Origin of the sequence: Acinetobacter dispersus, from assembly GCF_009884975.1 — a bacterium.
Lineage (GTDB): Bacteria > Pseudomonadota > Gammaproteobacteria > Pseudomonadales > Moraxellaceae > Acinetobacter > Acinetobacter dispersus.
Genome location: NZ_CP041970.1, coordinates 1498576 through 1556246, shown reverse-complemented (window position 1 = coordinate 1556246; position 57671 = coordinate 1498576). Strand labels below are relative to the sequence as shown.

Below are 57671 nucleotides of genomic sequence, written 5' to 3'. Positions count from 1 at the left end.
TGACGATAAATTTTTTTCGCAAACCCAATGGAAATCGAGATATTCGTGCAGTTTGTAAGTTAATTAAGGTGGGTAAAACCTTGGTCACAGGAGAAGTCTGGTTATATTCACTCGATGATGAGGAACCTGTTGCACATGTCATTGGAACTTATGCACTACCACAAAGTTCAGCATCAACCTTAGGCGGGTAAAACGTTGAAAATACTCGCGCCAATTGAATGATTGGCTGTAAATCCGTTAAAAATAAAAATCTCGTCATAGGATAATTGTTACCAATCGAGTGTGATAAAGGAATAAGTCTTATCGGGAAGAAAGAGATGATAATTAAAAATGGTTTAATTGCTTTGGCATTATTCGGATTCGCTGCAACAGCGCAGGCGAAGCAAACGGTTTGTGTGTTTGATCCAGTTGGTAAATCGGGTGATGCATTTGCACTGGCAAAAGACTATGCATTGGAAGCAAAAAAGTGGGGTGCAGAGATTGATTTGCGTGCCTATGTCGATGAGCGTGTTGCTGCAGAAGATTTAAAAGTAGGACAATGTGATGGTGCAATTATCAGTGGATTACGTGGTCGACAATTCAATAAATATGTTGGCTCATTGGATGCTATCGGCGCATTAACGGATTTAAAAACGGCGATTCTTGCTTATCAATTGCTCTCTAAACCACAAGCGGCAAAAAGTATGCTCAATGGTCCGTATGAGATTGCGGGGCTAGGGACGATTGGTCCTGCGTATTTGTTTGTTTCTGATCGGAGTATTAATACCTTAGCCAAGGCGGCAGGCAAGAAAGTCGGTGTTTTTGCTTATGATGAAGCTCAACCGAAATTGGTTGCACAAGTGGGTGCGCAAGCAGTTTCTGTCGATGTGACCAATGCAGGTGCGAAATTTAACAACCATCAGATTGATATTGTACCCGCACCAATTGTTGCTTATAAGCCGTTTGAGCTTTATAAAGGTCTTGGTGATAAAGGTGGAATTGTCAAATTCCCACTGACACAAATTTCTGCAAATTTTATTATTCGAAAGGATAAGTTTCCGGAAGGATTTGGGCAAAAATCTCGTGAATGGGTCGCTGGGCAACTTGGTCGTACTTTTAATATCATTTCAAAATACGAAAAAGAAATTCCTGCCAAATACTGGATGAATATTTCACCTGAAGAACAAGTGAATTATATGAAAATGATGCGTGAAGCACGGATTTCACTGACCAAAGCAGGAATCTATGATCCTAAGATGATGAACTTTTTGAAAAAGGTTCGTTGTAAACAAAATCCAAATAGTTTTGAATGTGCGCTCAATGATGAGTAAAACATGATTTAAAACGATAAATGAACCCTCTTTATTAATTGTAATTTAGAGGGTTTTTTATGGAATGATGCTATTTAGTTCTTTAAAAAACATAACAACATTTAAGTATGCGAAATAGTGAGAACATGCTAAAACTAACTCTGTTCAAATTCATTTGTTCTGACTGTTTCTTACTTTTATGACGATACCGCTCGACTTAACACCTTTATCGCAAATTGAGTCAAATCAAGAACATATTTTAGCGATTAAACGGAATGACTTATTGCCCTTGGTGAATGATCCGAATCGTCTGAATCATTATGCTGATCATTTGGTACAGGCTCAGAGTGTGTTACTGAATGGCGTTGATCCAAAGTTGAATCAACAGCTCAGTGAGGTCATTACACAGATTATTCAGCAATTATCACTTTCCAAGAAGCATTTAGGTAATCGACGATTTAATGCATTGCAAAAATGGTTAGGAATTGATGTCGAATATGATGCAGGACAAGTGAAATATGTTAAAGATTTAGATCGCCTGATTAATGAGGCAAATTATTTAAGTCAACGCTTGCAGATTGAGATTCAAAAATCCCAGTCTCGCTTGCAGCAGGCACTGGGTTTACGAGAGCAAATGGCTGCCTATATTGTTGCTGCAGACGAGTTTTTAAAGGAATATCCTCAATTTAGCAAACAACAGGTGCTTGATCATTTTGTTGAGCGACTATCTAAAAAAATCAATACATTGCAGACTTTACAGAGCAGTAATGATATTGCGATCAAACAGATGCAACTGTCTCAACATTTATCTTTTAGTCTTTTAGATCGTTTTAAAGAGGCTCAACAAGTATTGATTCCAGCTTGGCAATATCATTTAAAGCAAAGCCGTGAATCAATGTCGAGTGTGACGATTGAGCAGCTAGACAAGAGCCGAGAAGAGTTAATTCAAAATTTGAAAAAATCATTACAGAAATAAGAGGGGAATCTTATGTCCGATTCAGAATTGATCAAATCATCAAACGAAATTGAGCTGAAGCCAGAACAGCGCTTCGAACAATTGAATTTAAAAGAGTTGGGTTTGCAACCGCACGACTATGCTGAAGTGATGGACGCGCATAAAGAACTGGCTGAAATCAGTAGCACAGCTGTCGCAGAATACGGTAAAAATATTGCCAATAAGACATCTACTTATACCGATGAGTTGTTGAATCTGGTACAGAACAAAGACTTGGATACTACAGGGCAAAAACTCAATGAAGTGGTGCAAGTCGCTCAGCAGTTAAATACTTCAAGTATTTTAAATAAGTCTAAAAGTTCAGGTTTTTTTGGTGGCTTATTGAGTAAGTTTAAGAATGCTAAACAAAATTTTGATCAGCATTTTAATACCACCAAAGAGCAGATTGATGTATTGGTCAAAGAAATAGAAAGCTCACAATCAGGCTTGAAAGCACGTGTTGGGACATTGGATAAAATGTTTGATGCGGTGCAGGATGAGTATAAACAACTAGGGGTTTATATTGCAGCGGGCCAGTTAAAGCAACAGGATATTCAACAGCAAATCACGACTCTGACAAGCCAAGAACAAGACCAGCAGACCACTCAGCAGATTTATGATCTCAATCATGTGGCAAATAATCTTGAAAAAAGAGTTAGTGATCTTCATGTTTTACAGCAGTCTGCAATGCAGACTTTACCGATGATTCGGATTATCCAGTCGAATAACTTGATGTTGGTAGATAAATTTTATGCGATTAAAAACATCACATTACCAGCTTGGAAAAATCAAATTAGTTTGGCAATTTCGTTGCAAGAGCAAAAGAATAGCGTCCAACTTGCGAAAGCCATTGATGACACCACCAATGAATTATTACGTCGTAATGCTGAGTTATTGCATCAAAACTCTGTAGATACGGCAAAAGCCAATCAACGTTCCGTGATCGATGTTGAAACCCTTGAACATGTACAAAACACCCTCATTAAAACAGTAAATGATGTGATTCAGATTCAGAAAGAAGGGATGCAAAAGCGTGCCGAAGCAACAACTCGTTTACGTGCTTTGCAAGAGAATTTGAATCATCTGGTGCTTGAGAATAGCCAACCACCTAAATCTTGATATTGCTAATTTTTGAAGGAAAGATCATTGTCACCCATAGAAGACTTTAGTGTACAACCGATTGACCAGCGTTTAGATGTGTTAAAAAAACGTCAGCGCAACTTAATGATCTGGTTTTTTCTGACCAGTGCATTCATCGTTGTTACAATCGCTGGTCTGTTTTTGCAAAAAGAATTTATCTATCGTTTCTTTGATCTTTCTGTACATCTACAGGCTTTAGATTTGCCTTATCATGTACAGGATCTTGTCCCGTTTAAGCAACCTGTTGATTATCTTTTTAATCTATTATCATGGTTTGGCTGGCTGTTTCTCAAACTTTTTGTCTCATTTATTGGTGCTTTTTTACTGCTCAGTTGGGCCAAGAAATTTAAATTTTTTCAGCAACGTTTTCAGGCATGGACACAGCGTATTTTGGCGTGGGTGATTTCATTTATTTTGCTTTGGTCAGGTATGACCTACATCCAGTATGACTGGAAAGATGAAACCAAGCAGGCTTATCAGCAGTGGATGAGCTATCAAAATAATATTGTTGAAAGTCAGATTGCACAAGATTTACAGCAGGCCAATATTTCATCGACTGAAAAAGCCTATGTCTTGGCGCAAGTGGCCTTATTGCATCAACCTGTCGATCGCAAGACCGCTAATGTCTATGTTAATCAATTAATTGATGCCGAGAAAAGCAATCCAACTCAATTTAAAGCGTATGATTTTAAGCCAGAGCAGTTGTGGGTCATGCAACAGCAGCTTTACGGTAAAAGTATTACCTCAATCACACAGCCTTTAGACCTGCGTGCGCAGCAAGCTGAGCGTATTTCTCAGATTGTGAATGTCATTTTATGGGGCTTGATTGTATTGGCTGTTGCTTTAAGCACAATTTTATATGTACTCGCTAAACATTTGAAAAATCGTCGTGTGCGGATTGGTCAAAAACTGGATGTCTCTTAATTTTAAGTTCGGTTTATCCGATCAAACTCATAAAAACATACTGTTTTACCTATTCAGTACTTTTGCGTACTATAGCCTCATTGAATGAATTTAGCCGATTTGAACGTCTTAGAATTTGGAGTAATACATGTTAGATCAAAATATTAAAACTCAATTAAAAGCTTACTTAGAACGTTTAGAAAGTCCAATCGAGTTGGTTGCTGCTTTAGATGACTCCGACAAAGCTGCAAAAATCAAAGAACTCGTGACTGAAATTGCAGAACTTTCTGACCAAGTTACGGCGCGTTTTGACGGTTCAAACGCTCGCCGTCCTAGTTTCGGTGTAGCCAAAGCAGGTGAACAACCACGTGTGTTCTTTGCTGGCTTACCGATGGGACATGAGTTTACTTCTTTGATCTTGGCATTATTACAAGTGTCGGGTTATGCCCCTAAAGTCTCTGATGAAGTACTCACTCAGATCAAAGGTTTAAACTTAACTGCAAACTTTGATGTGTTTGTCTCGTTGAGCTGCCATAACTGTCCAGATGTGGTTCAAGCACTTAACTTGATTGCGATTAATAATCCAAATACCACAGCAACCATGATTGATGGTGCTTTCTTCCAAGACGAAGTTGAAGAACGCAAAATCCTAGCCGTGCCAATGGTGTTCCAAGACAACCAACATATTGGTCAAGGTCGTATGACTTTGGAAGAAATCGTAGCCAAGTTGGATAGCAATTCAGCTGAGAAAGATGCAGCAGCAATCAATGCCAAAGATGCATTTGATGTATTGGTGATTGGCGGTGGTCCTGCGGGTGGTACAGCAGCGATCTATGCGGCACGTAAAGGCATCAAAACGGGTATTGTGGCTGAACGTTTTGGCGGTCAGGTGATGGATACCATGGACATTGAGAACTTCACTACTGTTCAAAAAACCGTAGGTCCTCAGTTCGCTCAAGACATGGAAGCCCATGTTCGTGAATACGGTGTCGATATCATGAACTTGCAACGTGTCAGCAAGATCACAGGTGCAGATCAAACGGCCAATGGTCTGGTTGAAGTTGAATTGGAAAATGGTGCCAAACTTGAATCGAAAACCATCATCCTGTCTACAGGTGCACGTTGGAGAGAAATGAATGTACCAGGTGAAGCTGAATACCGTACTCGTGGTGTAGCGTACTGCCCACACTGTGATGGCCCATTATTCAAAGGCAAGCGTGTTGCAGTGATTGGTGGTGGTAACTCAGGTGTCGAAGCTGCGATTGACCTTGCAGGGATTGTTGAGCATGTGACTTTGGTTGAGTTTGATACCAAACTGCGCGCTGACCAAGTGTTGCAAGACAAATTAAATAGCTTGCCAAATACCACGGTCATCTTGAATGCACTCAGTACTGAAGTAGTGGGTGATGGTTCACAAGTAACGGCATTGAAATACAAAGACCGTGCTACGGATATTGAACACACGGTTGAACTTGCAGGGATCTTCGTACAAATTGGCTTATTGCCAAACACGGATTTCTTAAAGAACAGTGCGGTTGAACTCAGTAATCGTGGTGAGATCGTGATTAATGATCGCAACGAAACCAATGTCAAAGGCGTATTTGCTGCAGGTGACTGTACGACAGTGCCTTATAAGCAAATCATCATTGCCACAGGTGAAGGTGCCAAAGCATCGCTGTCTGCCTTTGATTACATGATCCGTTCTGGTGTATAAATGATTTGACTAAAAAGCCCCAATTGTTTGGGGCTTTTTTATTGTGCTTAATTCTTCGGTTTATATAAACCATGATCCACTAAATGCTGGCGTAAGATACGACGAAGTTCTAACACCGCTTCAGGTGTTTCCTGAATAGAGTGGCCACCAGTGAAAATCTTTTCAGAAACAGCACCATCTAAATGCGCACTTTTATATGGAACAATACCATCAGTAATGACATTTGGATCATCACTCTTGGTAATGTTACCCATAATAGAATGGAACACGAGGTCTTTTTCTGGTGGGATACTGGCAGTTAACTCCATAAACTTAGATTTTTTACTGAGATCGCTTGGACCATTTTGAATTACATCATTGGTCAGAGTTTTGACAAAATCTTTAAGATCCATGTCATCGCTGGTAAGAGTATCCGCTAGAGTAGTTAAGAAGGTTGCAGGAAGTTTGATAATCTTTCGTGCCGCCAAAGTAAACCAACGATCGGCAAAGTCAGTTCCTTTATGTGGAGCAGCCAAGAAAATAGCCCGATCAAAATTAGTAATTGGTTCCATTTTAAGTCGTTCACCAATCACGGGATGCTTACGTAAACGTGCTTGCTGGCGACTATTCATCATGGTCAGAGCCTGCTTAGAGATATCTGCATTACTGACTAAAAGACGGCTGATAATACCTCCCATACTATGACCAATTAAAACCGCATCTTGAGCTGCTGGATCTTTGTTATTCAGCGAGCCAAAGGCTTGTTTTAAGAGTGCGTAAATCTGGAAACGACTTTCCAAGATTGGCATATTGGTTGAGTAGAACACTTGCCAAACTTGGTAATGTTCACGCAGAACGGCATCACCCATAATATCATTGGTGACTGCAATCCATGCCTCAGGGCTGCTGGCAAGACCATGTACCAATACAATCACTTTCTTGTTTGGATTGTAAGGTTCAAGCATGTATAAATGCGGCATGGTGAGATGCTGATCACGATCAATTAAGGTTAAATAGGCCGCTGCACCTAAATTATTTTCAGCTAACCAAAGACCATAAGGTGCTGAGAAGTTCGCGGCAAGTGAATATTCTTTACCTGCAATACTGACTTTCTCTACGCTATAAGGGTCATAAACCTTTACTTCAAAGTTTGGGTTATTTAAAACATCATTAATCGTTGCCGCTGGATTCTTGGGTTGCGCAATGATGGTTGCGGCTAAATAGCGTGCTTTATGAATATTGGGGTTAAGTCCATTGGGATAACTATAACTTAATGGATCAAGAATATATTTATTTTCACCATGAGTGGCATCTGTCGAAGGAAAGACAGCAACGAAATCCGAGCCGAAACCATCACGACGGTTGATTGCCCTTAAGCCTGAAAAGTTCATGTTATAACTAGAAATAAATTTTTCTAGTTTCATATTTTGAAGTCGTTGATAGGACTGAATATCAATCGTATAGATACTTTTTCCAATCTGAATGGTGGGTGCTATGATCTTGGATGGATTTCTAAGACTATGCACATTTACCAATTTGGTTAAGGCTTGATTATAGAAGTCTCGAATCTGAACTTGTCTATTATCAAAAATCCGTTCTTGTGGCTGGCGAGCAGTTTTAAATAAATAAGCATAGCTATAGCGGATACTTTTATCTAAAGCTTCCAGTTCTTGGTCGAGGCATTGCTCATAGGTCTTTTGGATTGCTTTTTGTTGTTCTTCAGCTTTATGTTTAGTCAGCTTACTGATTTTGCATTCAGAGGAATCAGAAAGTGCCATTGCCTTGGAAAGATATAGTTCACTGGCTGTCGATAGCAATTGTTCATCTTGAATCTGTGGGATTTTATGTAAGTCAGCAATACACTCATTTGGGGTCTGCATACAGACTTTAGCTTCTTTGCCTGACATTGAAAGTACATTTAGACTGGCTTCACTGAGCTTCTTTTGAGTCAGAATGCTGTTACGTTCGTTGGCAATTGTGACGTTGAGTGCTTGTTGTTTGATACTGACAACTTGGCAGCCACTCATCACGACAGTGCTTAGGAGAGAGATAAAAAATAAACGCTTATTGGGTGTAAATGCTAGCATGATATGTCAGCAAGTTCGCTGGAAGATTGTAGCTATAATACGAAAATAGAATGTTTTTTCAATGACTGATAAAAAAATAGACTGTACACGACAGTCTATTTTTTAGAGCAAAATTTGCAAACAATTAGTTTAAAACTTGCCACATATTCCAGCGTTTTCCAGTTTCAACTTCTTTGATTAAGCGATCAGTGACTTCCGCTTCATCTGGATAGCTCACTTTATAGTTCTTTAAGGTTTGAATCGCATTTTTCTTTTGCTCTAACCAAAGGTAGTTATTTGCAGCAGAAAGATAAGCTTCTTGTACACCACCTTTCATGGCTTTATCTAAATATGGAATCGCTTCACGCTGACCGCCACCTTCAGATAAACCAAAACCAAACCAGAAATTAGTTTCTGCATCACTTGGGTTGATCGCAAGAATACGTTGAGCATAAGTCAACGATTTTGAAGTATATGAGGTACCCAAGTCGAGATTACGTGCCATTACACTCGCTTTGAAAGCACGTGTTAATACGTCAAGTGAAGCATTTGGCTTTTCAGCTAAAGCATCTAATTTTTGTGTCGTTTCTTTCAACTTCACTTCATAGCCTTTACGTTCTTGACGCTCAGAGAAACGAGGTGGATAGTGACGTGCTTTACCTTCAACCAATTGTAAGAAATCGTCGATTTCAGTCACATCAACTTCATTGTCGCCAGCTAGAACTGCATATTTCATGCTGCGTTGTTTGCTGTCGATTGTTGGAATAATAAGTTTGTTGACATCAAGCGTTGTAGATTTTGAAGGATCACTTTGTAATGACACTACCATCTTTGTTACAGGTTGAGCAGTTGCATCTTTAATCGCAACTTCAAAACTTGGTGGTGCATCATACTTGATTGGATTTAAAGCATAGAAAGCTGGGGTTGGATCTGGTTCCTTGAACACAAATGGTTCAGCAACCTTATCTTTTTTTGCTGGGGCGATGCCACAGGCCGTCAAAAAAGAAGTTGAAAGTACAAGTAATGCCAAAGGCTTAAAATTCATGCTTTACATCCATTAATTCTAGTTAAATGAGAAGTAGATCGTTGGTTTCAACAGTCTAGGAAAAGCAAAACCAACTTGCAATGATAAGCTTGTTACATTTCTTATATATTGAATTATGTTGCTGAAGTTTTGTTCTGTGCTTCGCACTCACGTCTAACTTCTTCAATAATTTTGAGTTCTTCTTTACTCAACGGTTGAGTTTTTGAACTCTGTGAGGTAAAGCTTGGGTCAAGTTCAGACAAACGTTGGCAAAGTACGTTCATGCGTTTTTCGTTCTTTTGCATGCGATCAAGTAAAACACGAATGCCTTCTAAAATAGGATCTGACTGATCCTGTGTTGTCGCATAAGGTTCGAAACCAATACTTTCTGCATAGTCACGGCGACTGACTTCGTCTTGTTCGATTTGACTTTTGTCTTTGAAAATATAGCGGGCAGGGTTACCAACAGCAGTTACACCAGCAGGTACTTCTTTGGTTACAACTGCATTTGAGCCGACTTTGGCACCTTTATGTACTGTAAACGGTCCCAAGATTTTTGCACCAGCACCAACAACAACGCCATCTTCAAGTGTTGGATGACGTTTGCCTTTATTCCATGTGGTTCCACCTAAGGTGACACTATGATAAAGCGTTACATCATCACCGATCTCAGCTGTTTCACCAATCACCACACCCATGCCGTGATCGATAAAAAATCGCTTACCAATTTTTGCACCAGGATGAATCTCAATACCCGTTGCAAAGCGGCTAAAAGAAGAAAGTAGGCGGGCAGTGCCTTTGTATTCTTTTTTCCAAAGCTCATGTGCCATGCGATGCATAATCAGTGCATGGATACCTGGATAGGTGGTCAGGACTTCTAATGTATTGCGAGCCGCAGGATCACGCGCAAATACAGCTTCGATATCTTCTTTTAGCTGTTTAATCATGATTATGATCCTCCGTATTAGTCTTTTTCCATGAACCTTGGGCTAATGCCTGTACGCGGCTAAATATTCCACGTAATAAATGATACTCCATACGATCTAATTGTATCCTTCCGAATAGACGACGCAAGCGTAATGGGAGTAAACGGGGATTATTTGGATCTAAAAACTCAATTTCAGTCAACATTTTTTCTAAATGAGGATAAAACTGTTCCATTTGTTGTTGTGTAACCAATGGTTCATCCCATTCCATGCTTTGTTGTTGCTTCAGTTGCATGTGGTCATCTGGCTTGTCTTGAACCTGAGTGTTTTGTTCAAGCGCAGCCATTCTTAATTCATAGCAGACCACTTGAATCGCTTGCGCAACATTGAGTACGCCATATTCAGGGTTTACTGGAATGGTTAAGTGATAATTGGCTAGGGCTAATTCTTCATTGGTAAGTCCACGATCTTCACGCCCAAACACAATTGCAATATTTTGTTGTTTGGTTGCAGCATCTAATGCTTCTTTTGCAGCGGGTCGAACATCTAGCAATGGCCATGGAATCGTACGACTACGTGCACTGGTCCCAAACACCATATGACAATCTTGAATCGCTTGTTCCAAAGTTTCAACAATTTCAATTTGTTCAATTAAATCTTGCGCACCTGCTGCCAGTGCATCAATATCCGGATGTGGATAGGTCTTAGGTGCGACGAGTACAAGTTTTGATAAACCCATGGTTTTCATTGCGCGTAAGGCACTACCAATATTGGCTGGTAGGGTGGTATTGACCATAACAATACGCACATGATCCAAATGTTTGGACACATTGTTTGAGTCAAACAGGTTCATATATTATCCAAAATTAAGAGTATTGAGAGACTTCAGCTTGATAAAGATCCAGTGCTTCATCCATTGACATATTGTCTGGTGGAGGAGCTACCGTTGCAACTTTAGGTGCCTCAGCTGCTTTTGCAGCCTTCGATTTCACTTGGTATTCGATGAAAATGGTTTCTTTGCCAAAATAATCGCGTAATTTTCCAAGTAATTCATCTAATGGCACAACTTTCCATTGTGCACCTAAATGTAATTCAGCAGTTGCGAAGCTTTGTTCAAGCAGGATTTGCAGACCAATATGCTGACACATATCGATATTACAATAAGGTAATAGGATCGCCTGTAGATCCTTGGCTAAAGATTTGGTCATCAAATCTTGAGGGAGGCGAATTTGAATGCTTTGCGCTCGTTTTTGGCGAATTTCATTCAAATTAAAAGCTTTACTTAATCGTGCCATCGGGCGATCAAAGCCTTCACGCTCGTAAACTTCACCCTCAATCACCACAACCTGTTCTAAACGAACAATATCTTTATAGCGTTGGAAACGCTCATGGTTACAGCTAATTTCAACACGTGCTGTACCATCATCGAGTGTGATCATGATACGGTTCGGGAAGTTGGCAATATCAACCACCAGACCTGCAAAAACCGTAGTTACACCACGACGTGTCGGAGTGAGTTCATTCAGTTTGGCAGAAATGAATGATTTTAATTCAGGGCGGTAAACATCAATTGGGTGACCTGTGAGATACAAGCCAAGTGTGTCTTTTTCACCTTTGAGGCGAACTTCATCTGCCCATGGTTTTACAGGCTTGGCAGGTTTACGCTGAACTTCTTCAACTTCACCAAACAAGTCCATGATACCTGTTTCACGATTACTTCGAGCTTGATCAGCTGCTTGGACTGCTTCAGGTAATTGAGCCATTAAACTTGAGCGTTCAATACCAAGACAATCCAGCGCACCTGCACGAATCAAAGCTTCTAAGGTACGCTTATTGATTTTTTTCAGATCAATACGATGACAGAAATCAAATAGATCTTTATATGGGCCTTCATTAATTCGTGAATCGATGACCGATTGCATCGCCTGTTCACCAACACCTTTAATTGCACCTAAGCCGTAGACAATGGTTTGTTCGTCACTGGCATGGAAGTGATATAAAGACATGTTGACCGAAGGTGGCAGTACTTCTAACTTGTTATTACGGCAGTCGTCAATCAAGAATACGATACTGTCCGTATTCTGCATTTCCGATGATAAAACGGCCGCCATAAACTCAGCAGGGTAATGTGCTTTTAACCAAGCCGTATGATAGGCAACTAGGGCATAGGCAGCGGCATGTGATTTGTTAAAACCATAACCTGCGAATTTTTCCATATAGTCGAAAATATGGTTAGCAGTTGCTTCATCAATATCTTTTTTCGATGCACCTTCAATAAAGATTTGGCGTTGTTTCACCATTTCTTCAGGTTTCTTTTTACCCATAGCTCGACGAAGTAAATCCGCGCCGCCAAGGGTATAACCTGCACAGAACTGTGCAGCCTGCATTACCTGTTCTTGGTAAACCATAATCCCGTAGGTCGGTTCTAACACACCTTCCAATAAAGGATGTAGATATTCAAACTCACCACCATGCATACGGTGGATAAAGTCAGGAATAAGATCCATAGGACCTGGTCGATATAAGGATACGAAAGCAATAATTTCTTCAAATTTGCTTGGTCTTGCTTCCTTAAGCATTTTTTTCATGCCGACGGATTCAAACTGGAATACCGCTGTGGTATTTGCATTGGCAAAGACCAGATAGGCATCTTTGTCATCCAGTGGGACATCGGCAATATTAAGTGGTATTTCAGCCTTGATTCTTTTATTAATATTTTGAACCGCATCTTCAATCACGGTCAGGTTACGTAAACCCAAGAAGTCAAACTTAACCAGACCTGCTGCTTCTACGTCATCTTTATCGTATTGCGCGACACGGTTAGTGCCATCTGCATCACACAATACTGCAGAGTAATCGGTAATTTTACCTGGCGCAATAACGACACCACCCGCATGTTTACCTGTATTACGGGTAATACCTTCAAGTTTGAGTGCCATTTCCCAGATTTCAGCAGCATCATCATTGTCAGGGTTGGATGGATTGGTGACGATATCTTTAAGCTGAGGTTCCATATCAATTGCAGTCGCTAAATCGACACCAAGCGGTTTGGTTGGAACCATTTTTGAGATACGGTCAGCAAGACCATAAGACTTACCTAGGACACGTGCTACATCTCGAATCGCACCTTTCGCAGCCATGGTACCGAAAGTTGCAATCTGTGATACCGCTTGGCGGCCATAATTTTGAGCTACATATTCAATGACACGGTCACGACCTGCGATACAGAAATCGACGTCGAAATCGGGCATCGAAACACGTTCTGGGTTTAAGAAACGTTCAAATAGTAGATCATAACGTAATGGGTCAAGATCGGTAATTTTTAAACTGTAGGCAACCAGTGAACCAGCACCCGAACCACGACCAGGACCAACAGGTACGCCATTATTTTTGGCCCACTGAATAAAGTCCATGACGATCAGGAAGTAGCCAGGGAATCCCATCTTGAGAATGATATCAACTTCGTATTTGATTCGTTCATCATAAGGTTTACGAATTTCTGCCCAATCTTCATCACGTGCAGCAATTGGATAAAGATGATTTAAACGTTCCTCTAAACCTGTACGAGACAAATGTTCAAAATAGGTGTCGATGGTATAGCCATCGGGAATAGGGAAGTCAGGTAAGAAATAAGTGCCGAGTTGTAATTTGACATTACAACGCTTTGCGATATGGTAGCTATTTTCTATGGCACTCGGAATGTCTGAGAAAAGTTCAGACATTTGCTCGCCAGTTTTGAAATATTGTTCAGGTGTATAATTCTTAGGACGTTTGTCATCCCCAAGCACATAACCATCGGCGATACAAACACGTGCCTCATGTGCTTCAAAATCATCTTGTTCAACAAAATGAACATCATTATGCGCAACAACACCAATTTGATATTTTGCTGCGAGTTTTACTGCTTGCTGAATGAAATCTTCTTCACCAGCACGTTCAGTCCGTGTAAACGCCAAATAGACACGATTTCCAAACTTTTCAATCCACGCTTCTAATAAAGGTTCAGCTTTTTGTGGATTGGAAGAACAGAGCATTTTACCAACATCACTGTGTTGGCCCAGTAAGACAATCAGATCTTCAGCTTGTTCAAGTACCCATTCTTTTTGTACGCATGGGAGACTGAGTTGCTGGCCTTCAATAAAACCGCGAGACACGATTTCAGTCAGGTTTCGCCAACCTTTGCTGCTCATCGCTAATAAGGTTGTGCGGTGCTCTGCATCATTCAGTCGAATGACGCTGCCCAGAATCGGTTTAATACCTTTTTTTAAACATGCCTCATAAAACTTGACTGCGGCATGCAGATTCGATAAATCTGTGAGTGCCAATGCTGGCATTTCTTCTTTAACGGCAGCTTTGACCAAATCAGGTATGCGAACAATCGATTCCGTAATCGAGAATTCTGTGTGGATACCGAGATGAACAAACCGCATAGAAGGACTATCCTTTTTCAAAGCAACGCATAGTTTAGCATGCAAACCGAAAATGACATGCTTAATATTTTGGCAAACCGTGTCTTTGCTTTGTTATTTTTATAAAATATTAAAAATTAGTCTTTGATTTTTCAATCAATATAAATTTTAGTTTACATAAGGTGTTTTGCAGCTAGAATGTAATCGAATAAAAATGTAGCAATGTGAGCGAAATAATGAAACTAAAAAACATCGTACTTTCAATATTATTAACTAGTAGTCTATTTACCTTTAGTCATGCAGAAGATGTGTCTTTTAGTCAAGAACTTGTACAACAAGCAAAAACGGGGGATGCCACTGCACAGAATAATTTAGGCGATGCTTATTATTATGGAAATGAGGTTGATCAAGATTTTGCTAAGGCCTTGGAATGGTTTAAAAAAGCAGCTGCTAAAGGCAATGCCGATGCGATTTTCTCGGTTGGCTATATGTATGACTACGGTGAAGGTATAGAAGAAGATAATCCAACAGCTTTAAAGTGGTATACCCAAGCCGCGCAAAAAGGACAACTCTATGCGCAATACTATTTAGGTTATTTATATCTTTATGGTGATGATGGTGTGAAGGTAAATACCCCAAAAGGACTGGAGTGGATGAGCAAGTCAGCCGATGCTGGTTTGGATATGGCACAAGCAGAACTGGGACATTTATATAATGATGGTGGTGAAGGTGTACCTCAGGATTTGAAAAAAGCACTGCATTATTACCAGTTAGCTGCAAAACAAGATGAATCTTCTGCAATCAATAATTTGGGTATTTTTTACTTAGAAGGCAAGGCTGGGTTAAAGCAAGATTATAAAGAAGCGTTGCGTTTATTCAGTCTGGCTTCGGGTGCAGGTAATGGTTTAGGTTCTTCAAATATTGCCTATGTGTATGAGGAGGCTAAGGGGGTTGCTAAAAACTATAAAAAGGCAGCGGAATTTTATGAATTGGCAGTGGTGCAAGGTGAGGACGAAGCTCTGCTGGATTTAGCACGTATATACGAAAAAGGTGGTTTTGGCTTAGCTAAAAATTTAAAGAAAGCAAAAGAATACGAAACACAATGGGATGAGTTGCAGGATTCGGATTCTTAAATAAAAAAGCCCCCATAAATTAATGGGGGCTTTTTTATTAACGCATTTTTGCTAAGAAGCGACTCAAGCGATTGATCGCTTCACGCAGTTCATTTTCAGCAGGCAAGAACACCACACGAAAATGATCAGGTGTTGGCCAGTTAAAGCCTGTGCCTTGGACCAACAAGACTTTCTCAGCTTTTAATAGATCCAGCATCAGTTTTTCATCATCTTCGATTGGATAAACTGTCGGATCAAGTTTAGGGAAACAGTACATTGCGCCATCTGGTTTAACACAACTTACCCCAGGGATTTCATTCAGCATTTCCCAAGCGATATTGCGCTGTTCGTACAAACGACCACCTGGACGAATCAAATCATTAATCGACTGATAACCGCCTAACGCGGTTTGAATTGCATATTGCGCTTGGTGGTTGGCACATAAGCGCATTGAAGCCAGCATATCTAAGCCTTCGATATAATCTGCTGCACGCGCTTTATCGCCTGTAATCGCCATCCAACCCGCGCGATAACCTGCAATACGGTACGCTTTTGATAAGCCATTGAAAGAAATACATAGCTGATCGCCAGCCAATGCTGCAACAGCTACATGCTCAATCCCATCGTAAACAATTTTGTCGTAAATTTCATCAGCAAATAAAATCAGGTCATGTTTTTTCGCCAAAGCCACAATTTGCTCTAATACATGACGAGGATAGACTGAACCTGTCGGATTGTTTGGATTGATAATCACAATGCCGCGTGTATTCGGTGTGATTTTGCTTTCCATATCTGCAATGTCAGGATACCAGTAGTTTTCAGAATCACACTTATAGTGAATTGCTGTACCACCCGAAAGATTCACTGCTGCTGTCCATAATGGATAATCAGGCATAGGCACCAGCATTTCATCGCCGTCATCAAGTAGGCCTTGCATCGCCATCACGATCAGTTCAGAAACACCATTACCGACATACACATCATTGACATGCATATCAAAAATGCCTTTTTGCTGGTAGTACTGGCAAATGGCTTTACGCGCAGGGAAAATCCCTTTCGAATCAGTATAACCAATTGCATTTGGAAGGTTTAAAGCAACGTCATTAATAATTTCTTGTGGGGCTTCAAAACCAAAAGGTGCAGGGTTGCCGATATTCAGTTTGATGATCTTATGTCCTTGCTCCTCCATTTCGTTGGCGGCGCGTAATACTGGTCCACGAATGTCATAACAAACATGCTCAAGCTTAGATGATTTTTTAATTTCTCGGCTTGATTGGGTAGACTGGGGAACAACAGTATTTTTTGACATAGCTGGATTCACTTTTGCATATCGGTATAAATAACTTTTAAAGGTTTCAACACTTACCAAATTTAGATCGTGTTGATCTCTCAGCAATTCAACAATTTTTTCATGGGTGAAACCTGATTGTTGATATTGTCTGATGGTTGGTAATAAGTTTTGGAAAACCACACTTTTTTTCTGAGACATTTTTTGTCCTATACAACCGTGCGAAATTAGAATAACACCATATTTGCTTACGCAAAAGACAATATTGTTAAAATTTGCTTACCGAATAAATTTTATTTGCTTTCTTTTTGCTATTTTTGATTTAAATGCTTAAATTTCACTAAATTGTACGATCTGAGACTAGAGTTTTTTTTTCGAATGGCGTAAATATAAAACCTGATCATTAAGATAGTTCTAACATCAGAATAAAAGGTGCAGGTTATGGGAAAAGTGAATAAAACAGACCGGGAATGGCAAAGAGAATTATCACCTGAAGAATACCGCATAACTCGTCAAAAGGGCACAGAACCCGCATTTACAGGACAATATTGGAACAATAAGCAGCATGGCACGTATGTTTGTCGTTGTTGCGGTGCGGAATTATTTTCTTCTGAAACGAAATATGATAGTGGCTGTGGTTGGCCAAGTTTTTTTAGGCCGATTGATGGTGTGGCTATAGAAGAACATGAAGATTTGTCGCATGGTATGGTCAGAACGGAAATTGTCTGCCATGATTGCGATGCACATTTGGGCCATGTGTTTGAGGATGGTCCACAGCCGACAGGACTGCGTTACTGCGTGAATTCGGCATCATTACAACTTAAAACAGAAGAAAAGAATGACGAGGAAACTTATCCATGAGTAACATTTATCAGTTTGAAGCTGAATTGTTAGAGGGAGAAACAAAAGCGCTCGCTGATTATAAAGGCAAGGTCATGCTGATTGTAAATACTGCAAGTAAGTGTGGCTTTACTCCACAATTTGCAGGACTTGAGAAACTTTATGAAAAATATAATGCTCAAGGATTAGAAGTTTTAGGTTTTCCATGTAATCAATTTGGAGGACAAGATCCAGGTACGAATAAAGAGATTGGGACTTTTTGCCAGCGCAATTATGGGGTCAGTTTTCCTATGTTTGCCAAGGTGGATGTTAAAGGGCCAGAAGCCCACGTGATTTTCCGCTATTTAACTCGTGAAGCAAAAGGGCTTCTAGGTAGTCGTAACATCAAATGGAACTTTACTAAGTTCTTGGTGGGGCGTAATGGGGAAGTTTTGGAGCGTTATGCGCCAACGACCAAGCCAGAGGCTTTGGAAGCTGATATTGAAAAAGCTTTGGCAAAATAAAGAATGATAAGCATAGGTTGAGGTTTAAATTATTTTGGACTCAACAGTTGAATTTTGGAGTGATCCAGATATGCCTTATGTTGAAACACGTAAGGCATGTCAAAGTCGAATCTGCTATAAATCCCATAGCCATCCTACTTTTTCAATCGGTGCTGTTGATATTGGAAAGAGCCGCTTTTCAAGTACTTTTGCACAAGAGCAAGTCATTCAAGCAGAGAGTTTGGTGGTTATTCCATCGCATGTAGAACATTCTTGTAATCCTTTACCTGATCAGGCATGGAGTTACCAGATGATGCATTTGGATGCTGCTTGGTTAGCGACCTTGATTGAAGAACTGCACCAAGATATTGCTTTAGAAACTGATAGACAAACAATATATCTCCCTCAATTAAGACCAACTATTGTTGATGATGTAAAAGCCTACGACGCATTTACAACATTGAATCGGCGACTATTTAACGAGCAGATTTCAGTATTCGAAAAAGAACAGTGTTTAATTCAAACCTTAACAGAGATTCTAATACCGAGCTTCCATTGGGAAAAGATCCATTCTTCTCATTATTTTCAGAAGCATCTTCCCGACTTATTGGAATGCCTTGAAGGCAATATTGAGAATCTGTCTTTGTACGAGCTTTCCGAAAAGATGAATATGAGTCGTTATGCGTTAATACGATTATTTAAACATTACTTTGGATTAACCCCACATGCTTATCAGTTGAACTATAAGGTCAACCAAGCTCGGCAGCGTTTAAGAGAACCTGATGGTGATTTAGCACGATTGGCATACGAACTCGATTTTAGCGATCAAAGTCATTTTCATCGCGTTTTTAAGCAACATACAGGCATAACACCCAAGCAATATTATAAGAAATCTTAGCCCACGCAATTTTATACAAGAACAAAGCACCGTACTTTTCTAAGCTGACTCCGATTCATTTGGAGAGCATCTATGCAGCTTTTTCTGACCATCGCCATCGCGCACTTTATTGCATTACTGACACCTGGCGCAGATTTCTTTTTAATTTTAAAAACTTTGTTAGAGAGCCAGAAAAAGGCCGCGAGATTCACCTGTGCAGGCATTGCATTGGGGAATGCCATCATACTGATCAGCATTTATTTGAGTCTATTTATCATTGGTCAGGTGAATACCGAATTATTCATCCTCATGAAGTGGTTGGGTGTTGTTTATTTTGCATATTTGGCGATTCAATGTTTCCGTTTGGCTCAATCAGCACAGAGGGTCAATGACCTTGCTGAGAAACGTGTTCATCAACCGAACAAGAATGCTTACCTCAAAGCGTTTCTCTCGGGATTACTTTCCAGTTTGTTGAACCCGAAGAATTTGTTGTTCTATAGCGTGTTGGTCATCTTGATTTATCCGCAATATAATTTTGTTCAAAATACTTTACTATGTCTTTGGATGGTTGGGTTAGTGTTGATCTGGAATCTCGCTATTGTTCAATTGATCGGTTCAAGTATTTACCTGTCGTGGTTAAATCGGCATCTGCGCCATTTATATTATTTAGCAGGACTCAGTTTTTTGTTATTTATGCTGGTACTGATCATGTATTAAATAAAAAGACGGTCAAATGACCGTCTTTTTTATGCAAGCTTATTGAGTGGGTTCAATAGGTTGATGTGGTGACTTCCTAAAGCTATGGATCTTGCGATTAATATCATCGATAAAGGTGTACACCACAGGAATCACCAATAAGGATAAGAAGGTACTGGTAATCAAGCCACCAATGACCGAGATTGCCATTGGTGCACGGAAACTTGGATCAGTACCAATCCCGAGTGCAATTGGTAACATCCCAGCACCCATGGCCAGCGTAGTCATAATGATTGGACGTGCTCGTTTATGGCAGGCATCGAGTAGAGCATTGAATCGTGAATAATGCTTTTCATTCCTTGCGATAATCGCGTAATCGACCAGTAGAATCGAGTTCTTACTGGCAATCCCCATCAGCATAATCAGACCAATCAAACTTGGCATTGAGAAACTGCTTTTAGCTAAAAGCAGCATCACGAATGCACCACCGAGGGATAAAGGTAAGGCCACCAGAATGGTAATTGGCTGTAAAAAATCTTTAAATAACAATACCAACACAACGTAGATACACAGTACACCTGTGAGCATTGCTAAACCAAAACTAGAGAACAATTCCTGCATCACTTCAGCATCACCAATATTGGTACGCTTCACCGTAGGTGGTAAATTCTTCATGGTTGGTAGTTGATCAACTTTGGCAGCAATATCTCCCAACGGTTGATTATTCAATTCAATATTGAAGTTAATGTTACGTAAACGGTTGAAACGGTCAATTTGTGATGGACCACTTTCGATATTGACGTCTGCAATGGTACCGAGCATCACAGGACCTCGACTACCTTTCACCATCAAGCGTTTCATGAGTTCCTGATCTTGACGGGCAGCCAGTGGAAGTTTAATCACGACAGGCACTTGCCGTTGAGATAAGTTCAATTTCGCAAGGTTTTGATCAAAATCACCCGCAGTCGCGATTCGTAAAGTCTCAGCAATATCGTAAGTGGTCACACCTAAATCAGCCGCTTTGGCAAAATCAGGGCGAATCACTAACTCAGGACGGATCAAGGCTGCACTCGAGGTGATACTGCCTACATTCGGAATGGTACGTAATTCGCGTTCTAGGCTACGTGCCGTTGCCATCAATGCTTCTGGATCATCACCTGATAAAGCCAGTTGGTATTGACTGTTGTTACCCGCTAAACCAACTTGAATGCGTGCACCCGGAAGTGGGGCAAGGCGTTGGCGTAGTTGATCTTCGATGTCTTGTAAGCTGGCACTACGATCAGAGCGTTCCGTGGTTTGAATCGTGAGCGTTGCTTTGCGCGGTTCGCTTGATGCACCACCTGCAAAAGGATCTGTTCCCGCAGCACCGCCACCAATCGTGGTATAGATACTTTTAATTTCAGGATGATCTTTAATCAGCGTACGTGCATATTCGGCAGTCTTAAGTGTATCTCCAAACTGTGAACCCGGGGTAAGCTCCAAACGAACTTGCGTTTGTCCTGTATCGGGTGGTGGGACAAAACCTGTAGGTAGCAATGGAATTAGCATGACTGAACAGATAAAAAAGGCAATTGCACCAGCTAAAGTGATCCAGCGATGATTGAGACACCATGTCACCAAACGCATGTAGCCACGCATAACTTTGCCGTCTTTAGCACGGTCTTTGGTCAGACTGCTTGTGCCTTGATCAGTAGCTGTTTGTACTGTTGCTGATTCATCCTGTTGTTCAACTTTACCGACCCATGGTTTCAGAATATAGGCGGACATCATTGGGGTGAGTAAACGCGCAACAAGCAGTGAGGCAAAGATTGCAAGAGCCGCTGTCCAACCAAACTGAACAAAGAATTTACCTGCGATACCACTCATAAACGCAGTGGGTAGGAATACGGCAATCAATGTGAAGGTGGTGGCAATTACGGCCAGACCAATTTCATCGGCTGCTTCCATGGCCGCCTCATAGGGTGTTTTCCCCATGCGTAAATGCCGTATGATATTTTCAATCTCAACGATGGCATCATCGACCAGAATACCCACCACCAATGACATGGCTAAAAGCGTAACGGTATTGAGGGTAAAGCCAAAGAAATACATGCCAATTAAGGCAGGTAAAATTGATAATGGTAGGGCAGTTGCAGCAATAATGGTGGCACGCCAGTCACGTAAAAATAGCCACACCACCAAGATCGCTAATATTGCACCTTCATACAACAGTGACATCGAGCCCTCATAGTTATCTTCGACTGGCTTTACAAAGTTAAAGGCTTCGTTGATTTTAATATCGGGATGTGCGGCTTTAAGTTTATCTAATGCGATGACGACACCTTTTTCTACATCGACTTCACTGGCACCTTTACTTCGCGTGATTTCGAAGCCAATCACAGGTTGACCATTCAATAGTGCCGCGGAACGCCGTTCAGCCATACCATCACGAACAGTTGCAACCTGATCCAAACGAATATGTCGACCATCACTGAGGGCAATATCCATTGCACCAATTTCATCAGCTGTTTTTACCGTCGCAATGGTGCGGATGGATTGTTCACTGCCACCGATTTTGGTTTGACCGCCAGAAGCATCTTGCTGAATCAAACGTAGTTGACGGGTAATGTCGGTTGCAGTTGCATTCAGCGCCAATAGTTTTTCAGGATCAAGTTCGACTTCAACCTGACGTGTGACGCCACCAACGCGAGCAACCGCACCAACGCCTTTAACCTGCAACATCGCGCGGGCGATATCATAGTCTACGAACCATGACAGTGCTTCTTCATCCATCTTTGGCGATTGAATGGTGTAGGTCAGGATTGGAGAACCTGAAAGATTGATCTTACTGACAATCGGATCTCGTAGATCGGCAGGTAGGTCAGAACGAACTTGTGACACCGCATTGCGTACATCATCCACAGCTTCTTGTAGAGGTTTTTCTAATTGAAACTCCGCTGTGACAGTGACAACACCATCTTGAATGTTAGTGTACTGATTTCTCAAACCTTGCAGAGTTGCAATCGAGTTTTCAATCTTACGCGCGACTTCGGTTTCAAGCTGAGGTGGTGCAGCCCCGGGTAATGCCGCTGTGACAGTGACCATGGGTAGTTCAATGTCAGGGAACTGCTGGATCTTCATCCATTTAAAACAGAGCAATCCTGCCAAACCCAGCATAATAAATAACAGAATACCGGGAATTGGGTTTCGGATTGACCAAGCGGAGAAATTCATATCATTTCTCCTGTGTGGTCACAAGTTGTTTGCTAAGTGGTGTCTCTGGAATGTCTTTGGCGATACTCACCAGATCTCCATCAGCTAAGAAACCTGTACCCGAAGAAACCACTTTTACATTGGCGGGTAAATTCAAGAGTTCGACGCGATCTCCCAAACGGCGACCAACAGTGACTTTCTGCTGGGTGACACGATTCTTGTCATTGACAATAAAGACATATGAAAAACCATCACGTAATAGTAGGGCTGTTTGCGGAACCGTCAATGCGAGTTTCTGACCTAAATCAAATTCACCTTTAACAAACATGCCCATACGCACAGCCTGTGTGGTTGGAATATCCACATAAACCAAGCCATAGCGGGTTTGTGGATCAATCACAGGTGCAATCATTCTGACTTTACCTGTTACAGCAGGTTGCGCAGGGTCAGGTGAAACAATATGTGCGGTCATGCCTTGTTTAAGCTTGTATAAATCCGATGTGGTCACTTCGGCACGCCATTCTAAACGATGATCACGAATCAGGCGGAACAGCTCTTGGCCTGTTTGTGCAAGAGATCCGACCGTTGCTGTACGGGCTGAAATGACGCCATTGTCAGGTGAAACCACTTGAGTCTGTGCTAAGCGTAATTGATTACTTTCAATTTGTGCTTTGGCTGCATCTAGACGCGCTTGAGCTGTTGCTTGAGAGGTTTGATACTGAGTAGACTCTTGCGCTGAAATTGCGCCTGTATTTTTCAGTTGCTGGATACGTTTATTGTTGGTAATCGCATCTGCCAATACTGCTTGAGCTTCTGCATAACTGGCTTTGGCTGCTGCCAAATCGGCACGGATGGTTTCGCTATTAATTTCAGCTAAGACCTGACCACGACGAACTTCATCGCCGACATTGACATTCACACGGGTAAGACGCTGGCCTGAGAGTTCGCTGCCAATCACCACTTCCTGCCATGCCGCAATGTTGCCATTGGCAGTAAAGGTTTGCTCCCAATTTTGTTGTTGGGGCTGAACAATTGTGACGGTTAAAGCGGCTTTTTGTTCGGTGGTATCTGCATTTTTAGCTTTTTCAGGATTCACTGATTTTTTAGCAGTTCCAGTCTGCCAAATTACAACTGCAATAATTAAAAGTACAACCGCAATTGCTAAAATGAGCCAACCCTTTTTCTTTATTTTCTTGGGAGTTTGAGAAGTCATCTTTCCATAGTCATCAAGTTTTGATGGCTAAGTATAGACGAAGATTTCTACAGTTGGTCAATAGCCCATAGACAGATAAAAAAATTAATAAAGTCGCTTATGTTTATTACTTTTAAGCTTAGGAAAAGTGTGAATTGTTTCAATTCCGCACTTTTTATTCTACCCAAAATGATAATTATTGCTTAAAGAGGCAGTAAACGATTTGAGACTACATTTTTCATGACAATGGTTGAAGTTAGACGCTGTACATTGGGCAAGGCAGACAGGCTGTCGTCATAGAGTTTCTGAAAACTGGCCAAGTCTTTAGCAACGACGTGTAGTAGATAATCTGGATTTCCAAATAATCGTTGTGCCTGAATCACATTGGCAATTTCAATGACTTTTTCTTCAAAGCTAGAAAGCGCTTTTTTATCCCCATCTTTTAAGGTGACAAAGATGATCGCCGAGAAATTAAGGCCGATTTTTGAGGCTTCTAGATCAGCGTGATAGCCTTTGATCACACCACTTTCTTCTAATGCTTTAACACGACGATGGCAAGGCGACAGGCTTAAACCAATTCTTTCCGCCAGTTCTGTGATAGATAGTCGCCCATTTGCTTGTAGTTCAGCAATAATTTTCTTATCAATGCGATCCATTTAGAAGAATCTCCCTTGGGGCTTTGAAGATATAGAAGCATTTGGAATAACATTTTCACCATTAAAGCATATCCTTTCTCAACAATCTTCACCAAATGGTGAAAAAGAAAACGATCAAAGGTCGTATTGTCGATGTGGGAAGGGCTTTGCTTATGGAACTCAGTGTCATTTTTGCTTTTTGGTGCGTTTCGATCTTATTCGTATTAACGCCTGGCGCCGATTGGGCTTATGCCATTCTTGCAGGCATCAAAGGTAAATTTATACTGAATGCCGTCACTGGCTTGGTGCTTGGGCATTTCATGGCGATCTTATGTGTTGCAGCTGGTGTGGGCGCTTTGGTGCAACACTATCCAATTTTACTCACAGCGATGACAATCATGGGCGCTTGTTATTTGTTATGGATGGGCATCAATCTATTTATACATCCAGCGACCATTTCAACTGAGACCGATACAACGCAATCGCTTGATTCAGCAGGTTCATGGTTGATTAAAGGTGTGGGGATTAGTGGCTTAAACCCGAAAGTATTGCTGTTATTTTTTGCCTTGTTGCCACCGTTTATTCACCCACAAATGGCATTTTCACCAACCGTACAAATTATTTTGCTAGGGCTCATTCATTTAATCAGTTGTGCTGTGGTGTATATGTTGGTTGGTATAGCAGCCAAGAAATTGCTTAGAAGCAGACCACGTGCAGTAAAAGCAGTCAGTCGTATTTCGGGCGGACTGATGATGCTCATCGCAGCAATCCTATTTATTGGGCAAATTTAAAATAAATGTTCCATTCTGCCTATTTATATAGCTTTAAATTTATCATTATTGAATTCATGATGTTAATTTTAATAGGGTTCGGGTTTTAAAAATCATAAAATTGTACAGTGGCGCATATAGGTAAAAAATAGTGTAAAACGTATCAATTCTCATTTATTATGCGGTTTTTTAAGTCGGCTGATAAAGATCATGGGTAGACAACTTAAACCATTAGTGCTGATGATGGCATGTGCTTCAATGGGGACAACGGCTGTTTTTGCAGATGAAGCACAACAAAGTGCTCAAGCGGATACAGCAGTGACATTAAATACCATTCGTATTACTGCAAGTGCAGATGCTTCGGCTGATGGTCTAATGGAAGCTTTTGCAGGTGGACAAGTTGCCAGCGGTGGTAGGGTCGGGATCTTTGGCAATCAAAAAAACTTAGATACGCCCTTTAATCTGACCAGTTATACCAATGAATTTATTCAATCCAAACAAGCCAAAAGTGTAGGAGATGTTTTACAGGCAGATCCAAGTGTGCGAGTTGCGAGAGGGTTTGGTAATTTTCAGGAATCTTATTATATTCGCGGTTTTATTTTAGGTTCTGATGATATTGCTTATAACGGTTTGTACTCGATTCTACCACGTCAATATATCCCTACAGAATTGTTTGAACGCGTTGAGTTGTTAAAAGGGGCGTCTGCATTTTTAAATGGTGCTACACCAAGTAGTGGTGGTATTGGTGGTGCGATTAATCTATTACCCAAGCGTGCCAGTAATGAACCATTAAACAGAGTTACCGTGGGTACAGATTTTAATGGTGGACAGATTGCGAATGATATCTCTCGTCGTTTTGGCGAAAACCAGGAGTTCGGGGTACGCCTGAATACAGCTTATCGTGGTGGAAATACCAGTATAGATGATGAAAAAGCATCGTTAGGACTAGCTTCGATTGGCTTGGATTATCGCGGTGATCGTTTACGTTTGTCTGGTGATATGGGATATAGCAATAACCGTTTAGATGCGACTCGACCAAATATTACTTTGAGTGGGGTAAGTAGCGTTCCTAAACCAATTGATTCTTCGAGTAATTATGCGCAAAAGTGGACCTATTCCAATGAAGAAGATGTGTTTGGTAGTTATCGTGCAGAATATGATTTAAGTGATGCAGTGACCGCTTATGCCGCCTATGGTTTCCGTCATGGGGAAGAAAGCAATAGCTTGGCTAACTTCACACTCACCAATGCAACAACTGGAGAGGGTACCTCATATCGTTTTGATAATGCACGTGTAGACATGGTCAATACAGGTGAAATCGGTGTCCGTGCAAAGTTGAATACCGGTTCTGTTGAACATAACCTTGTACTATCAGGCTCTGCTTTTCAGCTAAATAGCCGTAATGCTTATGCGATGGATTACGCAAATACATTTGCTGGAAATATTTATCGACCAACACAATATGATAAACCTGCTATTTCATCTTCGGCGCTAATCGGTGGTCAGTTAGATCAACCTACTCTAACGGCCCGTACTCGTTTAAGAAGTTTGGCTATTGGTGATAATTTAAAAGCATTTGATGAACGCTTATCAGTCATGCTTGGAGCACGTTATCAGCAACTCAAACAAGAAAATTATAACTACGATACTCAAATCATTAAATCTGCTTATGATGATCATAAGGTAACGCCCGCATTGGGGCTAAGTTATAAGCTGATGCCTGAATTAGCAATATATGCGAATTATGTTGAAGCGCTTGCACAGGGTTCATCGGCAACGAGTACCGAAAAAGTGATTACCAATACGGGTGAACCTTTAGCACCTTATATATCTAAGCAAAAAGAACTTGGATTAAAGTATGAAAATGAAAAGCTTGGGGCAACCTTAAGTTATTTTAATACCAATCGCCAACGAGGCATGCTGGTTAAAAATGCGAATGAAACCTATACCTTTACCAATCAAGGTGAAAATCTACATCAAGGTGTTGAATTGCAAACTTATGGTCAGTTGACGGATACACTTAAAGTATTGGGAGGCGTGACATGGTTGGATGCAAAACAGAAAGACACAGAAAATGGCTTATATGATAATAATGAGGTGATAGGCGTTCCTGAGTTTCAAGCCAATTTAGGTGCAGATTGGCAATTACCGACTGAGCAGGATATTTCTGTAAATGGTCGCATAATTTATACAGGTTCTAGCTATGCCAATAATGCAAATACGTTAAAAGTGAATGATTGGACTCGTATTGATTTGGGTGCGAGTTATAAAACCCAAGTTAATCAAATTCCAACAGTATTGAATCTAACAATCAATAATGTATTTGATAAAAATTATTGGGGGTCAGTGGGTGGATATGATGATGCTGGTTATTTAAATGCTGGTCAGCCGCGAACCTTTATGCTGAGTGCAAGTTTTGATTTCTAACATATTGATTTAAAAAAAATCCCCGAATATTCGGGGATTTTCTATTTATAAAACCGCTTTCAATCGTTTGACCACTTCTTCACACTGGGCCAAATCGGCAACCAGTGCCATGCGCACATGACCTTCACCCGGATTGCCTTGTTCTGTATCACGAGATAGATAGCGACCCGGTAAAACCTTGATATGCGCTTTTTCCATCAGCATTTTGGCAAAAGTTTCATCATTATCCACTTTTAACCAGTAATAAAAACCTGCATCTGGTTTTTGTAAAGGCAATAAATGACCGAGTTCAGACTGGAATAAATCAAATTTGGCACGATACTGCTGACGGTTTTCTTCAACATGTGCTTCATCATTCCACGCTGCAATAGATGCCAATTGATTCTGTACTGGCATTGCAGCACCGTGATAAGTACGGTATTGCAAATAAGGTTTCAATAAAGCCGCATCACCTGCAACAAAACCAGAACGCATACCCGGTAAGTTTGAACGTTTAGAAAGTGAATGGAACACGATGCAATTTTTATAATCATCACGTCCCATTTCGGCACAGACCTCTAAAAGTCCGATTGGCGCTTGATCAAACCAAAGTTCCGAATAACATTCATCCGATGCAATCACGAAACCATATTGATCAGACAGTGCGATCAGTTTTTTAAACTGTTCTTTTGATAGAACTGTTCCTGTTGGATTACCTGGCGTGCACACAAACAGTAAGGCTGTTTTTTCCCAGACTTCTGCTGGAACTGCATCAAAGTCACCTAGGTAACCATTTTCTTCAGTGCAGTTAATAAAATAAGGTTTTGCACCTGCAAGCAGGGCTGCACCTTCATAAATCTGATAAAACGGATTTGGCATCACCACATACGGTGCATCTTCACGCTTAATCAAAGCTTGTACAAAAGAGAAAATACCTTCACGTGTACCAGAAACAGGCAGGATATGATCTTCTGCACTAATATGATTCAACTTGAAGCGATTGCTGAGCCACTGTGCAATACTTTGGCGCAACTCAGGCAGACCTTTACTGTTCGGATAGGTCGATAGATGAGCAAAATTATCAATAATCGCTTGTTTAACGAACTCTGGTGCAGGATGTTTAGGTTCACCAATTGATAAAGGAATCAACGGTAAATTGGCAGGTTGCACATCTTTAAAAAGTTGATTTAACTTTTCAAAAGGATAGGGATGCAATAACGACAAGCTAGAGTTCATTTAAACAGTTACCAAACAATAAAATTTAAGATGGATTACAAATTTGATTCGATGCTTCATCTAAAGCGGCTTTTAAGCTTTCCGCAAAAGTTTTCACTTCTTCATCGGTGAGCAAGACACCATTTTTCTTGGTGACAAAGAAAATATCTTCCGCACGTTCGCCCAGCGTGGCAATTCTTGCAGAATGGATATCCAAACCTTGCAACATGAACAAACCACCAATACGCGCCAACAGACCTGGATGGTCGAGGGTTGAGATTTCAACCATATGCTGCTGTAGCGTCGGGTTCAAGACAATATCGACAGTATTTTGCACATCAAAATGACGCAAATGACGTGGAATACGGCGTTGCATGATCCCTGGATATTGATCCGAATGACTCAATGCATCGACCAAAGCGGCTTTCACTTTGCGTTCGCGATCAGGGTCGGTCAACAATGTACCAAAACGATCCAGTACCAAGTAGGTATCTAAGCTGAATGAGGTAGAAGCGGTGATAATGCGGGCATCTTGAACATCAAGATTCATACGATCCAGTACTGCAACCGTAGTGGCAAACAAGTTCGGTTGATCACGGGTATAGATAAAGATCTGAACCGCATCATCGGCAGCATTACGATGCGCCCGTAATAAAACCAATGGTTCTGGATTATCGCCGTGTTGTAAAATTGCCTGAGTATGCCAAGCAATTTCATTAGCTGACTCTTTAACAAAGTATTCATCACCCAGCTCTTGCCAGACTTTCTCAACTTCAGCCAGAGAGAAGTCATTGACCAAGAGTTCACTGGCAGCAAATTTGGTATCTTCAATCAGCATTTGATAATCAACCGGACGACCCAAGCCTGAACGAATCACATCACGTGCGTAGGTATACAACTGACGCATCAAAGACGCACGCCATGTATTCCACAGTTTCGGATTGGTTGCGTTAATGTCGGCAACCGTCAGGGTGTAAAGATAATCGAGATGCTCCATATCACCGACTTTTTCAGCAAAGTCTTTGACTTCATCAGGGTCAGAAATATCTTTTTTCTGTGCAGTGAGAGACATCAATAGGTGATTGTTGATCAGCCATGCAACCAGTTTGCACTCACGCTCGGTGAAGCCATGGGTACGGCAGAATTCAATCGCATCCAGTGCACCAAGCTCACTATGATCACCACCACGACCTTTGGCAATATCATGGAAAATTGCAGCCATATACACGATGTCATGGCGGGCAATACGCTGGAATACAGAACTGACCACAGGGAATTCTTTAGCAAACTCAGGCTCTTTAAAGCGACTTAAATTACGCAGTAATAACAGGGTATGCGCATCGACGGTATAAATATGGAACAGATCGTATTGCATCAAACCTGTAATCTGTCCAAAAGCAGGGATGTAATTGCCCAACACACCATAGCGTTTCATTGCCACCATGGTGTCATATAAATGCGGTGAACGAATGATCGACATAAACAGTGCTTGATGTTCTGGATTATCGCGGAAGCGTTGATCAATCCGTTTTGCAGCAAGCACCAGCAGACGCAAGGTACGGGCACGAATACCAGTAATTTCAGGTCGATTTGCCAATAAGTAGAATAATTCTAAGATGGCAATAGGTTCTTCTGAAAATACTTTGTGATGTTGAACAGCCAATTTTCCATCGACAATTTTAAAACGTTCATTAATATCAATAATGTGGCGTTCATAATCAGGTAGACGTGGGGTAATCACTGATTCATTGAAATAGGCGAGTAGCATTTCATTGAGTGTTGAAACTTGCTGTGCGGTACGATAGTAGCGCTTCATAAACTGTTCAACAGCAAAATTAACAGGCTGACCTTCTTCACGCACATAACCAAATTTTGCAGCGATATCACGTTGATATTCAAACAATAAACGGTTTTCATCGCGTTTGGCTAAACGATGTAAATGGGTACGAATTTCCCATAAAAAACTTTCAGCTTCTTCCAGTACACCCAGTTCAAATTCAGTGATAAAACCCAAATGCACCAAATCATAAATACGATTGACGCGGAAGTGACGTTTGGCAATCCAGCCAATCTGATTGATATCCCGAATACCACCTGGGGCATTTTTAATATCAGGTTCTAAATTACTTTCGGTATTGTTGTGTTGCGCATAACGTTTGGCTTGTTCAACCATTTTGGCATCATAGAAGGTTTGATCCGTCCATGTTTGCGCAACGATACGGCGTGGCCATTTTGCCAGCTGCTGATTGCCTGTAATGAGACGAGCTTCAATCAATGTAGTCGCAACAGTTAAATCATTAATGGCTTGTTCAACACAGTTTTGAATGGTACGAACGCTGATACCCGGTTTGAAATTACCGACATCCCATAAAGAAGAAATAAAGGTCGAGATCAGTTTTTCTTGTCCTTCACTGATTTCATCCTCAGACAAAATCATGATATCAGTATCTGAATAGGGCAGCATTTCATGGCGACCATAACCGCCTACTGCAAATAAGCCCAATTCAGTTTGATCTAAACCTGCATGATTCCAAAGAAAGATCAGGGCCTCATCAATAGAGTCTGAACGCGCTCCAATCACTTCACGAATAGGTTGACCATTTTCATAGCTCTCCTGTAATTGCTTTTCTACATCCGTACGCCATTGGTTAATGGCTTGAATATCATGAAGACTGGTGACGTAGTTCAACAAAGGAGAGGTCTTGATCATAAAGCTGGATCTTCTATCAAAGCCCCTCTAAAAAGAGGGGAAATTGTGACGATAATAACCTAAGGTCATCTTAAGCGTTGGTTTGTACACTCACTTGGTCTGCGGCTTGCTGTGCCAATTCACGTGCAAGATCAGTTGTTTCAGCACGGGCAGTTGCAACTCCCATACGGCGACGTTTAAAGCCATCAGGTTTGCCAAATAGACGTAAGTCTGTGTTTGGATTTGCTAAAGCAAGATTCAAGCCAGTGAAACTCAAGTTCTTGGCATCAACACCTGCATAAATCACCGCACTTGCAGCGACACTATGGCGTGTTGTATTGACAGGTAGACCGAGAATTGCACGTGCATGTAATTCAAATTCACTTTGGAATTGTGAAGCTAAAGTGACTAGACCTGTATCATGAGGGCGAGGTGAAACTTCACTAAACCAAACTTTATCACCTTTAATAAACAGCTCTACACCGAAGATACCACAACCGCCTAAAGCAACAGTGACTTTATTGGCAATGCGTTTTGCTTCTTCCAGCGCAGCAGGCGTCATCTGTTGCGGCTGCCAGCTCTCGACATAATCACCCGCATCTTGGCGGTGTCCAATCGGATCACAGAAATGGGTTTCAACTTCGCCTGATTCAGGATTTTTAGCACGAACGGTAAGCAGGGTAATTTCAAAATCAAAGTCGATTTGTGACTCAATAATCACGGTACCTTGATTGACGCGGCCGCCTTGCATTGCATAATCCCAAGCAGCATCCACTTCATCAAAACTCTTCACACGAGATTGACCTTTACCTGAAGAAGACATGACAGGTTTTACAAAGTTTGGATAGCCAATGTCATCACATGCGGCACGGAAGCTTTCTAAGGTATTGGCAAAGCGATAAGCAGAGGTTGGCAGGCCGAGCTCTTCAGCGGCTAAACGACGAATGCCTTCACGGTTCATGGTGAGGTTAACTGCTTTTGCAGATGGAATCACCGTTGCAGTTTGGCTTTGTTCAATTTCAACCAAAACTTCTGTAGCAATGGCTTCAATTTCAGGAACAATTAAATTGGGTTTGATCTTTTCAATCAGTTGTTTTAATTCGGCTGGATCGGCCATATTCAGGGTATAAGCATAATGTGCGACTTGCATGGCAGGTGCGTGATCGTAACGATCTGCAGCATGGACTTCGACACCTAAGCGTTGTAAAGAAATCACAACTTCTTTACCTAGCTCTCCAGAACCTAACAGTAAAACCTTAAATGCAGAAGATTGAAGTGGAGTTCCAAGAGTGACGCTCATGCGAATAATCCTATCCTGAGTAATTTGCGTTTAAGCATAGCAGAACTTTTTGCGGAATTAAGCTAATCTGACACAAAAAACCTGCTTTTTGTTAGACAGAAAATTGCACTTCATCTGCGATTTGGCTGCTTACACATCTACCTGATAATTCAGTTGTAATTCATCTGCATGTTGACCACGGATTCCCCAATTGCATTTCGGTGTTTCAAAAATTGTAATTTCAATATCTTGTGTTGAAATCCCACATTGTTGCTGAATATAAGTGAAAATATTTTGAATCAAACGTTTTTTTGCTTCAGTGCTTCTGCCTTCAAACATCGAAATTTCGATAATTAGATAATGCTGGCTCCGATCATTGGGATAGATAAAGTCTTCTTCCGCTAGCGCAATAAAACGCTGAAATTTCTTTTCGATAGGATAGTTCAAACTTTCAACTAGTGCTTGATGTACGGCATGAGAAAGTTGATTTCTAAACTGTTCAATAGTGGTTTGTAAGGCATAAATCTTGATTTGTGACATTGTTGATTTCTTCCTTGTTGAAGTTTTAATTTTTTATAGATGGACAAGTCTGACAGTATGCTGAACAAAATCATAAAATCAATTACTTAGAATAAAAAGCATTCTGCTGGGTAAATAAGTAACAAGCATTGAGAATTATTCCCAAATTGACTAGCATAATGTCCAAATGTTTCATCGGCGATTTGCTATGTCTAATCCAAACTCTCGTGTAACCGCAATCCTGTTGTGTAGTGCATTTTTATTGGCTGCTTGCGGAAACTCAAATAATGAGCCAAAAGAAAAGGTCGAGATCAAACCTGCGCCGAAACTTAACAATGATGCCACCACCTATGCCAATACAGCATGGAAGTTGATCAATGACATCGATCCGATTGTTTATAATAAACAAGTTACTGAGATTGAAGAAAAAGTTAGAAAACCATTGCGTCAGCTCAGTACCGATTGGCGTATCAATGTCAAAATGACTGATTCCGTGACGGAAGGCAAATATGCATTATGTCGTAAAGCATTGACCAGTTTGGATACATGGGCACGTGATGTAAAAGACAATACCAGTGCATCGACTCAGAAGCAGGCTGATTATGAGCGTGATAAAGCACAATGTAAGGATGCAATTGATAATCCCGCGCTAGGTAATACTTCACCTAAGTAAGCATATACAAATAAAAAAGCGAGATGTTTTATCTCGCTTTTTTATGGTTAAAGTCATCAAACGCTTATGAGGTTTTGGCCGTTTTTGCTGCTTCCTGTTTGGCTTTGGTTGCTGTGGTACTGGCTGCTTTTTTCGTATCTGTTGTCGCTTTCATTGCATCGTGTTTGGCGGTATCTTTCATTTTCGTCATGTCATGCTTTGCAGTATCTCTTGCTTTGGTTGCTTCTTTCTTGGTTTTTACCACACTTGTTGCAACACATTTGCCACCTTTGTGATTTGGTCCTGTACCACCTTGGATTTGAGTTCCTTTCGGGCAGGCAAATGCGCTAGCGCTGAGTACGGTAAATAAGCCTGCTGTTAAAATCGTTGCAATTTTTCTCATGATTGTCATCTGCATCGGGTAAGCGATAGTGCTTAGCTTTAATGTATGCGTGTTGAAGATAGGAAAGCAGACTGATTTTGTGAAATATTTTAGGGCATCAGTAGTATTTTATGGTGAGAGTTTATCTTTTAATTTATGTTTAAGCTTAAAAGCATATTGCAAAAAATGCTGTGCTTATCCATTTAAAATACAATATAGTATACTTACGCTTTTAGGTGACCGACTGTTGCCAATTTTCTAAGCCGATCTAAATCAATGACTTCGATTTTCTTGAAACCAAGCTGAATGACGCCTTGCTTTTCGAACAGGTTGAGTTCTTGATTTACAGTCTGTCTAGATACCGTCAACATATTGGCCAATTGGTCTTGTGAGATTTGAATACTAAAATCCTGAATAAACGAACGATTGCCATAACCCTCTAAAATAAACAATAAGCGTTGTGCCAGACGCTGGGTAATGCTTTGGGTTTGAATCGCAATTTGCTCTAAAAATACATAGCGTAGTTTTTGACTGGTCAGCAGGGCAAAGTAATACCAGTAATACGGATTCTGTAGCAAGAAATCATTGAGTGGTTGTGCTGGTATTTGCAGCACCACGCTTTTCTTCAATGCAATCGCATCATGTGAGCGGGGTTGCTGGTCAATGAGGGAAATTTCACCAAACCACATGATCGGTTCAGCAATTGCAGCAATCGCTTCATTGCCATTGACATCGATATAACCCAAGCTAATTGAGCCTTCCAATACGCCATAAACCCCATCAAATCGATCTTGTGCACTAAAAACGGCTGCATTTTTCTCAACGATATGCTTTTTGCCATGTTCAATAATAAAATTTTGAAAAGGCTCCGCTAGGTGGCTAAACCATGAGTTTTTCTGCAAATGTTGGATATAAATCGAATCTAGCACGGCGGGTTCCTGGGTGAAAAATAAATCCATTTGTCAGCTACATGACAACTTCGCTGCAATATTTCTTATAGATTAATAGCATAAACGAATTATATGAGGAATGAGCAATGACAAATTTGGAACGTCTACTTAGTCAATATGCGGCTTATCACTTAGATCGAAATAATGTTGTGACTCATTTTGTGGGTATTCCTTTAATTGTATTTTCTATTCTGTGTTTAACAGCGCGTGCTGGCGTAGAAATTTCTGGCTTTTCAATTACTTTAGCCATGCTGCTTATTGTCCTAAGTACGATTTATTATATTTCACTGGATAAGTTGTTTGGTATTTTGATGCTGATTTTATTTGTCTTGGCTTATCCATTGGCTGTGAAAATTGCGGCTTTAGCAATGTGGAGTTGGCTAGGTGCGAGTATCGGTATCTTTGTGGTGGGTTGGGTATTCCAATTCGTGGGCCATTATTTTGAAAAGAAAAAACCAGCCTTTGTTGATGATCTGATCGGTTTGGCCATCGGGCCTTTATTTGTTTTGGCTGAATTTGTTTTCTTACTAGGTTTCCGTAAGCCGTTGCATCAAAGGATTTTAAAAGAAGCCCAAATGAAACGCGCAGAAATGGATATGAAGCCGCAAACAGTCGCTTGATGCTCTGAACGCACATATACAAAGCTAAGTTGATCAAGCTTGGCTTTTTCATTGATTAGATTGAAAGATTCTAAAAAACTCGTTCAGTTGCTAAGCTATCTCTATTCAAATGTAGTAGTCAGAATTAAAAAACACATGACAGGAATTTACGAATATTGGTCATTACCTTGCAAATTAAACATTAAGTGTCCCGCATGTCAGGCCAAGGCAGATTTTGAATTTGCCCGATTGGCGAAGATTCCGTTAAAAAAAGATGTCGATTATTTTCAGCAGCATACAGATTTTGAATATGCGCGTTTTCAGGATGCTTGTGGTGGTTTCTGGCATGCTGCATTTTATTATCCGAATCTTTCTAGCGCTATTGACCAGATCCACGACTTACCAGAAGGTTATGGTTCAACAGCTTGGAGTACACGCTATTCCGTGCAAAGTCGGGGTGGGGTGATATGTGCATCTTGTGGTTATCGGCAGAAACATGAATTGAACTGGCCGAATGATGCCTATTATGTGGTGATGTATCGGCAACAGGCCTTATGGGCCTTTCACCGTGAAGCCGCAATTGAGCTCTATCATTATTTGAGTGAAGCTTTGCGTGACCATAAAAAATATCGTTATTCATTCTTTTTATTGCATATTCCGACGATCTTCAAGCAGAAAAAAGCACGGCAGCATGTGACTCAGCAATTGCAAAAATTATTGAATTAATGGGCTATTAAAATTGTAGTTATCATTGTGCAAATAAAAAAACCGCCAATAAGGTCATTACTGGCGGTTTGGAAATCAAAAAACTGATTTATACGTTAAAGCGGAAGTGTAATACATCGCCGTCTTGAACGACATAGGTTTTACCTTCTAAACGCCATTTGCCTGCTTCTTTGGCGCCATTTTCACCGTTATATTGGATGAAATCATCATAAGCCACACATTCAGCACGGATAAAGCCTTTTTCAAAGTCAGTGTGAATCACACCAGCTGCTTGTGGCGCAGTCGCACCGACCTTAACCGTCCAAGCACGAACTTCTTGTACGCCAGCAGTGAAGTAAGTTTGTAAGCCAAGTAAGCTATAACCTGCACGAATCACGACGTTTAAGCCTGGTTCTTCCATGCCCATCGCTTCCAAGAATTCAGCGCGATCTTCATCTTCTAATAATGAAATTTCAGCTTCGATTTGGTTGCAAAGTGGTACAACAATGGCATTCTCTTCAGCAGCAAGTTTTTTTACCGCTTCAAGATGTGGATTATTTTCAAAACCGTCTTCTGCCACGTTGGCAATATACATCGTTGGTTTAAGCGTCATTAAACCAAAACCACGGACTGCTTTACGTTCATCATCAGAAAGGTCAGCTGCACGCGCTGGTTTACCTTCATTAAGTAAAGGTTGGATTTTTTCTAACACTGCTTTAGTTGCAAGCGCTTCTTTATCGCCGCCTTTTGCTGCTTTAGTTAAGCGTAATAACGCTTTAGCAACGGTATCAAGGTCAGCAAGTGCAAGTTCAGTGTTGATGGTTGCAATGTCATCTAATGGGTCAATTTTACCATTTACGTGAATCACGTTTTCATCTTCGAAGCAACGAACTACATGGGCAATGGCATCTGTTTCACGGATATTGGCAAGGAATTGGTTACCCAAGCCTTCACCTTTTGATGCACCAGCAACCAAACCTGCGATATCAACAAATTCCATTGTGGTTGGAATAACACGTTGCGGTTTAACAATCGTTGTAAGTTTGTCTAAACGTGGATCTGGAACAGGAACAATACCTGTATTCGGTTCAATGGTACAGAACGGAAAGTTTTCAGCTGCAATCGCTGCCTTTGTTAATGCATTGAACAATGTAGATTTACCTACGTTTGGCAGACCAACAATACCGCAATTAAAACCCATGAAACCACTCACAAATGTGTTATTTAAAAATTGCTGCTGATTTTACATGAAAGCCATGACAAAGTCAGGTCATGGCGAGTGTGGATTTTTATTTCGAGCTTAAACTTTGCGTTTATCGAGCTGTTTGGCAATATTATCGCCTGTGGTTTGTACCAACATGACCAAAACAATCAGGACTAAAATCACCGCAAGCATCACTTGCATATCAAAACGTTGATAGCCGTAGCGATAGGCGATATCGCCCAAACCACCAGCACCAATCGCACCTGCAATGGCAGAAGAACTGATCATGGTGACAATAGTCACGGTAAAGCCTGCAACTATCCCTGGCAAAGCTTCAGGAAGCAATACATGCCAAAGAATCTGCTTGCGGTTACAGCCCATCGCTTGTGCTGCCTCAATCAACCCTTGATCGACTTCACGTAGACTAACTTCTGCAATACGGGCGAAGAATGGAATCGCGGCGATGGTTAAGGGTACAACTGCAGCTAACACCCCATAACTGGTACCGACGATCCATCGGGTAAATGGAATCAGAGCCACCATCAAAATCAGGAAGGGGACTGATCGAGTGATGTTAATGATCCAGCCTAAGGACTGATTGATTTTCTTGGAAGGATAAATCCCAAAATCAGCAGTACTCACCAAAATTAAGGCAATTGGCAGACCAATCAAAAAAGCGAGAATCGCAGAAACACCGACCATGATCAAAGTATCGGTGGTTCCTGTCAGTAGTAGATCAATGAGTTGATTGTACATAACCGATCACCTCAAGTTGTGTTATTGCAGGATGTTTTTCAGATTGTGAGTGGTTGAGATCAAAGTCGAGATTGCGAATCCCGATAATTAATGAGCCAATGGTACGTTGCTGAATGCTATCAATTTGACTGTAATACACCTGAACGGGACTATTAAAGCCATTCAATAGTTCATATAAATCAGGCACCGATTTCGATTCACTGACATATTTCAATTTTAAAATCTGATGCGTACTCTGAGGCAGAATGGTTTGGCTCAACTCAAAGGGTAAATTCACCTGTTCAAAATTGAGTAATTCCTGTGTGATCTGTTGTTGCGGATTGGAAAATACCGACCAGACTTGCCCGGCTTCAACAATTTCACCCTGATCAATCACGACCACCTGATCACAAATCTCCTGGATGACCTGCATTTCATGGGTGATCAGGACAATCGTCAAACCAAGTTCCTGATTAATCTGTTTCAGCAAAGCCAGAATATTGGCGGTACTTTCAGGGTCGAGTGCAGAAGTGGCTTCATCACAGAGCAGGATTTCAGGTTGCGACACCAAGGCTCGGGCAATACCGACACGTTGTTTCTGTCCTCCTGACAGTTGCGAGGGATAATCATGTCGTTTTGCATCCAAACCTACCAGTGTCAGGACATCACTGACCCGTTGCTCAATCTCAGCCTTGTCATAAGCTGCGATCCGCAGTGGTAGAGCCACATTTTCCCACACCGTTTTGGCAGACATTAAATTAAAATGCTGAAAAATCATGCCAATTTTCTGCCGAGTTTTGATCAACTCGGCATGGCTGAGTTCAGCAATATTTTGCTGATGAATCAGGATGCTACCGCTATCAATTGACTCCAGTCCATTTAGGGTGCGGAGCAGGGAAGATTTACCGGCTCCGCTTTTTCCGATAATTCCGACAATCTGTGCTTTGGGAATATCGATATTAATCTCTTTTAAGGCATGTAAGCGTTGGCCCTGTACATCATAAAACTTATTTAAACTGCGTATTTTCAGATGCGGGACTGAAAAATCGACCTGTGAACCAAAACTCACCATGATTGTTCTCCTTATTTCCAACCTGGGAACCACAACGTTGGACCGAAATCGCTATCTAAGGCCGCTTTAACTTTGGGTGAGTTTTGATAAATCTCGACAAATTTCTGTAGTTTGTTGTCCTTGTCCTGATAGTCATCGCGAACCACAAATAAAATCGCATAACGTTTATTGGTGTTGTCATCAAACAATAAGGCACTTTCAGGATCAGCCGTTTTGGCTAAACGTAAGTAATGTGGATAGCCAAAAGCGAGATCAACATCATCAATCGCACGCGCAGTTTGAGGGCCTTCAACTTCGGTAAATTTCAGGTTCTTCGGATTCGCTGTAATGTCTTTCAGTGCAGAAAGGTGATTGTTGCTGTCTTTCAGCTCAATCAACTTGGCTTGTTGCAATAGCAATAAAGCACGGCCTTGATTGACAGGATCATTCGGAATCGCAACAGTGGCACCATTCGGGAGTTCATCAAAACTTTTATATTTTTTTGAATACAGTCCAACATGTGAAGCCGCACCCGCAGCAAATGACTTTAATTTAAAGCCAGTTTCTTTAATGGCATTATCCAAAAAAGGTTGATGCTGGAAAAAGTTCGCATCAATATCACCATGATTCAAAGTGATGTTAGGCGTATTCCAATCGGAAAACTCGACCAATTTGACATTCAAACCTTGCTGTTTGGCTTCATCCACTGCAACTTGCAATGGATGGGCAAAAGAAGGACTGATCCCAATCACAAGTTCACTGCTATGGTTCTGTCTTTGTTTATTCCAAATCAATAAGGCAATAATCGCAACAACGACGACAAGGCCAATACCAAGCCATTTTTTAGAGGCTGTTTGAGCCATATATTTCTCCAATTCTTTTCTTAAATGTTAAGCACTAATTTCTTCAATTATTTTTAGGTCATCTGCGTTGTTATGCGGTCTACATCGGAACTGATCAGCAGGATGGCTTGCAGCTAAATGATCGCCTTGGGCAAACAGTTTGTTCCGCAGTGAACCTGTGGCATATTCAGTTTTATAACGTCCACGTTGCTGTAACTCAGGAATTACCAGTTGAATAAAATCATGGTGTGATTCTGGTGCAACCGTACGAGTCAGGTTAAAACCATCAATGCCGGTCTGATCAAGCAGTTCAATCAGGTATTCCGCAACTTCAGTGCCACTGCCGACGATGAGCGGATAACGTCCACCTAAAACATGCTGTGCTTTTAAGTCATTTTTACTAATACGCTGTTCTTTAAATTTTTCATTGACAGAAGCAATGCTGTTGCTCTTTTGATAAGGAATCGCTTCATCATCTGCAAACTTGGCAAGATCAATTCCGACTGAACTGGCGTAATGTGCTAAACCTGCTTCAGGGCTGGCATATTGGCGATATTCAGCCAGTTTTTGCTGGGCAAGTTCATGTGTTTCAGCCACCACCACGGTAATGCCGACAAAGATTTTAATTGCATCTTCATCTCGACCTTGTTGCTGTGCTTGTAATCGTATTTTATTAACTTGCTGACGAATCTTTTCAGGCTGATCACCACCAATAAAAATACATTCGGCATGGCGTGTGGCAAACTGTAGTCCTTTCGGTGAAGCACCTGCTTGGAAGAGTGTTGGAGTACGTTGAACGGAAGGCGCAACTTGAAACACACCTTGGCTTTGGTAATATTGCCCTTGATGATTGATCGAGTGGACCTTGTTCGGATCAGTAAAAACACGCTGTTGTTTATCTTTTTTTAAGGCATCATTTTCCCAAGAACCTTCCCAATATTTATAGCAAAGCTGTAAAAACTCCTCGGCTTGATCATAGCGCGCATCATGATCTTTTAAACCTTTTTGCCCAATTAAGCGTTCGGCACTATCCAGATAACCTGTGACAATATTCCAGCCGAGACGACCTTGGGTTAAATGATCAAGACTGGCAAATCGCCGTGCAAATTGGTAGGGCTGTTCATAGCTGAGATTGACGGTCACGCCAAAACTCAAATTCTGCGTGACCAAAGCCATCGCCGAAATTAGGGTAGAAGGATCATGACTTGGTAACTGAATCGATTCTTTCAGGGTGAGATCGATGCCATTCTGATAGACATCATAAACACCTGTAATATCAGCAAGGAATAAGCCATCAAACAAACCTTGTTCCAGAGTCTGTGCCAATTCGGTCCAATAACTCAGCTCATTAAAGCGATGTGATTGATCACGCGGATGCGTCCATAAGCCATGATTGATATGACCGACACTGTTCATATCAAAGGCATTTAACAAGATTTTTTTAGCAGTCATTTGACTCATTACAAAGTCCCCCGACGTGGCGGCAGAATGCCATTCAACACATAATTACCGATAAAGTAATATTTCCAGCGTGCAGCATCATGCAAGGTATGTACACGTGCATTACGCCAATGACGATCCAACCCATCTGCACGTTGACTGCCACGACTACCCGCCAATTCAATCAGTTTCGATGATGCCTTTAATGCTGTTTCAGTACTATGTGCACGTATTTTTGCAACATCAATCGAGGCTTTGGCCAAGGTCTCAGCATTCAACTCATATTTAGCAGCATCAACAGATCGAGCTGCTTGTTTAAGGAGTAATTCGCTGGCTTTGACATCGGTTGCCACACGACCCAGCTCAGACAGGGTTAAAGGGTCTTGAGTGGCGGAATCAATATTGGCATCAATCCAAGGGCGAGCCACACGCACGCGTTGTAGTGTTTCCTCAAATGCGGCACGGGCAATCCCAACTTCAATCGCAGCATGCATGATTTGTGCAAATGGTCCGACTAATGACAACTGCTTGAATGCGGTATCAAAAGGAATGACATCTTCTTTGGCAACAAAGACCTGATTAAATTTGACTGTACCACTGCCTGTGGTGCGTTGACCAAAACCAGACCAATCATCAATCAGCTCAAGGCCTTGGCTGTCGCGTTGTACAAAAGCCAGAAACTCATTACCTGCTTCATCCACCACTAAGGTTGGAATACGATGGGCGAATAGACTGCCTGTGCAATAAAATTTTTCCCCTTGAATCAGATAGCCGTTTTCACTTGGAATCAATGTGGTTTGCTTATGTGCAGAAGTACGGGTTTTAAACTCAGCCAGCGCATTACCAAAACGCGCACCTTGTAACACTTCTTGATAGAGGCGTTTCTTTTGCGCTTCCGTACCAGTATTGCGTAATACTTCCAATGCATAAAAATGGTTTTGTGGAATCTGACCGATTGAACCGTCCGCACCACTAAACAGGGCAATGACTTTGGCTACGGTTAGACTGGAAACCTCTGCACCGCCGTATTGCTTAGGTACCGTAATTGCCCATAAACCTGACTGACTATAGGTTTCGATTTCAGTAAACGGCAAGTTTCGATTGGCATCACGTTCAACCGCCGCTTGTTTAAACTGTTGACTGAGTTGAGTCGCAATTTCTAGAGCTTCGCTATCGCTCTGAATAACATGCGCTGCTTTAAAATTGGTTTTGGCAAAACCTTGTAGTTCTTGATAAGAGGTCATGATGTTTTGCTCCTTAAATCCAGGCATGGCGGGCAGGGTGTGTACCATTGAGGTAATAGTCACCGATGGCATGGAATTTCCAACGCACAGGATCGTGTAAGGTATGTACGCGAGCATTGCGCCAATGCTGATCAAGATTATGTTGGCTCAGGCTGGCACGGCTTCCACCAAGTTCCAGTAGTTTTTCTGAGATATGCAGGGCAGCATCATTGGCATAGATCTTTGCTTCTGCCACTAAAATAGAGGCGCGCGCGGCTTGCTCGGCAGAAATCTTAGCGATTTGATCCAGTTCATCTAGATATTCGGCAGCATCGTCCAGTAATAAAATGGCAGCATCGAGCAGGATATTGAGTTTGCCAACTTCTTGTAAGGTGTAATGTTCTTCACTGGCTTTTTCTACACCTGCATCCACAATTGGACGTGCTTTACGAATACTGGATAAGGTGTCATCAAAAGCTGCTTCGGCAATGCCAACATCAATGGCAACCTGTAAAAGTTGAGAATAAGCACCGCGAACATTTGGGGTGTCGGCAATAATGCGCTCATCAAAAAATAGTGCAGGATCAACGACAACGTTGTGTAGTTTTACCGTTCCACTGGCTGTAGTACGTTGCCCAAAGCCATTCCAGTCATTAATCACTTCAACACCAGCCGCATGTCGATCAACGATCGCCAATACGATATAGCCATCTGGGTGTAGGGCACGAATCGCTAACCAATCTGCAAAGCTGGTCCCAGTTGAATAAAACTTTTCCCCATTTAGAAGGTATTGACCATTTTCAAACTTTAACGTGGTTTGAATGGCTTTGGTGTCTTTAGAGTTTTTTTCAGGTCCACCATTGGCAATGCGTTTACCTGCAAGAATTTCAGCGTAGATAAACTGTTTTTGTGCATCTGAACCTGTAATATTAATAAAATTTAATAACCCAAATTGGTTTTGCGGAATTTGTCCAACATTGGCATCGGCTTTACTTAAAATACGAAACACATGGGCTAAGGTCTTATTTGAGACAAAAGCACCACCATATTGTTGTGGTACACGGATTCCACCAAGACCTTTTTGGCTAAACTGAATGATTTGTTCGGTGGGTAGAACACGATTTTGATCACGATTATTTCGATCTTCTAATGCAAAGTCAGCAACTTGATAGGCAGCATTGATGGCCTGCTGATCATTTGAAATCAGTTGTGTTTGAACTTGAATCACTGATTGATTACTGGACATGTGAGCACCTCTAATAGATAAGAGACACTTTACAAAAGTTTTACTTTTCAACTAAACCATCAGTTATGGCTTGTATATCACAATAATTCCTAAGCATTTTTTATGAGAAAAATAACAGAAAAATTAATATTGAATATTTATATAAAACAATGATTTGAATTTTAAGTTGATTTGTTAAGCAGTATAAAAATTTATTTTCTATGAATGAGAGGAATATTCTCACCATGAAAATTTATAAAGCGACTTCGCCAAAATTCAAAAAGATCGAACGAAAAGGACATTGTATTCATTAACTTTTACTTCTAAAGTAGGGAAAACCTTATGTTTGATCGAGTAGAAAAATAAATTTGGAGAGTTTATGCGGGTTTTATACCAATTTCCTTTGTCCCACTATTGTGAAAAAGCTCGCTGGTTGTTAGATCATAAGGAATTGGACTATGTGGCACATAATTTAATTCCAGGTTTCCATCGTGCGTTTACTTATCTAAAGTCTGGGCAATATTTATTGCCAATGCTGAAAGATGATAAGCGGTGGGTTGCTGATTCAACACAAATCGCTTTATATCTTGATACGACATATCCTGAACATGCGTTATTAAGACGTGATGAGCAGTTACGCGAGCAAGCTTTAGAAATTGACAAATTGACTGATGAACTTGGTGTACATGTTCGTCGCTGGTCATTGGCACATGCACTGTCAGTGGGTGATCATCCACTTGAAATCATGATGGGTGAACAAGGTTATTTACGTCAGTTTGAGAAGATTTCTAAACCAATATTAAAAAGTCTGGTTTCGACCAACTATAAATTGAGCCCTGAAAAAGTTGCTCAATCCAAGTTACGTATGACCGAGTTAATTAGCGATCTGAATCAGCGTTTGATTGATAATCAAGGGCGTTATATGGTTGGTGATCGGCTTGGTTTAGCGGATATTTCAGTCTGTTCTATTCTTGCACCGTTATTGGTGATCAAAGGCACGCCTTGGGAACTCGAGAATGACGATATTGAACAGTTTGATGGCGAACTGAAGCAATATTATGACTATTTATCAGATCTGCCGATTGGGCAATACGTTCAGCGTATTTACGCGACTGAGCGTAATGCACGCGTCGATTGGCGTGGTTTGTAAATCAAATTTTGAGTCGAAAAGCCCTGATGAATAAAATCGGGGCTTTTTTATGGGAAAAAAATAGAAAAATGACCAATAAAATAAAAAACAATGGATGAATAAAATTAATTTTTAAAAGAAAATTCGTTTTAAGCAGAAAATATTAGAAATTATTGCCAAATTTACTTTAAAAAAACTGAAAAGAGGGAAATAATTATAAAAAGGCTTTGTTATCTTATGTTTCAGGGTGTGATGGGGATCGAAACGAGTTGTTCAACTATTGGGAGATCAGTTGAACAGTTGCTCAAAAGGTCTTGTTTCGGCTTTGAGACAAAGATAAACCAAAAGTTTATCGGAATCATGTTTGCGTTATCCATGCAGCATCGTCAAAAGTTAAACGAATGTTTTCCCTTGACCCTTAAAAATTACTGAGTGAGCAGTTCCGATAGAAACATCGATTGAAAGTGAGGACTGTAGAATGGAATTGGATCGTTTTGATAAACAAATTCTTGAAATTTTGACCCATGAAGATGTCAATCTGAATGAGCTATCAGAGCGTATTAATCTTTCGGTTAGTTCAGTGCATCGTCGGATCAAAAACTTAATTGAATCCCAAGTAATGGGACAGCTTAAACGCGAAATTAATTTTAATAAACTCGGTTTTAGCCTACATATTCTTTTGCAGGTTTCCTTGAGCAAACACGACAGTGAAACTTTTGATAAGTTCTTACAAGAAATTGAAGATATACCAGAAGTGACCAATGCCTTTTTAGTGACAGGGCAGAGTGCCGATTTTATTTTGGAATTGGTGGCACGCAATATGGATGACTATAGTGAAATTCTATTACGACGTATTGGTAAGATTGATAGTGTCGTCGCTCTACATTCAAGCTTCGTGATCAAGGAATATAACGTATTTAACTGCTATAAACTTTTAAATAAGCTATAAAAAAATGCATCTAAAAAGATGCATTTTTTTATCATCTGAAAGAATTAAGCATCAAGTTGAGCTAAAACTTCTTCAGAGAATTCAACGTTGGTATAGACGTTTTGAACATCATCAAGATCTTCAAGCATATCAATCATTTTCAAGATTTGTTTCGCTTGATCGATATCGGTGATCTCAGCTTTAGTAGAAGGGCTCATTACAACTTCAGCATTGTCAGATTTTAAACCTGCTGCTGTAAGGGCATCCTGAACATCACCAAAGCTCTCTGGGCTAGTGATCACCAAGATACTGTCTTCATCAATCTCGATATCATCTGCACCAGCTTCTAATGCGATATCCATGATTTTGTCTTCTAAAGAAACATCTTCAAAAGAAATTTCGCCACGCTTGGTAAACAAGTAGGCAACAGAACCATTGGTCCCCAAATTACCGTTGGTTTTGCTGAAACAGTGACGCACATCTGGAACAGTACGGTTTAAGTTGTCTGTCATTGTTTCAACAATAACTGCAACACCACCAACACCATACCCTTCATAAGTGATTTCTTTTAAATCATCATTATCTTCACCACCAGCACCACGTTGAATTGCACGATTAATCGTGTCACGTGTCATATTTACTGAAAGTGCTTTTTCAACAACAGCACGCAAACGAGGATTACTCGCTGCGTCTGGACCGCCTAATCTTGCAGCAGTCACGATTTCACGGATGTATTTAGTAAAAACTTTACCGCGACTCGCATCTTGTTTCGCTTTACGATGCTTAATATTGGCCCATTTAGAATGACCCGCCATGGAAGTAACTCCAAAAAATTAAAACTCAAAAAAGTGCAGGAATATTAGCATAGCGATGGTTTTGTTGAAAACTCTCGAAGCTCATATTCAAAATTTAAAATCTTGATCAAGTATCAAAGATTGATCAAATAGACGGAATAATTTAGTTAATTTTTACGTCTATGTCGTATTCCGCATAAAGCGCTTTGATCTTTTCCAGATCTGATTGTAAATCGCTTGGGTAAATTTTACCTAAAATCCCGCCTTGTTTAGTGCGTGCATTGGCATACATCAAAAGAATTGGCACATTGGCAGCTTTGGCGATATGCCAAAAACCAGTGCGGATGGGTTTGCGTTCTTCACCATCTTTTGCACGTGTTGCTTCAGGCGCAATCACCAGATTAAAGCTGTCATTTTGATTAAACAGCTCAACCATTTGCGTTACGATATCTTTATTGGCTTTACGGTCGACAGGGATGCCACCTAAACGTTCTAAGATTGGTTTTAACGGACCTTTGAATAATTCCTTTTTGATCAGGGTATGAATTTTAAGTTCTAAAATTTCAAATAAAGCGAGGGAGAGGATCGTATCTAGATTTGAGGTATGCTCAAAGCCAATAATGACTTGTTTTTTTCTAAAATGCTTGGGTCAACGTTATATTCCCAACCTGTTGCTTTAAAAATAGATTTTCCTAAAATTTTTCTCATATTCGTCATCAGAGGCAATGAATTGCAGCAGTGTAATACGAGTTTTTAGGAAAATACATATCCGAAAACACCAGATGAAAAGAAATTTGGATGTCTTTTTAATGATCAAAATAGTGCAATATGATCTTTACTCAAGCTGCAAAGATCATATAGAATCAGCGCAGTTTATGATTTTTAACATTATTTTCAGTAATTTGATAAAATCATCTGCTTGTAATTTAAGTTAAATTTGACTAAGATCAGGCAGCATTAATCATACATAAAATATGATTTAAGTTTAGGGCCTATAGCTCAGTTGGTTAGAGCAGCGGACTCATAATCCGTTGGTCCCGTGTTCAAGTCACGGTGGGCCCACCATATATATCAAGCACTTACATGCATTAATTGTAAGTGCTTTTTTAATGTCTGATTCCATGTAATCACTATGTAATTATTAAAACAAGAAAAGGTTAGGCTATGTTTAGCATTGAAAAATCAAAAAAAAGTAAGTTGGAAACTTATAAAGAAATCTTAGTAGAACACTGGGGGGTTTTAATCTTTATTCCTGCAATACTTGGAGGCTTATTACAAGTATTAAAACTTGCCAATATGGATTCTTCATTTGTAAGATTTTTTGCAGTTGAGCAAGTAGTTCCTGACGGTTTACTAGTAATATTTCTCTCATTTTTATCTTATTTGATTTATAAGGGGTTCAGTCAAATAAATTTTAAAGCGAAGAATACAAGACTAGGTTGGAATATAATAAATTTTTTGAGATATACTATATCTTATTTGTTGTTAATAGGTATGTTGTCCTATTTTGTTTATGGAATTTATAAGGGTAATGCTAATTTAGTAAATGTAATAATGAGAATCGTTTTTGAATTTTTAATTGTACAGTTAGTTTGTTATTATTATATCACAATCAATTATCTATATTATTTTAGAAGTAAAAAAGATTATAGTGAAGTATCGGATTATGATTTTAAACAATTTTTTAAAAAAATTATATTTTATGATAAAATTGGAGGTGCTTCGTTATATGGTTTAATTATTTTAATTTTTGTAATGGCATTTTTTTATGAGATAGCTGATGTTTATTCGGAACTAAATAAAATTAAAAACATCGAAAATGAAATTGTATACATAACTAAAGTTAAAAATAAGCTTTCTATTAAAGAAGATTTAAGTGTTGAATATTATAATGGAAAATATATTTTTTTAAAAAGGCATGGTAATAATAACGATAATCAGTACTTCGTCTTAAAAGGTGACGGTTTTGTTAATCTATTAGATGAAAAATAGGAGTATAAGCCCCTATAATATGTCGAATATCCGTTAAGGGTCATCTTGCACCATTTTTCGTTAGTACAGGTAAGATCACCTTCGCCAGTGCTTGCCCAAACTTGAAGCATTTTAGTCTTATAGCCTAGGATTGTTGCAGCATCTATTGAATTTACTAAGCATCTACCAGATTCAATTAATTGTTGTAATTTTTACTATGGTTTTTTCACTCTTGCATCCCACTTTTACATCTTTAGCTTCAAATCAATTATCTCATGCAGTTTTACTACTGTTAGTCAATTTATGAGTTTTTCTGAAGAGGGTGGGCTAATTTTTAAAACATATAGAAAAGTATAAGAAATCGCCTCTACAATTATAGATACTTTTCAATTTTGTCATATTTCATTATTTTTGCTATATTATACTTTTTAATTTTATAGATTATTAAAGTGAAGAATATCTTGGCTTTCACCATCATGTTAGGTTTATTAGGGTGTGAAAGTTTTGAGGATTATAAGAGTAAAGACCCTAATATTGTTGCGGAATTTGATTCTTATATAATTGAGAATGATAATCGAAAAAATGCGAGAGATTTGAGCAAAAGCTCTGCTTATATTCGAAAGTCTGAAATTAACTTAAATAAGGAACAAATGATTGAAAAGTGCAAAAAACTCGTGCTTTCTAATGTAACAAAGAAAAAGACGGTTAGTTTTAATGAAAATTTACGTGGTAATTACTATATAAATCAAAAAAGTGGAGACGTGTATATTTACTTAGAGTTCTGCGCCGAAAATGAATTGGGGAATGCACAAGAATTCAAAGGTAAATGTATATTCTCAATAGATGGGCAGACTCAAGTCAATATTTTTGAATAGATGAAACCGTATCTGAATAGAATAGTTCATTGAGGTTCCTGTCTTGGTACGGCATTCATTTCATGTCGAATTGTACTAATATTCTCATAAATCACTTTTCGTAATCTATTGATCGTACCCAAGGGTCTATGTTCAGGAAGCGCATGCCAAGGTGTAAAAGAAAGATTCTCGCAAAACTCATTTTGCTCAGGTGTATCAAAAATCTGTTTAGGAATATGGATTGTTGCAATTTGATAAAAGGGAGCTTTATCTTCTTTCCACTCCGTCATCGAATCTTCTACAAGCATTTTACTCGTAGTCCTAGGCTGGATCAGAAACTCCATACATGCATCACTTGTTTCTAAATTTTTTCGCAGGGCTTCTCTTAAAAAATCGTGGCTAGGTTTGTTTGGTATCGCCACTTTATTTGGAATACACGGTCTTGCTGAATATTTAACAGCTTGACGATCAGCGCCTAATCCTAATTGATAGGGAACCATAGACCAATATCTGGCCTGTATTGGATTAGAAATTTTTGAATTACTTGCTTTAACCGCGTTTATTGTTCCTTGTAAGCCTAAAGTAAAAGGGATCTGTAATTTTTTTAGCATACTTTTGCTATTCACATCCTCTATAAATGATAAATAGCGCTGTGGTTCGTTCACAAAAAATACAGGATGGTTAATCATAATAAAATCTTGAGTGATTGCTTGATCATCATTCTCAAGGATCTTCCTCCCTGTAACGCCTAGAATTTTGATTGCCATCCTCGAGCATCTTTTTTATTATCAGCTTGTGTAGCATCTCCTGAAGCATTAGAGAAACGAATCCATGCTGAATATGATTTATCAGGAATAAAAATGCCTTTCGCTAGACTTGATGGTAATGATTTCGAGACATGGAATTCTGCCCGAACACAACCATGAGCTTTGGGGTGTGCATCTCTTAACGCATGACCTGCTGTGTACTTTTGAAGGATACTTTGTCCAATCTGCTCAGCAATTTGTTCTGCCAGTATATTCTCGTTTGGCTGTAATTTTTCACCTAATCCCGTATCAATGGTTGGATAAGGGATTCTATGTGCATTGATTAAATTTTTTGATTTTGAATGGTGATAAGCACATCCACTGGTACTGATCAGTATTGGAGTGATTGCAAACAGTAGACTAAAACGTATCAATGGAATGAAACCTGACATTAATATGCTCCTTGGCATAAGCCACTGAGTAACTTGACCGTACCTGTTGAAGGAATGTAAGACGGAGGAGGGTTGATCTAATTGATTTTCTTACTATGATTAGTCATTTAACATACCTGAGTCAGTGAGCATTTGATACATTTTCTAGAATTGGCTATTTAACCATCTTTGTTCTTGGCGATAAAAAACATAACAACGATTTTCATAGGTTTTTAATAATTTGGATCAATGAGTTTAAGACTACGATCTGTTGCATCAACAATCAATTTTATAGCGATTTGTCAGGCTCTGCATTCATGTTTCAGAGATTCTAAGCTATTTTGTCCTTATTATTTTGATCATTTAGAAACTAAAGAAGACTTCCTGGTTGCTTGATATGTGTATAGTGAGATGGGTGAAATAGTTCAAGCATCTAGTTTTAGTTAAGTATTTTAAAAATATTTTCTTATTGATAATCATTTATAGAAACTGAAGCATGACATTCTACTTGTTGATTGTGAATTAATTCTAAATAGATTTGGTTTTTTGTTAAATAAATTTGATCATTAAAAAGATGTGAACTTTTTATAAGTGTTAATTAATTCACATCTTAATAATAAATATATTAACTAGTAGTAGTTTGCAATAATAACAGCATTTTTTTGATCTGGTAACTGCTCAAAGCTAATATCTGTAGTCGTATTCTTTTGTGTTTGAATATTTAAGTCATTGATTGAAATGGATTGTGTTTCAATTTTATCACGTAGAACGTTCAATTGCTGGCAATCACTATTGTCATGTTGCTGTGAACAGGTATCCTCTACAATACTTCCATTCAACTGGATTGTGCTTGCAGCATAACTAACCGAAGCAAATGCCATTAATGATAAAAGTAGGGCAGATTTATAAATTTTTTTATACATGTTTATTGCCTTTTATAAATGTATTAAGCATTAATTAACATGGAACTTATTATTAAGGCAATATTAAAATTCAATATTGATTAAATAGTTATTTAAAGTGTGATCTATTTAAAGTTTTATTTTTAAATTGATAATCAATATAATAAATTTATTTTGTTAATCGTGTCACATATTTTTGTTTTAATGCGAATTTAAAAACCTGACCTGTCTAGTATGCATTATACGACTGTTGTAGCATATTTTAAAACTCAAATATGGAACTTAGGCATACCATTGTTACGGGAGAATTATGGGATTGCTATTTTGGGTAAGAAAAAAGCCTAATCGACGATTAGGCTTTTGTGACACTAAGCTAGACTAAATTACATTGCCACAGATGTCCGTTGTGCCTTGAGGGTAACTGAATTGTAGCGCATTGCGGTCAGTGATCAGCTCAGATGAGAACTCTAGTCCTGTGAGTTTGTCTGAGAATTTACCGTCTTTATCTGAACCAACCCAGCTACGGATATCAAAACCTATATTTTTCAATGGGGCAGGGAGTATTCCTTGATACCCCTGATCTACACCATTGACAATAAAGCCAACCTGTTTGGTATTTTGGTTGATATAGATACCTACGCGATGATATTTACTTTGATAGTCGGTCATTTTATTGTAGTAATAAGCTATTGAATTATATTCAGTATTATCGTTCTTTTGGTAACCGAGAGTAAATAATACAAATGGAGGATTTTCACCAAAATCTGGATCAGCACTACCTGCTGCAAACGAATAAAGGGATTTTACAATATAGCCATTATCGGTTTCACCACTAAAATTGATATCTGTTGAATATGATGACTTAGGTTCGCCATAGTAACCACCGTTAAGTGGGGCTGCGGGAATGTCTATTTGTATTTCTAAAGCAAGAATCCCTGTATTAGGTAAAGGTAGATCACCTGAACTATCTAGAAATGGAGGGCGAAATCCTTCATTGTCGCCTGATGTTTGCAATCTTTTCTTACTTGCTGCTAAGAAGTCAAAATAATTAAGAGTTAAATTTTCTTCGGGGTAATAGTCTGTAAAATAAGGTGGGGCAACAGTGAAGCTAAACTTTTGTCCATTGCTTGTAGGAAATACACCCATCAGATAATCTGAATTTTGATTGTTCCATGAATCATTATAATCTTGCTGTGTAGCGTCAAAGTTATATTGGCATGTTTGTGGTTGGCTAAAATTGCGTAAACTAAAGCTTGTGGTTGTTGCTGCTGTAGGTTGAGTATGGGCATTATTTTGTGAACCATTTTGGTTTTCACCACAGCCTAGCAAAGCTAGGCTAAGTGCAAATATACTCATTTTTTTCATTGCTTATTCCTCTGGTGTGTTATTTACGGTTTTTATCAAAAATTAAATGTGAGTAATCCTGTAGTTATTAATTTTAAAATTAATAACTTATATGTGTTTTTTTTTGAGTTTTATAAAAAAAGACCTCTCGTTTGAGAAGAGGTCTTATAAAAGATTAATCGTATTGAATGGTCACTGTTGCCATCGCTCGAACAGTACCTGCAGTAACATTGGTCGCTGTTTGATAGTATCGAGCAGACAAAGGAATGTTGTATTGTACAGTTTGGTTGGAGTTCACTGTACCAACATCTAATTTATCTCCTCTACGAATGACCTGATTTTTATTTTGATATTTCCAAAGTAATTGAACGCCAACACCATTTGCTTTAGTCGAGTTTGGTGCTGTATTGGACATTACTTGGTTATTTGTACCATCTTGTGGAAAGTCAAAATCTAAACTGATCTGGTTCTTCTCTTCGTATCCAGTTGGGTTTTTACCACCATTACATAAGATATTTAAGTCGAAGGCTTGCTCTCCTTGGGTTGAACCGACACCAGTAAAACCTGATTTCATCACAGTAGGAAGTTGTACCACTTTATTAATATTACCTTGCAGCTCACAAGAGGAAGAGGCAATGGTAATCGCATTACCAAGTACCGTACTTGTAAGGAAGGGACGATCTGCATAACCTTGTACATAGTAACTACTGTATCGCCCAGGCACTAAAGCACCAGAGCCAGTTTGTTCTGCAATTTTAACAATCTCAACCACAAAATAACCTGATGCTAAATTATAGGTTGTTCTAGGTGCCAACCCCCCACGAACATAGGGATAATAGCCAGAGAAATTACTGGCATTCTCAGCTTCACGGTAAAGACGAATACCAATGCCTTGAATATTAGTTGTGTAAATATTGTTTCCCTGAGAGCTAAGAGGATAAGCCTGACTTAATTCCGCGATTAGGCGATCACTAGAGTTACAATTATCTACTACAGTTGCATTTCTACCACCTACAGAACTAATTGGAAAAGTAGCTTTACGCAGAATCTTACCAACTTCATCACTCGGGCGAACAACGACTCGGCCCACTGACATCAGTACATCATTTGCTGTATAGGTGGGCATACGACATGCTGCATTGGCTTCAGTATAGATGCCGAGACCTGCGGTAAGCAAAGCACTATTTAAGAGTAATTTTTTCATTTGCATACGGCCTCAGACATGATCATGCTTTGCTGATCGTTAGAAAGTTGTGCTGTAACATCATAACTGAAATGGCATTGTTCATTGGCTTCATCGCCCCATTTTACATACAAATCACCTTTTGGTTCTTGAGTACGTAAATACACCATGCTGCCTTGTGCCACGATACCAACAGATTCATCCTTAGTATTAAAGACTTGTGCAGCGAATGGTAAGCTTTCACCTGTTGCTGTTTTGGTATTAATGTAGATGGCATAGCCTTTCTTGGTCGAGAAATCAACTTTTGCAATCGCACCAGCAAAAGGTGCAATACGCTGGCTGGTTTCTTCTAATTCAACATTGGTCGACATTTCTTGTGGGTCAAGTGTGATGTCATTTAAACGGTATGGTGTTACATAAGGAATAACAGCATAACCAGACTTATTCACACTGAGGCCAACGGTGTTGTTGACTTTGGCACCTGCCGCATCTGGCGCATACACCAGTACCATGGTTTGACCTTGTTCTGGGCCAAACAGGATGCCATCTGAATGAGCAACAACGCTACCGCTGACACTGAGCATCGCTTGTTGATATGAATCAGCGATACTATAAGAACCACCCACTGTGGCAAAGTTTGTACGATAACGACTATTAACGTTGAAGCTCGGGTTCTGTCTGTCTTGGTGAGATACAGAAGCACCGTAGTTGAAACGATCACCAACCATGCCGCTCATACCAACTGTGCGGTTGTTTTCAGAAGCGTTTGCATTGACGTTAACAGAATTCTTTCTGAAATTGATTGGGAAAGAAAGGGTCATCAAATATTCTGTATCACGTGTTTGGGTGCTACTTGAACCATATTCGATCTGACGATTGGTCGCAGAAAGACCGTAGGTTAAACCATGATAATTGTTGCTATAACCAATTTGATATTGGCGGCTGGTCTCATTACGATTCCAATAGTCATTCCAAGAACCAACCATATAAATATTACCCCAACCTTCAGGTAAACCTTGGTTCAGAGTGATTTGGAATTCACTACGCTGTTTACCTACAGCAAAAGTATTCACGCCTTTATCTTCAAGATCACGAATTAGTAGGGCATCACGTAACTTATAATAGTTTTCAGTCGAATAACGATAGGCCGCTAACGTTAAGTTGGTGTTAGTCGGTGAAATAAGTTTGCTATAACTTAAACGGAAACTTTGACCTGATTGTGAGCCTTGTTTGTCAAAATCTGTATTTGACTGAGTAATATCGAATGAGACAGCACCAATCGGTGTTGCAACTGCTGCACCTAATAACAAAGCACTATAGTCTTCCGCTAATTGAAAACCTGTATAGCCTGTTAAATAGTTATTAATACCGCGTTGGTATTTACCTTGTGTAACCCATGGCGTTAAATCAATATCACGGTCGCGGAATTCACCCGCAGTGACTGAGTAACGGCTGAGCCCAGGACGTAACATTTGCACAACAGATGCATAAGGAACGGCAAGTTTTTGTATTTCGCCATTTGATTCAATAATCGAAACTTCGAGTTCTCCACCAAAACCTGTAGGGTAGAGGTCATTAATTTCAAAACTACCAGGCGCTACCGTAGTTTGATAAATCAACTGACCTTGTTGGCGAACTTCTACTTTGGCGTTGGTTTTTGCATTACCGCGAATACGTGGCGCATAGCCAAGCATACTATTGGGTAGCATACGGTCATCGCTTGAAAAATCTAAACCGCGGTAACCGAATGAGTCAAATAACTCACCATTGGTAAAGCTATCACCTAAGGTTACAACTCCTCGATACTGAGGGAAGGCACGTTGTAAATAGGTACTTGTAGACTCGTAATTTGATTTCTTTTTAGTATTTGAATCTAGTTCACTTTGAGCGCCATCTTGCCATTGCCACTGACCATTGTGGCGAAGTTGCCAACCGGCAATGTTTGCACCAGCAGTAATCGCCATGAAGGCATTGGTGGTTTCTTTATTGTCATTTAAACGGTTAAAGGTTTTATAGGCACTACCGCTATAAGATAAAAATCCAGCATTTACGCCACGATCCCAAATACTTGGATCAACGTAACCTTGCGCATTTTTTTGTAATGCGATTTGTGGAATCGAAATATCAATACGCAAACGTGAAGTATCAAAATCGTAATAGGCGTTTTCGATCCATTCTTCAATTTTGTAACATGCATTTGGCGCAGCGGATTCAGTACGGTTCACAAGAACGTCTTGTTTTACGCCATATTCAAGTAATGAGGTGGAAGTAAAACAGGTAAAGGCATTTTTGTTTTGTTCTGCTGAACGAAACATCATTCTTCTTTTGCCAAACCAGTTACCATTGATATAAACGTCAACGTTATATTCACCAGGCAAAACTGGGTTACCATATTTAAAACGAGAAATATCAAGTTTTTGTGCATCACCGATTAAGAAAACAGAGTCAAATTCTGCTTCCATTGGTGGTGCTTGTTCTGCTGTCTGTTCTACTGCATAAACAGCCATAGGCATCGTGATTGTAACTACCCCTGAAGTAAGGTAATAACAAATACGACGCTTCAAGAATTTAGCTGTTGCATTTTTCTTTGACATAATCCGTTCGCCTATTCAAGGATAGGTACAAAATCATTTATTGATTGGAAATAAATTTGTTTGTTATTGAAGCTTGATCTGGTGTTCGATACGACCACCGTAATCATTAATGTTTACATAGCTCAGTTTTTCAGTATTACCAGCTTTCAAT

Annotated in this window: 48 protein-coding genes, 1 tRNA gene and 2 pseudogenes (2 of these 51 only partly in view); 21 read left to right on the top strand and 30 right to left on the bottom strand. The window is 39.9% G+C overall.

The annotated features are described in order from the left end of the window. The 6 genes from FPL17_RS07125 to ahpF all read left to right on the top strand — a co-directional run. On the top strand, positions 1-191 hold the 3' end of the coding sequence (locus FPL17_RS07125) for a PaaI family thioesterase (protein WP_159884201.1). The gene continues 244 nt to the left of window position 1, outside the view; 191 of the gene's 435 nt are visible here — the last part of the coding sequence; its start codon lies off the left edge, out of view; the stop codon is at positions 189-191. A gap of 126 nt (positions 192-317) precedes the next feature. Continuing rightward, positions 318-1310, top strand: a complete 993-nt coding sequence (locus FPL17_RS07120) for a putative solute-binding protein (protein WP_151715817.1) — start codon at positions 318-320, stop codon at positions 1308-1310. A gap of 178 nt (positions 1311-1488) precedes the next feature. After that, positions 1489-2265 (top strand): tellurium resistance protein, encoded by a 777-nt coding sequence (locus tag FPL17_RS07115; RefSeq protein ID WP_159884199.1) that lies wholly within the window; start codon positions 1489-1491, stop codon positions 2263-2265. Between the two features lie 12 nt (positions 2266-2277). Continuing rightward, positions 2278-3402: a toxic anion resistance protein gene (locus tag FPL17_RS07110; protein WP_159884197.1), complete on the top strand. Its 1125-nt coding sequence runs from the start codon at positions 2278-2280 to the stop codon at positions 3400-3402. A 27-nt stretch (positions 3403-3429) separates the two neighbouring features. Further along, the gene (locus FPL17_RS07105) at positions 3430-4347 is read left to right on the top strand and encodes a hypothetical protein (RefSeq protein ID WP_151715820.1); all 918 of its coding nucleotides are present in this window, start codon (positions 3430-3432) and stop codon (positions 4345-4347) included. Between the two features lie 127 nt (positions 4348-4474). After that, on the top strand, positions 4475-6040 hold the full coding sequence (ahpF, locus tag FPL17_RS07100) for an alkyl hydroperoxide reductase subunit F (protein WP_159884195.1): 1566 nt from the start codon (positions 4475-4477) through the stop codon (positions 6038-6040). Positions 6041-6087: 47 nt separating this feature from the next. On the opposite strand, the gene FPL17_RS07095 is transcribed toward ahpF, so the two are convergent. From FPL17_RS07095 to dnaE, 5 genes are all read right to left on the bottom strand, one after another. After that, positions 6088-8106 (bottom strand): esterase/lipase family protein, encoded by a 2019-nt coding sequence (locus FPL17_RS07095; protein WP_159884193.1) that lies wholly within the window; start codon positions 8104-8106, stop codon positions 6088-6090. A 124-nt stretch (positions 8107-8230) separates the two neighbouring features. Then, positions 8231-9130, bottom strand: a complete 900-nt coding sequence (locus tag FPL17_RS07090; protein ID WP_159884191.1) for an ABUW_2363 family tetratricopeptide repeat lipoprotein — start codon at positions 9128-9130, stop codon at positions 8231-8233. 113 nt (positions 9131-9243) lie between these two features. Then, positions 9244-10056 (bottom strand): serine O-acetyltransferase, encoded by an 813-nt coding sequence (gene cysE, locus FPL17_RS07085; RefSeq protein WP_005189488.1) that lies wholly within the window; start codon positions 10054-10056, stop codon positions 9244-9246. Further along, complete coding sequence (locus tag FPL17_RS07080; RefSeq protein ID WP_004807869.1) at positions 10049-10888, bottom strand: RNA methyltransferase; 840 nt, start codon at positions 10886-10888, stop codon at positions 10049-10051. Before FPL17_RS07080 ends, cysE begins: the two co-directional genes overlap by 8 nt. Positions 10889-10901: 13 nt before the next feature. Continuing rightward, the gene (dnaE, locus tag FPL17_RS07075; protein WP_159884189.1) at positions 10902-14465 is read right to left on the bottom strand and encodes a DNA polymerase III subunit alpha; all 3564 of its coding nucleotides are present in this window, start codon (positions 14463-14465) and stop codon (positions 10902-10904) included. Between the two features lie 215 nt (positions 14466-14680). On the opposite strand from dnaE, the gene FPL17_RS07070 reads away from it, so the two are divergent. Beyond that, entirely contained in the window at positions 14681-15577 is an 897-nt protein-coding gene (locus FPL17_RS07070; RefSeq protein ID WP_159884187.1) for a tetratricopeptide repeat protein, read from the top strand. Between the two features lie 37 nt (positions 15578-15614). Here FPL17_RS07070 and FPL17_RS07065 read toward each other — a convergent pair whose 3' ends face one another. Beyond that, complete coding sequence (locus tag FPL17_RS07065) at positions 15615-17045, bottom strand: pyridoxal phosphate-dependent aminotransferase (RefSeq protein ID WP_159884185.1); 1431 nt, start codon at positions 17043-17045, stop codon at positions 15615-15617. A 240-nt stretch (positions 17046-17285) separates the two neighbouring features. Between FPL17_RS07065 and msrB the strand changes: the two genes are divergently transcribed. The 4 genes from msrB to FPL17_RS07045 all read left to right on the top strand — a co-directional run bounded on the left by msrB (position 17286) and on the right by FPL17_RS07045 (position 19760). Further along, entirely contained in the window at positions 17286-17705 is a 420-nt protein-coding gene (gene msrB / locus FPL17_RS07060) for a peptide-methionine (R)-S-oxide reductase MsrB (protein WP_005152257.1), read from the top strand. Continuing rightward, a complete protein-coding gene (locus tag FPL17_RS07055) occupies positions 17702-18187 on the top strand; it encodes a glutathione peroxidase (protein ID WP_005189470.1) in 486 nt (161 codons plus the stop codon). The genes msrB and FPL17_RS07055 overlap by 4 nt, the downstream gene beginning before the upstream one ends. A 70-nt stretch (positions 18188-18257) precedes the next feature. Then, positions 18258-19064 (top strand): AraC family transcriptional regulator, encoded by an 807-nt coding sequence (locus tag FPL17_RS07050; protein WP_159884183.1) that lies wholly within the window; start codon positions 18258-18260, stop codon positions 19062-19064. Between the two features lie 72 nt (positions 19065-19136). Beyond that, entirely contained in the window at positions 19137-19760 is a 624-nt protein-coding gene (locus tag FPL17_RS07045) for a LysE family translocator (protein ID WP_159884181.1), read from the top strand. Between the two features lie 39 nt (positions 19761-19799). Here FPL17_RS07045 and FPL17_RS07040 read toward each other — a convergent pair whose 3' ends face one another. The 3 genes from FPL17_RS07040 to FPL17_RS07030 form a co-directional block, all read right to left on the bottom strand. Further along, positions 19800-22952 carry an efflux RND transporter permease subunit gene (locus FPL17_RS07040; RefSeq protein ID WP_159884179.1) on the bottom strand — a complete coding sequence of 1051 codons (3153 nt, stop codon included), beginning with the start codon at positions 22950-22952 and terminating at the stop codon, positions 19800-19802. A 1-nt stretch (position 22953) separates the two neighbouring features. Continuing rightward, the gene (locus FPL17_RS07035) at positions 22954-24144 is read right to left on the bottom strand and encodes an efflux RND transporter periplasmic adaptor subunit (protein WP_151715832.1); all 1191 of its coding nucleotides are present in this window, start codon (positions 24142-24144) and stop codon (positions 22954-22956) included. 182 nt (positions 24145-24326) lie between these two features. Next, entirely contained in the window at positions 24327-24779 is a 453-nt protein-coding gene (locus tag FPL17_RS07030) for an Lrp/AsnC family transcriptional regulator (protein ID WP_004807851.1), read from the bottom strand. Between the two features lie 152 nt (positions 24780-24931). Between FPL17_RS07030 and FPL17_RS07025 the strand changes: the two genes are divergently transcribed. Both FPL17_RS07025 and FPL17_RS07020 read left to right on the top strand, forming a co-directional pair. Beyond that, positions 24932-25549, top strand: coding sequence for a LysE family translocator (locus FPL17_RS07025; RefSeq protein WP_159884177.1), 618 nt, complete (start codon positions 24932-24934; stop codon positions 25547-25549). A gap of 189 nt (positions 25550-25738) precedes the next feature. Then, a complete protein-coding gene (locus tag FPL17_RS07020) occupies positions 25739-27955 on the top strand; it encodes a TonB-dependent receptor (RefSeq protein ID WP_159884175.1) in 2217 nt (738 codons plus the stop codon). 45 nt (positions 27956-28000) lie between these two features. On the opposite strand, the gene dapC is transcribed toward FPL17_RS07020, so the two are convergent. From dapC to FPL17_RS07000, 4 genes are all read right to left on the bottom strand, one after another. Beyond that, positions 28001-29170: a succinyldiaminopimelate transaminase gene (gene dapC / locus FPL17_RS07015; protein WP_070075064.1), complete on the bottom strand. Its 1170-nt coding sequence runs from the start codon at positions 29168-29170 to the stop codon at positions 28001-28003. A gap of 25 nt (positions 29171-29195) precedes the next feature. Beyond that, on the bottom strand, positions 29196-31859 hold the full coding sequence (gene glnD / locus FPL17_RS07010; protein WP_159884173.1) for a [protein-PII] uridylyltransferase: 2664 nt from the start codon (positions 31857-31859) through the stop codon (positions 29196-29198). A gap of 70 nt (positions 31860-31929) precedes the next feature. Further along, on the bottom strand, positions 31930-33147 hold the full coding sequence (purT, locus tag FPL17_RS07005; RefSeq protein WP_171519537.1) for a formate-dependent phosphoribosylglycinamide formyltransferase: 1218 nt from the start codon (positions 33145-33147) through the stop codon (positions 31930-31932). A gap of 120 nt (positions 33148-33267) precedes the next feature. Next, on the bottom strand, positions 33268-33657 hold the full coding sequence (locus FPL17_RS07000) for a tautomerase family protein (protein WP_159884170.1): 390 nt from the start codon (positions 33655-33657) through the stop codon (positions 33268-33270). Positions 33658-33844: 187 nt separating this feature from the next. Here FPL17_RS07000 and FPL17_RS06995 point away from each other — a divergent pair, with 187 nt between their 5' ends. Continuing rightward, the gene (locus FPL17_RS06995; RefSeq protein WP_151715838.1) at positions 33845-34309 is read left to right on the top strand and encodes a hypothetical protein; all 465 of its coding nucleotides are present in this window, start codon (positions 33845-33847) and stop codon (positions 34307-34309) included. A 64-nt stretch (positions 34310-34373) separates the two neighbouring features. Here the strand turns inward: FPL17_RS06995 and FPL17_RS06990 are convergent, their stop codons facing one another. Together FPL17_RS06990 and FPL17_RS06985 are read right to left on the bottom strand one after the other, a co-directional pair. Continuing rightward, positions 34374-34691, bottom strand: coding sequence for a hypothetical protein (locus tag FPL17_RS06990; protein WP_159884168.1), 318 nt, complete (start codon positions 34689-34691; stop codon positions 34374-34376). Between the two features lie 203 nt (positions 34692-34894). Beyond that, the gene (locus FPL17_RS06985) at positions 34895-35599 is read right to left on the bottom strand and encodes a Crp/Fnr family transcriptional regulator (protein WP_159884166.1); all 705 of its coding nucleotides are present in this window, start codon (positions 35597-35599) and stop codon (positions 34895-34897) included. 107 nt (positions 35600-35706) lie between these two features. Between FPL17_RS06985 and FPL17_RS06980 the strand changes: the two genes are divergently transcribed. Both FPL17_RS06980 and FPL17_RS06975 read left to right on the top strand, forming a co-directional pair. Continuing rightward, positions 35707-36240: an Mpo1 family 2-hydroxy fatty acid dioxygenase gene (locus FPL17_RS06980; RefSeq protein ID WP_159884164.1), complete on the top strand. Its 534-nt coding sequence runs from the start codon at positions 35707-35709 to the stop codon at positions 36238-36240. A gap of 135 nt (positions 36241-36375) precedes the next feature. After that, positions 36376-36945 (top strand): hypothetical protein, encoded by a 570-nt coding sequence (locus tag FPL17_RS06975; RefSeq protein ID WP_159884162.1) that lies wholly within the window; start codon positions 36376-36378, stop codon positions 36943-36945. A gap of 88 nt (positions 36946-37033) precedes the next feature. Here the strand turns inward: FPL17_RS06975 and ychF are convergent, their stop codons facing one another. The 7 genes from ychF to FPL17_RS06940 form a co-directional block, all read right to left on the bottom strand. Continuing rightward, positions 37034-38125, bottom strand: coding sequence for a redox-regulated ATPase YchF (ychF, locus tag FPL17_RS06970; RefSeq protein ID WP_159884160.1), 1092 nt, complete (start codon positions 38123-38125; stop codon positions 37034-37036). Between the two features lie 99 nt (positions 38126-38224). Further along, positions 38225-38884, bottom strand: coding sequence for a methionine ABC transporter permease (locus tag FPL17_RS06965; protein ID WP_159884158.1), 660 nt, complete (start codon positions 38882-38884; stop codon positions 38225-38227). Next, positions 38865-39935 carry a methionine ABC transporter ATP-binding protein gene (locus tag FPL17_RS06960; RefSeq protein ID WP_005189409.1) on the bottom strand — a complete coding sequence of 357 codons (1071 nt, stop codon included), beginning with the start codon at positions 39933-39935 and terminating at the stop codon, positions 38865-38867. The genes FPL17_RS06965 and FPL17_RS06960 overlap by 20 nt, the downstream gene beginning before the upstream one ends. Before the next feature lie 11 nt (positions 39936-39946). Next, complete coding sequence (locus FPL17_RS06955; protein ID WP_005189398.1) at positions 39947-40777, bottom strand: MetQ/NlpA family ABC transporter substrate-binding protein; 831 nt, start codon at positions 40775-40777, stop codon at positions 39947-39949. A 27-nt stretch (positions 40778-40804) separates the two neighbouring features. Further along, the gene (locus FPL17_RS06950) at positions 40805-42217 is read right to left on the bottom strand and encodes an LLM class flavin-dependent oxidoreductase (RefSeq protein WP_159884156.1); all 1413 of its coding nucleotides are present in this window, start codon (positions 42215-42217) and stop codon (positions 40805-40807) included. Continuing rightward, positions 42217-43440 (bottom strand): SfnB family sulfur acquisition oxidoreductase, encoded by a 1224-nt coding sequence (locus FPL17_RS06945; protein ID WP_159884154.1) that lies wholly within the window; start codon positions 43438-43440, stop codon positions 42217-42219. The genes FPL17_RS06950 and FPL17_RS06945 overlap by 1 nt, the downstream gene beginning before the upstream one ends. Before the next feature lie 13 nt (positions 43441-43453). Further along, entirely contained in the window at positions 43454-44665 is a 1212-nt protein-coding gene (locus FPL17_RS06940; protein ID WP_159884152.1) for an SfnB family sulfur acquisition oxidoreductase, read from the bottom strand. A 358-nt stretch (positions 44666-45023) separates the two neighbouring features. On the opposite strand from FPL17_RS06940, the gene FPL17_RS06935 reads away from it, so the two are divergent. Continuing rightward, positions 45024-45794 (top strand): glutathione S-transferase family protein, encoded by a 771-nt coding sequence (locus FPL17_RS06935; RefSeq protein WP_005189386.1) that lies wholly within the window; start codon positions 45024-45026, stop codon positions 45792-45794. A gap of 457 nt (positions 45795-46251) precedes the next feature. Then, complete coding sequence (locus tag FPL17_RS06930) at positions 46252-46722, top strand: Lrp/AsnC family transcriptional regulator (RefSeq protein WP_004661600.1); 471 nt, start codon at positions 46252-46254, stop codon at positions 46720-46722. Between the two features lie 44 nt (positions 46723-46766). Here FPL17_RS06930 and FPL17_RS06925 read toward each other — a convergent pair whose 3' ends face one another. Both FPL17_RS06925 and FPL17_RS06920 read right to left on the bottom strand, forming a co-directional pair. Further along, complete coding sequence (locus FPL17_RS06925; RefSeq protein WP_004807814.1) at positions 46767-47516, bottom strand: YebC/PmpR family DNA-binding transcriptional regulator; 750 nt, start codon at positions 47514-47516, stop codon at positions 46767-46769. A 142-nt stretch (positions 47517-47658) separates the two neighbouring features. After that, positions 47659-48203, bottom strand: a pseudogene (locus FPL17_RS06920) (1-acyl-sn-glycerol-3-phosphate acyltransferase). A 280-nt stretch (positions 48204-48483) separates the two neighbouring features. Between FPL17_RS06920 and FPL17_RS06915 the strand changes: the two are divergent. The 3 genes from FPL17_RS06915 (at position 48484) to FPL17_RS06905 (ending at position 50341) form a co-directional block, all read left to right on the top strand. Beyond that, a tRNA-Ile gene (locus FPL17_RS06915) sits at positions 48484-48560 on the top strand. Between the two features lie 99 nt (positions 48561-48659). Beyond that, entirely contained in the window at positions 48660-49487 is an 828-nt protein-coding gene (locus tag FPL17_RS06910) for a hypothetical protein (RefSeq protein ID WP_159884150.1), read from the top strand. Positions 49488-49942: 455 nt separating this feature from the next. Continuing rightward, positions 49943-50341, top strand: a complete 399-nt coding sequence (locus FPL17_RS06905) for a hypothetical protein (RefSeq protein ID WP_159884148.1) — start codon at positions 49943-49945, stop codon at positions 50339-50341. Between the two features lie 26 nt (positions 50342-50367). Here the strand turns inward: FPL17_RS06905 and FPL17_RS06900 are convergent. The 6 genes and pseudogenes from FPL17_RS06900 to FPL17_RS06875 form a co-directional block, all read right to left on the bottom strand. Then, positions 50368-51518 (bottom strand): annotated as a pseudogene (locus FPL17_RS06900) (catalase family protein). Between the two features lie 608 nt (positions 51519-52126). Continuing rightward, complete coding sequence (locus FPL17_RS06895) at positions 52127-52420, bottom strand: hypothetical protein (protein WP_005189371.1); 294 nt, start codon at positions 52418-52420, stop codon at positions 52127-52129. Between the two features lie 357 nt (positions 52421-52777). Beyond that, positions 52778-53764, bottom strand: a complete 987-nt coding sequence (locus FPL17_RS06890; RefSeq protein WP_159884146.1) for a DUF4882 family protein — start codon at positions 53762-53764, stop codon at positions 52778-52780. Positions 53765-53918: 154 nt separating this feature from the next. Next, a complete protein-coding gene (locus tag FPL17_RS06885; RefSeq protein ID WP_159884144.1) occupies positions 53919-54947 on the bottom strand; it encodes a fimbrial protein in 1029 nt (342 codons plus the stop codon). Then, on the bottom strand, positions 54944-57520 hold the full coding sequence (locus tag FPL17_RS06880; protein ID WP_159884142.1) for a fimbria/pilus outer membrane usher protein: 2577 nt from the start codon (positions 57518-57520) through the stop codon (positions 54944-54946). Before FPL17_RS06880 ends, FPL17_RS06885 begins: the two co-directional genes overlap by 4 nt. Positions 57521-57583: 63 nt before the next feature. Continuing rightward, positions 57584-57671, bottom strand: the end of a protein-coding gene (locus FPL17_RS06875) for a fimbrial biogenesis chaperone (protein ID WP_005189354.1). Its footprint extends 647 nt past the window's final position; only the last 88 of its 735 coding nucleotides appear in the window; its start codon lies beyond the right edge, outside the window — the gene reads right to left on this strand; the stop codon is at positions 57584-57586.

Coding starts and splice junctions, on each gene's coding strand:
- FPL17_RS06890 (WP_159884146.1), bottom strand. CDS start 53,764: ATGAAAAAAATGAGTATATTTGCACTTAGCCTAGCTTTGCTAGGCTGT.
- FPL17_RS07025 (WP_159884177.1), top strand. CDS start 24,932: ATGGAACTCAGTGTCATTTTTGCTTTTTGGTGCGTTTCGATCTTATTC.
- FPL17_RS07120 (WP_151715817.1), top strand. CDS start 318: ATGATAATTAAAAATGGTTTAATTGCTTTGGCATTATTCGGATTCGCT.
- FPL17_RS07065 (WP_159884185.1), bottom strand. CDS start 17,045: ATGTCTCAGAAAAAAAGTGTGGTTTTCCAAAACTTATTACCAACCATC.
- ychF (WP_159884160.1), bottom strand. CDS start 38,125: ATGGGTTTTAATTGCGGTATTGTTGGTCTGCCAAACGTAGGTAAATCT.
- FPL17_RS06955 (WP_005189398.1), bottom strand. CDS start 40,777: ATGGCTCAAACAGCCTCTAAAAAATGGCTTGGTATTGGCCTTGTCGTC.
- FPL17_RS07110 (WP_159884197.1), top strand. CDS start 2,278: ATGTCCGATTCAGAATTGATCAAATCATCAAACGAAATTGAGCTGAAG.
- FPL17_RS06880 (WP_159884142.1), bottom strand. CDS start 57,520: ATGTCAAAGAAAAATGCAACAGCTAAATTCTTGAAGCGTCGTATTTGT.
- FPL17_RS07035 (WP_151715832.1), bottom strand. CDS start 24,144: ATGACTTCTCAAACTCCCAAGAAAATAAAGAAAAAGGGTTGGCTCATT.
- ahpF (WP_159884195.1), top strand. CDS start 4,475: ATGTTAGATCAAAATATTAAAACTCAATTAAAAGCTTACTTAGAACGT.
- FPL17_RS07050 (WP_159884183.1), top strand. CDS start 18,258: ATGCCTTATGTTGAAACACGTAAGGCATGTCAAAGTCGAATCTGCTAT.
- dapC (WP_070075064.1), bottom strand. CDS start 29,170: ATGAACTCTAGCTTGTCGTTATTGCATCCCTATCCTTTTGAAAAGTTA.
- FPL17_RS06940 (WP_159884152.1), bottom strand. CDS start 44,665: ATGTCCAGTAATCAATCAGTGATTCAAGTTCAAACACAACTGATTTCA.
- FPL17_RS06965 (WP_159884158.1), bottom strand. CDS start 38,884: ATGTACAATCAACTCATTGATCTACTACTGACAGGAACCACCGATACT.
- FPL17_RS06990 (WP_159884168.1), bottom strand. CDS start 34,691: ATGAGAAAAATTGCAACGATTTTAACAGCAGGCTTATTTACCGTACTC.
- FPL17_RS06925 (WP_004807814.1), bottom strand. CDS start 47,516: ATGGCGGGTCATTCTAAATGGGCCAATATTAAGCATCGTAAAGCGAAA.
- FPL17_RS07070 (WP_159884187.1), top strand. CDS start 14,681: ATGAAACTAAAAAACATCGTACTTTCAATATTATTAACTAGTAGTCTA.
- FPL17_RS06960 (WP_005189409.1), bottom strand. CDS start 39,935: ATGGTGAGTTTTGGTTCACAGGTCGATTTTTCAGTCCCGCATCTGAAA.
- FPL17_RS06930 (WP_004661600.1), top strand. CDS start 46,252: ATGGAATTGGATCGTTTTGATAAACAAATTCTTGAAATTTTGACCCAT.
- FPL17_RS07045 (WP_159884181.1), top strand. CDS start 19,137: ATGCAGCTTTTTCTGACCATCGCCATCGCGCACTTTATTGCATTACTG.
- FPL17_RS06950 (WP_159884156.1), bottom strand. CDS start 42,217: ATGAGTCAAATGACTGCTAAAAAAATCTTGTTAAATGCCTTTGATATG.
- glnD (WP_159884173.1), bottom strand. CDS start 31,859: ATGATCAAGACCTCTCCTTTGTTGAACTACGTCACCAGTCTTCATGAT.
- FPL17_RS07095 (WP_159884193.1), bottom strand. CDS start 8,106: ATGCTAGCATTTACACCCAATAAGCGTTTATTTTTTATCTCTCTCCTA.
- dnaE (WP_159884189.1), bottom strand. CDS start 14,465: ATGCGGTTTGTTCATCTCGGTATCCACACAGAATTCTCGATTACGGAA.
- FPL17_RS07090 (WP_159884191.1), bottom strand. CDS start 9,130: ATGAATTTTAAGCCTTTGGCATTACTTGTACTTTCAACTTCTTTTTTG.
- FPL17_RS06935 (WP_005189386.1), top strand. CDS start 45,024: ATGCGGGTTTTATACCAATTTCCTTTGTCCCACTATTGTGAAAAAGCT.
- FPL17_RS07055 (WP_005189470.1), top strand. CDS start 17,702: ATGAGTAACATTTATCAGTTTGAAGCTGAATTGTTAGAGGGAGAAACA.
- FPL17_RS06905 (WP_159884148.1), top strand. CDS start 49,943: ATGTTAGGTTTATTAGGGTGTGAAAGTTTTGAGGATTATAAGAGTAAA.
- FPL17_RS07040 (WP_159884179.1), bottom strand. CDS start 22,952: ATGAATTTCTCCGCTTGGTCAATCCGAAACCCAATTCCCGGTATTCTG.
- FPL17_RS06945 (WP_159884154.1), bottom strand. CDS start 43,440: ATGACCTCTTATCAAGAACTACAAGGTTTTGCCAAAACCAATTTTAAA.
- msrB (WP_005152257.1), top strand. CDS start 17,286: ATGGGAAAAGTGAATAAAACAGACCGGGAATGGCAAAGAGAATTATCA.
- FPL17_RS06980 (WP_159884164.1), top strand. CDS start 35,707: ATGACAAATTTGGAACGTCTACTTAGTCAATATGCGGCTTATCACTTA.
- FPL17_RS06885 (WP_159884144.1), bottom strand. CDS start 54,947: ATGAAAAAATTACTCTTAAATAGTGCTTTGCTTACCGCAGGTCTCGGC.
- FPL17_RS06910 (WP_159884150.1), top strand. CDS start 48,660: ATGTTTAGCATTGAAAAATCAAAAAAAAGTAAGTTGGAAACTTATAAA.
- FPL17_RS06995 (WP_151715838.1), top strand. CDS start 33,845: ATGTCTAATCCAAACTCTCGTGTAACCGCAATCCTGTTGTGTAGTGCA.
- cysE (WP_005189488.1), bottom strand. CDS start 10,056: ATGATTAAACAGCTAAAAGAAGATATCGAAGCTGTATTTGCGCGTGAT.
- FPL17_RS07030 (WP_004807851.1), bottom strand. CDS start 24,779: ATGGATCGCATTGATAAGAAAATTATTGCTGAACTACAAGCAAATGGG.
- FPL17_RS07115 (WP_159884199.1), top strand. CDS start 1,489: ATGACGATACCGCTCGACTTAACACCTTTATCGCAAATTGAGTCAAAT.
- FPL17_RS07080 (WP_004807869.1), bottom strand. CDS start 10,888: ATGAACCTGTTTGACTCAAACAATGTGTCCAAACATTTGGATCATGTG.
- FPL17_RS06975 (WP_159884162.1), top strand. CDS start 36,376: ATGACAGGAATTTACGAATATTGGTCATTACCTTGCAAATTAAACATT.
- FPL17_RS07020 (WP_159884175.1), top strand. CDS start 25,739: ATGGGTAGACAACTTAAACCATTAGTGCTGATGATGGCATGTGCTTCA.
- FPL17_RS06895 (WP_005189371.1), bottom strand. CDS start 52,420: ATGTATAAAAAAATTTATAAATCTGCCCTACTTTTATCATTAATGGCA.
- FPL17_RS07000 (WP_159884170.1), bottom strand. CDS start 33,657: ATGTCACAAATCAAGATTTATGCCTTACAAACCACTATTGAACAGTTT.